This window comes from Streptomyces sp. AMJ-169 (assembly GCF_055597585.1).
Window position 1 is genome coordinate 516409 of the sequence record NZ_JBVLTJ010000001.1, and the last position, 57671, is coordinate 574079.

The 57671-nt window shown below is 72.6% G+C and carries 46 protein-coding genes and 9 pseudogenes (2 of these 55 only partly in view); 30 read left to right on the forward strand and 25 right to left on the reverse strand.

The annotated features are described in order from the left end of the window. Positions 1–476, reverse strand: partial view of a recombinase family protein gene (locus ACYUD3_RS02190; RefSeq protein ID WP_470963887.1) — the start only. It extends 1336 nt beyond the left edge of the window; the window shows 476 of its 1812 coding nt (coding positions 1–476); it begins with the start codon at positions 474–476; the stop codon falls past the left edge of the window. Between ACYUD3_RS02190 and ACYUD3_RS02195 the strand changes: the two are divergent. Both ACYUD3_RS02195 and ACYUD3_RS02200 read left to right on the forward strand, forming a co-directional pair. Then, a pseudogene (locus ACYUD3_RS02195) lies at positions 475–1491 on the forward strand (AlkA N-terminal domain-containing protein); the annotation flags it as partial. The gene ACYUD3_RS02190 and the pseudogene ACYUD3_RS02195 sit on opposite strands and share 2 nt — an antisense overlap. After that, on the forward strand, positions 1488–1973 hold the full coding sequence (locus tag ACYUD3_RS02200; RefSeq protein ID WP_470962578.1) for a methylated-DNA--[protein]-cysteine S-methyltransferase: 486 nt from the start codon (positions 1488–1490) through the stop codon (positions 1971–1973). The pseudogene ACYUD3_RS02195 and the gene ACYUD3_RS02200, both read left to right, overlap by 4 nt. Before the next feature lie 122 nt (positions 1974–2095). Here the strand turns inward: ACYUD3_RS02200 and ACYUD3_RS02205 are convergent, their stop codons facing one another. Then, entirely contained in the window at positions 2096–2578 is a 483-nt protein-coding gene (locus tag ACYUD3_RS02205; RefSeq protein ID WP_470962581.1) for a DUF456 domain-containing protein, read from the reverse strand. Between the two features lie 669 nt (positions 2579–3247). Here ACYUD3_RS02205 and ACYUD3_RS02210 point away from each other — a divergent pair. After that, positions 3248–4381 (forward strand): protein phosphatase 2C domain-containing protein, encoded by a 1134-nt coding sequence (locus ACYUD3_RS02210; RefSeq protein WP_470962584.1) that lies wholly within the window; start codon positions 3248–3250, stop codon positions 4379–4381. A 514-nt stretch (positions 4382–4895) separates the two neighbouring features. Next, complete coding sequence (locus ACYUD3_RS02215; RefSeq protein WP_470962587.1) at positions 4896–5372, forward strand: ATP-binding protein; 477 nt, start codon at positions 4896–4898, stop codon at positions 5370–5372. A 99-nt stretch (positions 5373–5471) separates the two neighbouring features. Here ACYUD3_RS02215 and ACYUD3_RS02220 read toward each other — a convergent pair whose 3' ends face one another. After that, the gene (locus tag ACYUD3_RS02220; RefSeq protein WP_470962590.1) at positions 5472–6527 is read right to left on the reverse strand and encodes a DUF2637 domain-containing protein; all 1056 of its coding nucleotides are present in this window, start codon (positions 6525–6527) and stop codon (positions 5472–5474) included. A gap of 315 nt (positions 6528–6842) precedes the next feature. Then, positions 6843–7697 (reverse strand): (2Fe-2S)-binding protein, encoded by an 855-nt coding sequence (locus tag ACYUD3_RS02225; protein WP_470962593.1) that lies wholly within the window; start codon positions 7695–7697, stop codon positions 6843–6845. A 155-nt stretch (positions 7698–7852) separates the two neighbouring features. On the opposite strand from ACYUD3_RS02225, the gene ACYUD3_RS02230 reads away from it, so the two are divergent. Next, entirely contained in the window at positions 7853–8719 is an 867-nt protein-coding gene (locus ACYUD3_RS02230) for a GntR family transcriptional regulator (protein ID WP_470962596.1), read from the forward strand. A gap of 63 nt (positions 8720–8782) precedes the next feature. Here ACYUD3_RS02230 and ACYUD3_RS02235 read toward each other — a convergent pair whose 3' ends face one another. Next, positions 8783–9559 carry a hypothetical protein gene (locus ACYUD3_RS02235; RefSeq protein ID WP_470963890.1) on the reverse strand — a complete coding sequence of 259 codons (777 nt, stop codon included), beginning with the start codon at positions 9557–9559 and terminating at the stop codon, positions 8783–8785. Between the two features lie 141 nt (positions 9560–9700). Further along, positions 9701–11815 carry a PucR family transcriptional regulator gene (locus ACYUD3_RS02240; protein WP_470962598.1) on the reverse strand — a complete coding sequence of 705 codons (2115 nt, stop codon included), beginning with the start codon at positions 11813–11815 and terminating at the stop codon, positions 9701–9703. Positions 11816–12046: 231 nt separating this feature from the next. Between ACYUD3_RS02240 and ACYUD3_RS02245 the strand changes: the two genes are divergently transcribed. The 5 genes and pseudogenes from ACYUD3_RS02245 to ACYUD3_RS02265 all read left to right on the forward strand — a co-directional run bounded on the left by ACYUD3_RS02245 (position 12047) and on the right by ACYUD3_RS02265 (position 17313). Beyond that, positions 12047–12934, forward strand: a complete 888-nt coding sequence (locus ACYUD3_RS02245) for an FAD binding domain-containing protein (RefSeq protein WP_470962601.1) — start codon at positions 12047–12049, stop codon at positions 12932–12934. Next, complete coding sequence (locus ACYUD3_RS02250) at positions 12934–13407, forward strand: (2Fe-2S)-binding protein (RefSeq protein WP_470962604.1); 474 nt, start codon at positions 12934–12936, stop codon at positions 13405–13407. The genes ACYUD3_RS02245 and ACYUD3_RS02250 overlap by 1 nt, the downstream gene beginning before the upstream one ends. A gap of 1 nt (position 13408) precedes the next feature. Continuing rightward, positions 13409–15787: a xanthine dehydrogenase family protein molybdopterin-binding subunit gene (locus ACYUD3_RS02255; protein WP_470962607.1), complete on the forward strand. Its 2379-nt coding sequence runs from the start codon at positions 13409–13411 to the stop codon at positions 15785–15787. A 47-nt stretch (positions 15788–15834) separates the two neighbouring features. Next, positions 15835–16008, forward strand: a pseudogene (locus ACYUD3_RS02260) (XdhC family protein); the annotation flags it as partial. A gap of 237 nt (positions 16009–16245) precedes the next feature. After that, a complete protein-coding gene (locus tag ACYUD3_RS02265) occupies positions 16246–17313 on the forward strand; it encodes an XdhC family protein (RefSeq protein WP_470963893.1) in 1068 nt (355 codons plus the stop codon). A 343-nt stretch (positions 17314–17656) separates the two neighbouring features. On the opposite strand, the gene ACYUD3_RS02270 is transcribed toward ACYUD3_RS02265, so the two are convergent. From ACYUD3_RS02270 to ACYUD3_RS02285, 4 genes are all read right to left on the reverse strand, one after another. Further along, positions 17657–18097, reverse strand: coding sequence for an SRPBCC family protein (locus ACYUD3_RS02270; RefSeq protein WP_470962610.1), 441 nt, complete (start codon positions 18095–18097; stop codon positions 17657–17659). Positions 18098–18263: 166 nt separating this feature from the next. Continuing rightward, complete coding sequence (locus ACYUD3_RS02275; protein ID WP_470962613.1) at positions 18264–19709, reverse strand: family 43 glycosylhydrolase; 1446 nt, start codon at positions 19707–19709, stop codon at positions 18264–18266. Between the two features lie 22 nt (positions 19710–19731). Continuing rightward, positions 19732–21234, reverse strand: a complete 1503-nt coding sequence (locus ACYUD3_RS02280) for a family 43 glycosylhydrolase (RefSeq protein WP_470962616.1) — start codon at positions 21232–21234, stop codon at positions 19732–19734. A gap of 105 nt (positions 21235–21339) precedes the next feature. Continuing rightward, positions 21340–21816: a winged helix-turn-helix transcriptional regulator gene (locus ACYUD3_RS02285; RefSeq protein WP_470962619.1), complete on the reverse strand. Its 477-nt coding sequence runs from the start codon at positions 21814–21816 to the stop codon at positions 21340–21342. A 124-nt stretch (positions 21817–21940) separates the two neighbouring features. Here ACYUD3_RS02285 and ACYUD3_RS02290 point away from each other — a divergent pair, with 124 nt between their 5' ends. Then, positions 21941–22447, forward strand: a complete 507-nt coding sequence (locus ACYUD3_RS02290) for a PaaI family thioesterase (RefSeq protein ID WP_470962622.1) — start codon at positions 21941–21943, stop codon at positions 22445–22447. A gap of 133 nt (positions 22448–22580) precedes the next feature. Here the strand turns inward: ACYUD3_RS02290 and ACYUD3_RS02295 are convergent, their stop codons facing one another. Both ACYUD3_RS02295 and ACYUD3_RS02300 read right to left on the reverse strand, forming a co-directional pair. Then, a complete protein-coding gene (locus tag ACYUD3_RS02295; protein ID WP_470962625.1) occupies positions 22581–23237 on the reverse strand; it encodes a response regulator in 657 nt (218 codons plus the stop codon). Then, complete coding sequence (locus tag ACYUD3_RS02300) at positions 23234–24538, reverse strand: sensor histidine kinase (RefSeq protein WP_470962628.1); 1305 nt, start codon at positions 24536–24538, stop codon at positions 23234–23236. Before ACYUD3_RS02300 ends, ACYUD3_RS02295 begins: the two co-directional genes overlap by 4 nt. A gap of 335 nt (positions 24539–24873) precedes the next feature. Here ACYUD3_RS02300 and ACYUD3_RS02305 point away from each other — a divergent pair, with 335 nt between their 5' ends. From ACYUD3_RS02305 to ACYUD3_RS02315, 3 genes and pseudogenes are all read left to right on the forward strand, one after another. After that, positions 24874–26376 (forward strand): rhodanese-like domain-containing protein, encoded by a 1503-nt coding sequence (locus tag ACYUD3_RS02305; protein WP_470963896.1) that lies wholly within the window; start codon positions 24874–24876, stop codon positions 26374–26376. Between the two features lie 501 nt (positions 26377–26877). Then, a pseudogene (locus ACYUD3_RS02310) lies at positions 26878–27315 on the forward strand (TSUP family transporter); the annotation flags it as partial. A 627-nt stretch (positions 27316–27942) separates the two neighbouring features. Beyond that, a pseudogene (locus tag ACYUD3_RS02315) lies at positions 27943–28317 on the forward strand (sulfite exporter TauE/SafE family protein); the annotation flags it as partial. 323 nt (positions 28318–28640) lie between these two features. On the opposite strand, the gene ACYUD3_RS02320 reads toward ACYUD3_RS02315, so the two are convergent. Continuing rightward, positions 28641–28928 carry a metal-sensitive transcriptional regulator gene (locus ACYUD3_RS02320; protein WP_470963899.1) on the reverse strand — a complete coding sequence of 96 codons (288 nt, stop codon included), beginning with the start codon at positions 28926–28928 and terminating at the stop codon, positions 28641–28643. An 88-nt stretch (positions 28929–29016) separates the two neighbouring features. Between ACYUD3_RS02320 and ACYUD3_RS02325 the strand changes: the two are divergent. From ACYUD3_RS02325 to ACYUD3_RS02335, 3 genes and pseudogenes are all read left to right on the forward strand, one after another. Continuing rightward, a pseudogene (locus tag ACYUD3_RS02325) lies at positions 29017–29337 on the forward strand (rhodanese-like domain-containing protein); the annotation flags it as partial. A 174-nt stretch (positions 29338–29511) separates the two neighbouring features. Beyond that, a pseudogene (locus ACYUD3_RS02330) lies at positions 29512–29745 on the forward strand (YgaP family membrane protein); the annotation flags it as partial. A 413-nt stretch (positions 29746–30158) separates the two neighbouring features. Continuing rightward, entirely contained in the window at positions 30159–31397 is a 1239-nt protein-coding gene (locus ACYUD3_RS02335; protein WP_470962631.1) for a Dyp-type peroxidase, read from the forward strand. A 1-nt stretch (position 31398) separates the two neighbouring features. Here ACYUD3_RS02335 and ACYUD3_RS02340 read toward each other — a convergent pair whose 3' ends face one another. From ACYUD3_RS02340 to ACYUD3_RS02355, 4 genes are all read right to left on the reverse strand, one after another. Then, positions 31399–32532, reverse strand: coding sequence for a magnesium and cobalt transport protein CorA (locus tag ACYUD3_RS02340; RefSeq protein WP_470962634.1), 1134 nt, complete (start codon positions 32530–32532; stop codon positions 31399–31401). 217 nt (positions 32533–32749) lie between these two features. Further along, the gene (locus ACYUD3_RS02345; protein WP_470962637.1) at positions 32750–33541 is read right to left on the reverse strand and encodes a S1 family peptidase; all 792 of its coding nucleotides are present in this window, start codon (positions 33539–33541) and stop codon (positions 32750–32752) included. A gap of 280 nt (positions 33542–33821) precedes the next feature. Beyond that, positions 33822–36650 (reverse strand): ATP-binding protein, encoded by a 2829-nt coding sequence (locus ACYUD3_RS02350; RefSeq protein ID WP_470962640.1) that lies wholly within the window; start codon positions 36648–36650, stop codon positions 33822–33824. 247 nt (positions 36651–36897) lie between these two features. Continuing rightward, complete coding sequence (locus tag ACYUD3_RS02355) at positions 36898–37737, reverse strand: helix-turn-helix transcriptional regulator (protein WP_470963902.1); 840 nt, start codon at positions 37735–37737, stop codon at positions 36898–36900. 132 nt (positions 37738–37869) lie between these two features. Here ACYUD3_RS02355 and ACYUD3_RS02360 point away from each other — a divergent pair, with 132 nt between their 5' ends. Next, entirely contained in the window at positions 37870–39603 is a 1734-nt protein-coding gene (locus ACYUD3_RS02360) for an AMP-binding protein (protein WP_470962643.1), read from the forward strand. Beyond that, positions 39600–41240, forward strand: a complete 1641-nt coding sequence (locus tag ACYUD3_RS02365; protein WP_470962647.1) for an AMP-binding protein — start codon at positions 39600–39602, stop codon at positions 41238–41240. Before ACYUD3_RS02360 ends, ACYUD3_RS02365 begins: the two co-directional genes overlap by 4 nt. Before the next feature lie 137 nt (positions 41241–41377). Here the strand turns inward: ACYUD3_RS02365 and ACYUD3_RS02370 are convergent. Beyond that, positions 41378–42004: pseudogene (locus tag ACYUD3_RS02370) on the reverse strand (hypothetical protein). 817 nt (positions 42005–42821) lie between these two features. Between ACYUD3_RS02370 and ACYUD3_RS02375 the strand changes: the two are divergent. The 7 genes from ACYUD3_RS02375 (at position 42822) to ACYUD3_RS02405 (ending at position 47088) form a co-directional block, all read left to right on the forward strand. Then, positions 42822–43148, forward strand: a complete 327-nt coding sequence (locus ACYUD3_RS02375) for a hypothetical protein (protein ID WP_470962650.1) — start codon at positions 42822–42824, stop codon at positions 43146–43148. Between the two features lie 25 nt (positions 43149–43173). After that, positions 43174–43422, forward strand: coding sequence for a hypothetical protein (locus ACYUD3_RS02380; protein ID WP_470962654.1), 249 nt, complete (start codon positions 43174–43176; stop codon positions 43420–43422). Then, entirely contained in the window at positions 43419–43799 is a 381-nt protein-coding gene (locus ACYUD3_RS02385) for a helix-turn-helix domain-containing protein (protein WP_470962657.1), read from the forward strand. The genes ACYUD3_RS02380 and ACYUD3_RS02385 overlap by 4 nt, the downstream gene beginning before the upstream one ends. A 100-nt stretch (positions 43800–43899) precedes the next feature. Beyond that, positions 43900–44415, forward strand: a complete 516-nt coding sequence (gene uraD / locus ACYUD3_RS02390) for a 2-oxo-4-hydroxy-4-carboxy-5-ureidoimidazoline decarboxylase (RefSeq protein WP_470962660.1) — start codon at positions 43900–43902, stop codon at positions 44413–44415. Further along, positions 44412–44783: a hydroxyisourate hydrolase gene (uraH, locus tag ACYUD3_RS02395; protein WP_470962664.1), complete on the forward strand. Its 372-nt coding sequence runs from the start codon at positions 44412–44414 to the stop codon at positions 44781–44783. Before uraD ends, uraH begins: the two co-directional genes overlap by 4 nt. Positions 44784–44790: 7 nt before the next feature. Beyond that, positions 44791–45690: a factor-independent urate hydroxylase gene (pucL, locus tag ACYUD3_RS02400; protein WP_470962667.1), complete on the forward strand. Its 900-nt coding sequence runs from the start codon at positions 44791–44793 to the stop codon at positions 45688–45690. A gap of 27 nt (positions 45691–45717) precedes the next feature. Then, positions 45718–47088, forward strand: a complete 1371-nt coding sequence (locus ACYUD3_RS02405; RefSeq protein ID WP_470962670.1) for an 8-oxoguanine deaminase — start codon at positions 45718–45720, stop codon at positions 47086–47088. A 573-nt stretch (positions 47089–47661) separates the two neighbouring features. Here ACYUD3_RS02405 and ACYUD3_RS02410 read toward each other — a convergent pair. From ACYUD3_RS02410 to ACYUD3_RS02420, 3 genes and pseudogenes are all read right to left on the reverse strand, one after another. Next, positions 47662–48078 (reverse strand): annotated as a pseudogene (locus tag ACYUD3_RS02410) (hypothetical protein); the annotation flags it as partial. A gap of 342 nt (positions 48079–48420) precedes the next feature. Beyond that, positions 48421–48603, reverse strand: a pseudogene (locus ACYUD3_RS02415) (hypothetical protein); the annotation flags it as partial. An 87-nt stretch (positions 48604–48690) separates the two neighbouring features. After that, positions 48691–49899, reverse strand: a complete 1209-nt coding sequence (locus ACYUD3_RS02420; protein WP_470962673.1) for a pyridoxal phosphate-dependent aminotransferase — start codon at positions 49897–49899, stop codon at positions 48691–48693. 81 nt (positions 49900–49980) lie between these two features. Here ACYUD3_RS02420 and ACYUD3_RS02425 point away from each other — a divergent pair, with 81 nt between their 5' ends. Continuing rightward, a complete protein-coding gene (locus ACYUD3_RS02425) occupies positions 49981–50607 on the forward strand; it encodes a winged helix-turn-helix transcriptional regulator (protein ID WP_470962676.1) in 627 nt (208 codons plus the stop codon). A gap of 114 nt (positions 50608–50721) precedes the next feature. Here the strand turns inward: ACYUD3_RS02425 and ACYUD3_RS02430 are convergent, their stop codons facing one another. The 3 genes from ACYUD3_RS02430 to ACYUD3_RS02440 form a co-directional block, all read right to left on the reverse strand. After that, positions 50722–51528, reverse strand: a complete 807-nt coding sequence (locus ACYUD3_RS02430; RefSeq protein WP_470962679.1) for a hypothetical protein — start codon at positions 51526–51528, stop codon at positions 50722–50724. Then, positions 51528–52790, reverse strand: a complete 1263-nt coding sequence (locus ACYUD3_RS02435) for a VWA domain-containing protein (protein WP_470962682.1) — start codon at positions 52788–52790, stop codon at positions 51528–51530. The genes ACYUD3_RS02430 and ACYUD3_RS02435 overlap by 1 nt, the downstream gene beginning before the upstream one ends. Before the next feature lie 106 nt (positions 52791–52896). Then, entirely contained in the window at positions 52897–54396 is a 1500-nt protein-coding gene (locus tag ACYUD3_RS02440; protein ID WP_470962685.1) for an IucA/IucC family protein, read from the reverse strand. A gap of 134 nt (positions 54397–54530) precedes the next feature. Between ACYUD3_RS02440 and ACYUD3_RS02445 the strand changes: the two genes are divergently transcribed. The 3 genes from ACYUD3_RS02445 to ACYUD3_RS02455 are packed head-to-tail and all read left to right on the forward strand — an operon-like array spanning position 54531 to position 57177. Then, positions 54531–55982, forward strand: a complete 1452-nt coding sequence (locus ACYUD3_RS02445; RefSeq protein ID WP_470962688.1) for an IucA/IucC family protein — start codon at positions 54531–54533, stop codon at positions 55980–55982. A gap of 20 nt (positions 55983–56002) precedes the next feature. Continuing rightward, positions 56003–56911 (forward strand): HipA family kinase, encoded by a 909-nt coding sequence (locus ACYUD3_RS02450; RefSeq protein WP_470962691.1) that lies wholly within the window; start codon positions 56003–56005, stop codon positions 56909–56911. After that, positions 56908–57177 carry an Rdx family protein gene (locus ACYUD3_RS02455; RefSeq protein ID WP_470962694.1) on the forward strand — a complete coding sequence of 90 codons (270 nt, stop codon included), beginning with the start codon at positions 56908–56910 and terminating at the stop codon, positions 57175–57177. Before ACYUD3_RS02450 ends, ACYUD3_RS02455 begins: the two co-directional genes overlap by 4 nt. Positions 57178–57251: 74 nt before the next feature. Here ACYUD3_RS02455 and aceB read toward each other — a convergent pair whose 3' ends face one another. Continuing rightward, positions 57252–57671: the end of a malate synthase A gene (gene aceB, locus ACYUD3_RS02460; RefSeq protein ID WP_470962697.1), read on the reverse strand. It continues 1206 nt past the right edge of the window; only the last 420 of its 1626 coding nucleotides appear in the window; its start codon lies beyond the right edge, outside the window; its stop codon occupies positions 57252–57254.

The window sequence follows — 57671 nt, forward strand, 5'->3', positions numbered from 1 at the left end:
GTGCGCATTGCTGCCTGAGCGCCCAACACGCGCTCACGGATGGACTGAGCCTCAAACTGGGCTGCGAAGGCGAATAGCGTGACCATGAGCTGTGCCATGGGGTCCAGCGGGTTGCGGAAGTCGAGAACGAGTCGTCCGCCCGGACCTTCGGCAATCACGATCATTTTGCGGTAATCGCGCGCCCACTTCGACAGCTCGTGCATGTCGTCCATGGACCGAACGGCACGGTCAAAGCGCCAAAAAACCAGGGCGTCAAAGTCGTCAGGGCGCTTCAGCCACGCACCCAGCTCCGGACGCTCGAACGGCGTCGTCTTGGACGCACTGACGCCCAGGTCAACCGCTTCACGGCCGCTAAAGTCAATGCCGAGTGCTGCGCCGGCGTCGTGGTTGGCGCCACGCTGCCGCTCAGGGCTTGTCGTCTCGTCCGTGAGGACAGATAGGCGGAGTACGGACAGGCCACGCAAGGGGGTCGTCATGCCTGCCACGAAGGGAGTCGGTGACGTGGCGCTGACCAGGGCTGTTGCCGTCACGGCTAGGGCTCTCCTGAACTGTCAGTTGAGCACCTTCGGGTTCGCCAGCGTCAGACAGTTCAACGACACCATCCGCGCGGTCTACGACACCACCCCCACCGGCCTGCGCGCCACCACCCGCCGCGCCGAACGCACCCCCGGCGCCCTCCCCCTCCGCCTCGCCCACCGCGGCCCCTACGCCGCCGCCCCCCTCTTCGACCAGCTCGCCCGCGAGGCCCTCCCCGGCGTCGAGGAGGTCACCGGCGAACCCGGGACCCGCGTCTACCGCCGCACCCTGCGGCTGCCCTACGGCGCCGGCGTCGCGGAGGCCCAGGAGGCGAGCCTCGGCCCGCCCCCGCGCCCCGGCGCCGCCCTGCACCCCGGCGGCTGGCTCGACGCCCGCCTGCGCCTGGCCGACCTGCGCGACCTCACCACCGCCGTCCAGCGCCTGCGCCGCCTCTTCGACCTCGACGCCGACCCCTACGCCGTCGACGAACGCCTCGCCGCCGAACCCGGCCTCGCCCCGCTGATCGAGGCCCGCCCCGGACTGCGGGTGCCCGGCACGGTCGACGCCCAGGAGTTCGCCCTGCGCGCGGTGGCGGGCCGCACGGAGTCCGAACGGCTCGTGAAGACGTACGGGACCCCGCTGGACACCCCCACCGGCGGCCTCACCCACCTCTTCCCGGCCGCGCGCACCCTCGCGGGCGCCGAACCCGACGGACCCGTCGCAACGCTCGCCGCCGCCCTCGCCGACGGCCGTCTGCGCCTCGACGCCGGGGCCGACCGGGAGACCGCGCGGGCGGCCCTGCTCGCGCTGCCCGGCCTCGACGCGCGTACGGTCACCGAGATCCGCGTCCGGGCCCTCGGCGACCCCGACGCCGTACCGCCGGGCCGCGAGGCGTGCGCGGCCTGGCGGCCGTGGAGCAGTTACGCCGTGCAGCACCTGTACGTCCAGGAAGCCCTGACAGAGGACCAGCCATGAACACCGTCCGCTTCACCCACGTCGACAGTCCCCTGGGCCGCCTCCTCCTCACCGCCGCCCCCGACGGCGCGCTGACGTCCCTGTCCGTGCCCGGCCAGAAGGGCGGCCGCGGCCCGCAGGAGGGCTGGCAGGAGGACGCCGGCCCCTTCCGGGCCGTACGCGAGCAGCTGGAGGCGTACTTCGCGGGCGGCCTCAAGGAGTTCGACCTGCCGCTGCGCGGCTCCGGGACCGAGTTCAGGGAGCGGGTCTGGGCCGCCCTGGACGACGTCCCCTACGGCACGACCACCACGTACGGCGAGATCGCCGCCCGGATCGGGGCCTCCCGGGCCGCCGTACGGGCCGTCGGCGGGGCGATCGGCGCGAATCCGCTGCTCGTGCTGCGGCCCTGCCATCGGGTGATCGGGGCGGACGGGTCGCTGACGGGGTACGCGGGCGGGCTGGAGCGGAAGGCGGAGCTGTTGAGGTTGGAGGGGGTGCTGTAAGGGGCGTGGGCCCGGGGTACAGAGGGGGCGCTGTAGAAGGCGTGGGCCTGGGGTGCTCTAAGGGGCGCCGGGGGGCGCCGGAGGGGGCCCTGTAAGGGGCGTTGCCCATGGGGGTGCGCCCCTTACCCCCACAGCACCGCCCCCGTCCACGCCCCCGCGATCAGCAGGCACGTGCAGAACTCCGTCAGGACGCCCCAGCCGCCCGCGCGCATGACCGTCCGCAGGGACGCGCGGGCCTCCCCATGGCCGCCGAGGCGCAGCCGCTCGCACAGGTAGACGCCGCCGAGGAAACCGGGGACCGCGCCCAGCACCGGTATCAGCACGAAACCCAGGAACGCGCCCGCACCGGCGTACACCGCCATCCGGGGGGTCGCGCCGGTGTGCCGCAGCCGGCGCGGGGGCAGTGCCCAGCGCACGACCTGGGACAGCAGCAGGACGACGGTCGCCCCGACGAGCACCGCCCAGGAGAGCGGCCGAGGATCGGTCATCGCCCACCACAGCACCCCGGCCCACACCAGCCACGAACCCGGCACCCCGGGCACCAGCACTCCGCACAGGCCGAGCAGCACGACCAGGCCGACCAGCAGGAGTTCCCACGCTCCCATCTGCCCAGGGTGCAGGAGACGGGGGCGGTACGCAGGTCGGAAGAAGCGCTCCGCGCGGAGGACGGGCACAGCTGATTGCCAGGTAAGGGGTGCACACTCGGGTCGTTGGCCGGAAGTGTGCGGAAAGCGAGTGCCGCACCACATCCGTTCCGGCCGTCACGGATGTCGCCGGACGGTTCTCCCGTGGGGGGTGGGACCGTCCGGCGACCCCGCAGACGGCCCCGGCCCGTCGTACACGCGTCCACGGCCTCCCCCGCCACGCCGTCCCCGCGGCCCCCGCCGCCCCCAATTTCCCGGCGCCCCGTTCTCATCCGGCCCCAGCCGTGGACAATCAGGGACATGAGCGAGCAGGGGGGAAGTCCCGCCGGCCACCAGGACGACTGGTGGGCCCGGCTGTACGACGAGACCACCGGCGACACCGGCCCCACGGGCACCGCGGATTCCCTGGACGATCATTTCGCTTCGGCGGCGGGGGCGGTGACTACGCAGTCAGAGCCGGACGGGGGAGACGTTCTGACTACGCAGTCAGGGCCGGACGAAGACAGCGTTCTGACTGCGCAGTCAGGGCTGGACGGGGGAGACGTTCTGACTGCGCAGTCAGAGCCCCCAAGTCCCCGTGCCCCCTGGGAACCCCCGCTCGCCAGTGCTCCCGGGCCCACGACCTTCCCGGTGGGCCCCTTGCCCCAGGGGTTCGCCGCACTGCCGGAGCCCGCCCGCGCCGCACCCCTCGTACCGCAGACCCGCAAGCCCGCCGACGAGTCGCCCATGGACGTCGATACGGACACGGACAACGCACGCGCGCGTACTGCCCCCGTTCTCCTCCTCAAGGACTACGTCGGCTCCGGTCCGCCCACCTACGAGGCGGACCCGACCGCGCTGCCCCTGGCGGACCCGGACGACCTCGGGGACCTGGTGGCGGACACCGTGGTGGACGGGGCGCGGTGCGGGGCGAGCACCATGCGCGCGGTGTCGATGCGCGGCGACTCCGCGCGCTACCGGGGCGAGCGGCGCAGGGACGCGCTGCTGACGGCCCGGTTCGGGTACGGCGACCAGGCGCTGGTGCTGGTCGCGACGGCGACCGGCGCGCGGGCGACGGCGGGGGCGCACCGGGCCGCCGCCGAGGTGTGCCGGTGGATCGGCCGCGCGGTGGGCCGCAGTCACGCGCGGCTCGCGCAGGACATGCGGGCGGGCCGGCGCGGCGACCTCAAGTCCGGCCTGCACCGCCTGACCGACCGCAGCCTGGGCAGGCTCCGCGCGGGCGCGGCCGAACAGGGCCTCCCGCCCGAGGAGTACACCGCGACCCTGCGCTGCCTCCTGCTCTCCGCCGACCCCGAGTGCCGCACCCGCGTCTTCTTCGGCATCGGCCCGGGCGGCCTGTTCCGCCTGCGGGACGGCGTCTGGCAGGACATCGAGCCGACGCCGGGCGAGATGTCCGCAGAGGCGCTGGGCGAGCCCCTGACGGCCGGCGCCGCCGCACCGCCCCCCGAGGAGCCCCACATGGACACCACGCAGCCGTACGGCCCCCCGCGGCCGTACGACATCCCCGCCCCCGACCGCCACGACACCCCCCTGCACCCCCCGTTCCTCTTCCACGCCGCCCCGGCCCGCCCCGGCGACACCCTCCTCATGTGCAGCGCCGGTCTCGCCGACCCCCTGCACGGCGAGGCCGAACTCGCCGGGTACCTCACCGGCCGCTGGTCCGGCGCCCCCGCCCCGGGTCTCGCCGAGTTCCTCGCGGACGTCCAGGTACGCGTCAAGGGGTACGCGGACGACCGCACGGCCGTCGCCGTGTGGGAGGGGTGAGCGAAACCCTCCACCCCTGTCACCGTCACATTCCGGCCAAGTTCCCCGTCCCCGGCCCGTCTCCGCCGCCTGGCCCCCGCTCCGGTCCGGCTACGGCGACTGCGGCAGACGGGGGTCGACGGGAGGGGCCGTCTCCCGCGCGCGGCGGGCGGGGAGGCGGGGGCCGCCGGTGGGCTCGTCCCGTCCGGGCGCGGAGGGGAGACGGCCGAAGGTCACGGCGGGACCGGCCGCCTGCCCGCGCGCGCGTGGGGCGGGGGACGGAGGGAGCGGAAGGGGCGCCACCGCACGCCTCGGGCATATGCCACTGGCCAAGAGGGGCCGGTCGGGAGGTGTGCGCGGACGGCGGCACGGGGTGCCGTCAACATGGCCGAACACTTGGTCGTCGACGAGGGGACATGACTGGGGGAGCCGTCTTCGGGCAAGGGATCCCCGTGAACGTGTTCGAGCAGGAGGGGCATCCGGCATCGACGTGCGGGCGGGGGTCATGAAAAGGCAGGCACGAGGGGGCGGTCCCATGGCGATCGGGGCCTCCTCGGGGACACGGCAGGCGCAGCCGGGGCGGGCGGCGCGGACAGGGGAGGGCGCGATCGGCGGTGCGCAGCCGCAGGGGCCGCGGCTCGAACGCAGGCTCGGCCGGGCCGACCTGGCCGCCGTGCCCGAGGCGCGGCACGCGGTGCGGGAGCTGCTGCGGCAGTGGGGCAAGCCGGGGCGCTCGGAGATCGCGGAGCTGCTCACCAGCGAGCTGGTCACCAACGCGCTCGTCCACACCGACCGCGACGCGGTCCTGACGGCCGTCGTCGAGCCGTACCGGGTGCGGGTGGAGGTGCGGGACTTCGTGGGGCGGGTGCCCCGGCCCAGGGCGGCGCACAGCGGCGACGCCACGCACGGGCGGGGGCTGGTGCTCGTGCAGTCCCTCGCGGACGCGTGGGGGGTGCGCTCCCACGGGGTCGGGAAGGCGGTGTGGTTCGAACTCGGCGCCGAGGCCGCCTAGACACAACGGGAGCCGAGGCCGCCTACGCGCAACGGGACGGGGGCGCGGCCCTGTTGAAGGTCGCGCCCCCGTCCCGAGGTGCCCGGCGGAAGACCGCCGTCAGCCGAACTGCTGCTCCAGGTCCTTGAGCTTGCGCTCCAAGGAGTCCAGGCGCGGCAGGGCCATGGTGTCGTCCTCCGCGGTGAGGTCGACGGTGTGTGCGGAAGGCGAGTCGCCGCCGTGGCGGGCGGGCTGGAGCGACGGCCGGGTGCGGACCGGCAGCTGCTCGGGCGCGCCGCCTATGGCGGGCTCCGCGGCGGGTTCGCCGCCGACGCGCTCCAGGACGGCCTGGGGCGCCTCCACGGGACGTCCGCCCCGGCCCGGGAAGCCCCGGTGACCGCGGCTGATCGCCTTCAGACGGGCCTTCTCCAGACGCTGCGCCTCACGGCGGCGCAGCCGGGTCTCCTCCTTGCGCATCCGGTCGTCGCGGACTTCCTCGACGGCCTCGTCCAGGGTGCGGACGTTCTCCAGGAGCATGAGCGACCACGCGCGGTAGGTCTCGCGAGGGGCCCTCACCCAGCGGACCACGCGGATCTGCGGCAGCGGACGCGGCACCAGACCCTGCTCACGCAGGGCGGCCCGGCGGGTCTGCTTCAGGGCGCGGTCGAACAGGACGGCGGCGGACAGGGACATGCCGGAGAAGAACTGCGGCGCGCCGTCGTGGCCGAGGCCCCGGGGCGCGTGCACCCAGTTGAACCAGGCCGCCGCACCCGCGAACGTCCACACGAGTATCCGGGAGCCGAGCGCCGCGTCACCGTGGCTGGCCTCGCGCACCGCGAGGACGGAGCAGAACATCGCCGCGCCGTCGAGGCCGAACGGGACCAGGTACTCCCAGCCGTTGGTCAGGCCCAGGTTCTCCCGGCCGAAGCCGACCAGTCCCCGGTAGGAGAGCGCCGCGGCGACCGCCGCACAGCAGAACAGCAGCACGTAGGAGGCCATGCCGTATATGGCTTCCTTGCGCCGCCGGCGCTCCTCGCTGCGCTCCCACGAGTCGTCTTTAGCGTGCTCCCCGCCGGACCGCTTGCTCCGCGCGAGAACCGCAATCGCCGCCAGCATGCCCAGGAGCAGTACGGCGCCGGGAAGCAGCCAGTTCAGCGATATGTCGGTCAGTCTCATCTAGGGGTCCCTTGCATTGGGATAGGGCATGACGCCCGCCATGGTGGCCCAATCCCACCATCCCTCAGGGGGTTTCGGGGCAAGAGGCCGCCTAAGGGGGTGCAAGGGGCTGTCCTGGGCGACGTTCTGCTCGAACTGCCGCTTGAGGGGCGGGAGTTGAGTTCGAACAAGACTACCCCGTACGAGTGGTTCCTCGGAAAGTTCCCGTGCCGCGTGGGGAAATTGTGAATCTCCTGTTACCGCGTGACCCGTGAGGGGATCTTGAACGGCGCCGATCCTAACCGACCCGGTCGGCCGCCCCGCGCTGAGGGGGCCTCAACTGGCGGCGGCGGCCGTCAGCTTGGCGATCCTGACGGCGTCGCAGGTGCGCGGACAGGTCGCGCAGGTGTCGTCCGGGCGGATCGTGTAGAACATGCAGCAGCTCGCCCGGTCCCTGGTCGGCACCGGTTCGCCGGCGGGCCCGGCCAGCTCGCGGAACGCGGCCGAACCCACGTACGGCTTGGTCGAACCCGGCAGCAGCAGCTCCAGCTCCCGGCGCGCGCGGGCCTTCTCGGTCTCGCCGAAGAGCGCGGCGACGTACCACAGGCCCTCGACGACCTCGTCGGTCACCATGCCCCACAGGGCCCGCCCGCGCCGCCGGGTGCGCGGGCCGAAGCCGGCCAGCAGCGGTTCGTGGTGCTCGGCCACCGCCGCCCGCACCTCCGCGCGCAGCGCCTCCTCGCCGGCCACCACGTACGCGCCGGGCGAGTGCGCCGCCGGGTCGCCGGGCAGGCACGCGAACGACGCGGGCGCGCGCACCGCCAGCCGCATGCCGTCGGTGCGGTCGTAGGAGACGTGGCTCACCGGGTAGCGCGGGACCCTGCGGTGCAGGAACCACGGGACGGTGATCAGCAGGCAGGCCGGCCAGGAGTAGCGGTGCAGGCCGAAGGTCGCGACGACGTCCGGGCGGCCCGGCTGCCCGTAGTCCCGCAGCACCTGCGCGCTGTCCCAGTCCAGGAAACGGTCCAACTCCGCGCCGCCCGCGGCGAGTTCGTACGCCCCCACCCAGCCGCCGCCCGACGGCGCCGGCTCGTCCTCGCGCACATGCGTGACCGTCAGCCCGGGGTAGACCTCGGACAGGCGGGCATATGCCTCGTGAATGGCGGGGCGGGCGGACGTGGGTGCGGGCATACCGGGCCACCGTTCCGGGAGGGATGAAAGGTAAGGCTTACCTTACCCGCCCTGATCGGGATTTGAACTGACGGCGAGTGGGCCTAAGGTGCTTGACGGACGAGTAACAACCGGCCGTAATGGCCCCAAGTACCGACAAGCCCGGAGGAGACCCCGTGACCCACACCACACCGGCCTCCACCCACCCGGCACTCCCCACCCCCGCCCACCCACCGAGACTCCCGGCGCAGGCCCGGCCGAGAGGGGCGGGGTTAGAGGGGGAGGGGGGCGGCTGCGAGGGGTACGGGGGTGCGGCGGGCGCCGGTTCGCCGTCCGGCGCCGGTTCCCTATCTGGTGTCGGCCGGGACATGGACGTCTCCGTGCGCGGTGAGCACACCCACAGCGAGACCCCCTTCACCCGGCCCCCCGTGCAGCGCGCGTCGGTGCGCGGGCAGATCCTCGACGCGCTGCGGGCCGCGCTGACGACCGGGGAGCTGCGGCCGGGGGAGGTCTACTCGGCGCCGGTGCTCGGGGAGCGGTTCGGGGTCTCGGCGACGCCCGTGCGCGAGGCCATGCAGCAACTCGCCCTGGAGGGCGCCGTCGAGGTCGTGCCCAACCGGGGGTTCCGGGTCGTCGAGCGCGGCGCGCGCGAACTCGCCGAACTCGCCGAGGTGCGCGGGCTGATCGAGGCGCCGGTGATCCTGCGGCTCGCCCGCGCCGTGCCGCCGGAGGCGTGGGCCGCCCTGCGTCCGCTCGCCGAGGCGACGGTCCGCGCCGCCGCCTCCGGCTGCCGGGCCACGTACGCGGAGGCCGACCGCGCCTTCCACGTCGCCCTGCTCGGGCTCGCCGGGAACGACCAACTCGTGCGCATCGCCGAGGACTTGCACCGCCGCTCCCAGTGGCCCACCGGCTCCGCCGCCACCCCGCACCCCCGCACCGAACTCCTCGCGGACGCCGCTGCCCATGTCACTTTGCTGGACGCGCTGGAGGCGGGGGATCTGGAGGCGGTAGGGGTGCTGGTGGGGGAGCACTTCTCGGGGTGAGGGGGTTGGGGCGCCAAGGCTGAACTCCTAGGTACCGCAGGGGAGTCGGGCGCTCCGCCCCTTCTACGCCCCCGCCACCCCCGGCCCCGCCAACTGCCGTGCCAGCCACGTCGGTACGCCCCCCAGCAGCTGGAACAGCCGCCGTGCCTCGTCCCGTAACCTCGACGCCTCCGGCTCGGTCTCGGCGTCGGCCAGGGAGGCCAGCGCCGGTGCCGTCCCGACCAGATAGCCCAACTCCTCCCGCAGCCGCAGGGATTCACCGAAGCCGTGCCGGGCCTCGGCCAACTCGCCCTCGCGCAGGGCCAGTCCGGCGAGATGGCGCCAAGTGAACGACAGCAGAAGGGAGTCGGAGGCCGCGGCGGCACCCGCGTGGGCGCGGCGGTAGGCGGCGCGCGCGGCCTGCGGGGAGCGCGCGAGGTTCTCCGCGAGCAGCCCCCGGCGGAAGTCGAGCAGCGCCCGCGCCCCCGCCCCCGGCGGGATCAGCGCCGCCGCCCGGCCGAGCGCCGCCCGCGCCTCGTCGGTACGGTCGCGCACCCCGTGCAGCGTCGACGCGTACGCCAAGTACCCGCGTTCACAAGCCGCCCCGCCCCGCTCGTCGTCGGAGTGGGCCTGCGCCTCCGCCGCCCGCAGCGCGTCCTCCGCCTCCGCCCAGCCCTGCTCGGTGTACAGACACCGCTCGGTGAGCAGCGCCGCCCGCTGGAGCGAGCCGGCCGGGGTGTCGTACGGGAGCAGGGCGGCGGCGTCGGACCAGCAGGCCCGGGAGCGCAGCCGCCACACCGCGGTCTGGAGAGGATCGTCACTGGGGGTCGTTCCGTTACCAGACATGGCGGAGTGCGCCACGTTGCCCTCCCCGAGCACGCCATCGAGCTTGTTGAGTGGTGGCGGCATCTCAGCATGAATCCTGACCCACGGCCAAGGGGGTGGGTGAAGGAATTCACAAAGTGGTGGGATCCAGGGGTGAGCGGGTTTCGGCCGCCCGGCTCAGCTCATCCGCAGCGCCAGGAAGAAATCCAGCTTGTCCTCCAGGCGCGCCAGATCCCGTCCCGTCAACTGCTCGATCCGGCCCACCCGGTACCGCAGCGTGTTGACGTGCAGATGCAGCCGCGAGGCGCACCGCGTCCACGAGCCGTCGCACTCCAGGAACGCCTCCAGCGTCGGGATCAGCTCCGCCCGGTGCCGCCGGTCGTACTCGCGCAGAGGGTCGAGCAGCCGCGCGGTGAACGCCCGCCGCACGTCGTCGGGGACGAACGGCAGCAGCAGGACGTGGGAGGCCAGCTCCTGGTGTCCCGCCGCCGACACGGGCCCGGGCCGCGCCGCCGCGACCCGCCGCGCGTGCCGCGCCTCCTCCAGCGCCCCGCGCAGCCCCTCCGCCGAGTGCACGGCCGCGCTCACCCCGAGCGTCAGCCGCCCCCGCCCCTCGAGCCCGGCCGCGAGCGGCTGCCGTACGGCGGCCAGGAGCACGTCGGCGACGACACCGGCCTCGGACCCGTCGTGCTCGGCGGCCACCGACGGCAACGGCACCAGCGCGACCGCCTCCTCACCGAGATGCGCGACGGCGATCCGGTCGGCCGGCTCGGGCCCACCGGCGAACCGGTCGACCAGGATCTCCTCCAGCAGGGCCCGGGCGAGTACGCCGTCGGCGGTGCCGGCCTGCCCCGCCGAGCCGGCCGCACCCGGCGCCCGTACCCCGTCGGCGGTGCCGCTCTTCCGCCCGCCGGGCCCGGTCGCGTCCACGGCATCCAAGCCGGAGGTTCCGCCCGCGCCGGAAGCTCCGGTCCCGCCGGAGACCCTGCCACCGGAGGACTCGCCCCCGGCGTGAGCCCCGCCGCCGAAGGACCCGCCTCCGCCGAAAGCCTCTCCCCCGCCGAAAGCCCCGCTCGCGCTGGAGCCCCCGGCCCCGAAAGTTCCGCCCCCGCCGAACCCTCCGCCGCCCCCGAACCCTCCGGAAACGCCACCCCCAGCCCCCACCCCCCACTCCACCCGAGCCACCACCACCTGCCAATGCGGCGCGGCCCCCACCCCCGGCAGCAGTACCGGCGCCGCCACCCGCAGCCGTGCCGCGATCTCCGCCGGCACCGCCCCCGTCTGGACCAGCTCCAGCACCTCCTCGGCCAGCCGCCGCCGCACGGCCCGCGCCGCGTCCCGCCGGTCGCGTTCGACGGCGATCAGCTGGGTGACCCCGTGCAGCAGGTCCAGCCGCTCGTCCGGCCAGTCCCCGGAGTCCGCCTCGACCGCCAGGAACCAGTCCGTGAGCGAGCTGTCCGACGGCCCCTGGACGGCCCGCCCGCCCCCGCGCACCGGGAAGAGCGAATACGTGACGCCGTCGACACTCACCCGCTGCGGCCCCCGCCGCCCGGACCGCGCCGCCGTCAGCTGCTCGGCGGCCAGCCGCGCACACACCTCGGCCGACAGCCGCTCCCCGCCGCCCGAGATCCCGCCGGCCGACCGCTCCCCGATTCCCGCAGCCCCGCCGATCAGCCGCTCCCCGTCCCCCGAAGCCCCGCCGACCGACCGCTCCCCGCCCCCCGAAGCCCCGCCGGCCGACCGCTCCGCCTTGCCCCCCGCAGCCCCCGCGATCAACCGCCCCGCAGGCGAAAGCACCCACGCCCGCAGATCCAGATCGGACCCCAGCAGATCCAGCACCACATCCGGCCCACCCCCCGCGGGCCCGGACGTCATCAGCCGCCGGTGCCGGTCCACGACGGCCGCGAGATCCCCGGCCCGCTCGCCCGAGACCTGCCGCACCACATGCTCGGTGATCGTCGCGAAGGCGACCGACTCGTCGACGGCGAACAGCGGCAGCCGGTGCCGCGCGCAGGCCTCGACGAGGTCCTGCGGGATACCGGTCAGCTCCGCCTCCCCGGCCGCGAGCGCGATCGCGCCGGCCCCGACGAGGATCGCCACGAACGCCTCGGAGTCGGCCGCGTCCCGGCGCCAGGCCAGACCGGTGAGGACCAGTTCGCCGCCGGAGAGATAGCGGCTGGGGTCGCGCAGGTCCGTCGTCATCACGCCGCGCACGGTGCGGTCCAGCTCGTCCCCGCCGCCGAGCAGCCGCAGGCCCAGCGCGTCGGTGTCCAGCAGTGCGCGCAGCCGCATCTCGTCGCCGCCGTTTCTGTGTCTCGAAATCTAGGATGGTGAGGCGAAAGGGGTCCTCCACAGCCTCTTGCGTTTCCACCAGGAAACAGGGCGATTTCCGAGGCCTTCCGTTCATACGAATCTACAAGATGGTTGCTGCTACCAGCCAACTCCTTCGGAGTTTCCGTGACTGACCCGGCCGGAGCGCCAGCGGTGTACTGGCAGGGTCACCGACAGCAGAAGAGAGCCGTCATGGAGTTCCTACGCCCCGCCAGCTGGCAGGAGGCGCTCGCGGCGAAGGCCGAGCACCCCACCGCCGTGCCGATCGCGGGCGGCACCGACGTGATGGTCGAGATCAACTTCGACCACCGCAGGCCCGAGTACCTGCTCGACCTCGGCCGGGTGGGAGAGCTCCACGAGTGGGAGACGGGCGAGGACAGCGTCCGGCTCGGCGCCTCCGTCCCGTACACGCGGATCATGGAGCATCTGCGCGGCCCGCTGCCCGGCCTCGCGCTCGCCGCGCACACCGTGGCCTCCCCGCAGATCCGCAACCGGGGCGGCGTCGGCGGCAACCTCGGCACCGCCTCCCCGGCCGGCGACGCCCACCCCGCGCTGCTCGCGGCCGGCGCCGAGGTCGAGGCCGAGTCGGTGCGCGGCAGCCGCCGCATCCCCATCGACGAGTTCTACACCGGCGTCAAACGCAACGCGCTCGCGCCCGACGAGCTGATCCGCGCGGTGCACGTGAGGAAGGCGGACGGGCCGCAGCAGTACGCCAAGGTCGGCACCCGCAACGCGATGGTGATCGCCGTGTGCGCGTTCGGGCTCGCCCTGCACCCCGAGACCCGCACGGTCCGCACCGGCATCGGCTCGGCCGCGCCCACCCCCGTCCGGGCGAAGGTGGCGGAGGAGTTCCTCGCGGCGGCGCTGGAGGAGGGCGGGTTCTGGGACGGCGGGAAGGTCGTCACGCCGTCCGTCGTCAAGCAGTTCGCCGACCTGTGCGCCGCCGCCTGCAACCCCATCGACGACGTCCGGGGCACCGCGAGCTACCGCAGGCACGCCGTCGGCGTCCTGGCCCGCCGCACGCTGCTGTGGACGTGGGAGTCGTACCGCACCAGCCAGAAGATCGGAGGCGCCGCGTAATGCGCGTCAACCTCACCGTCAACGGACGCCCGCAGCAGGCCGACGACGTCTGGGAGGGCGAGTCCCTGCTGTACGTGCTGCGCGAGCGGCTGGGCCTGCCCGGCTCCAAGAACGCCTGCGAACAAGGGGAATGCGGCTCCTGCACGGTCCTGCTCGACGGAACTCCCGTGTGCGCGTGCCTGGTTGCGGCCGGGCAGGCCGAGGGCCGTGACGTCGGTACGGTCGAGGGGCTGGCCGGGGAAGGCCAACTCGCCCCGATCCAGCAGGCGTTCATCGACGCCGGCGCCGTCCAGTGCGGCTTCTGCACCCCCGGGCTGCTGGTCGCCGCCGACGACATGCTCAAGCACCACCCCAGCCCGTCCGACGCCGACATCCGCGAGGCCCTCTCCGGCAACCTCTGCCGCTGCACGGGCTACGAGAAGATCATGGACGCCGTCCGGCTGGCGGCGGCCCGGCAGGAAGAGGCGGTCTGACATGCCGCGCACGACCCCCGGAAAGCTCACGCAGGGGACGCGGACGAAGGGCGGCGTCGGCGAGTCCACCCTCCGCCCCGACGGCCTCCTCAAGGTCACCGGAGAGTTCGCCTACTCCTCCGACATGTGGCACGAGGACATGCTGTGGGGCCAGATCCTGCGCTCCCCCGTGGCCCACGCGGAGATCGCCTCCATCGACGTCGCCGAGGCCCTGGCGACCCCGGGCGTGTACGCCGTCATGACGTACGACGACCTCCCCACCGCCGTCCGCCACTACGGCCTGGAGATCCAGGACACCCCCGTCCTCGCCCACGGCAAGGTCCGCCACCACGGCGAGCCCGTCGCCCTCGTCGCCGCCGACCACCCCGAGACCGCGCGCCGCGCCGCCGCGAAGATCAAGGTCGACTACCGCGAACTCCCCGTCATCACCGACGAGTTGTCCGCCACCGCCCCCGACGCGGTCCTGGTCCACGAGAACCGCGCGGACCACCACATCGGGCACGTCGACCACCCCAACATCCTGCACCGCCAGCCGATCATCAGGGGCGACGCGGCTGCGGCGGCCCGCGAGGCCGACGTGATCGTCACCGGCGACTACGTCTTCGGCATGCAGGACCAGGCCTTCCTCGGCCCCGAGTCCGGCCTCGCCGTCCCCGAGGAGGACGGCGGCGTCCACCTCTACATCGCCACCCAGTGGCTCCACTCCGACCTGCGCCAGATGGCCCCCGTCCTCGGCCTGCCCGAGGACAAGGTCCGCATGACCCTCGCCGGGGTCGGCGGCGCGTTCGGCGGGCGCGAGGACCTGTCCATGCAGATCCACGCCTGCCTGCTCGCCCTGCGCACCGGCAAACCCGTCAAGATCGTCTACAACCGCTTCGAGTCCTTCTTCGGGCACGTCCACCGCCACCCCGCGAAGCTGCACTACGAGCACGGCGCGACGAAGGACGGCAGGCTCACCCACGTCAAGTGCCGCATCGTCCTCGACGGCGGCGCCTACGCCTCCGCGAGCCCCGCCGTCGTCGGCAACGCCGCCTCCCTCGGCGTCGGCCCGTACGTCGTCGAGGACGTCGACATCGAGGCGATCGCCCTCTACACCAACAACCCGCCCTGCGGCGCGATGCGCGGCTTCGGCGCGGTCCAGGCCTGCTTCGCCTACGAGGCCCAGATGGACAAGCTGGCGCAGCGACTCGGCCTGGACCCGGTCGAGTTCAGGCGACTCAACGCCATGGAACAGGGCACCCTCCTGCCCACCGGGCAGCGCGTCGACTCCCCGGCGCCGGTCGCCGAACTCCTGCGCCGCGTCAAGGCGTTGCCCATGCCGCCGGAGCGCCAGTGGGAGAGCAGCGAGGGCGTCGACGTACGCCAGCTGCCCGGCGGCCTGTCCAACACCACGCACGGCGAGGGCGTCGTACGCGGGGTCGGGTACGCCGTCGGCATCAAGAACGTCGGTTTCTCGGAAGGGTTTGACGACTACTCAACCGCCCGCGTCCGTATGGAGGTTGTGGGCGGTGAGCCGGTCGCGACCGTGCACACCGCGATGGCCGAGGTCGGGCAGGGCGGGGTCACCGTCCACGCCCAGATCGCCCGCACCGAGCTGGGCGTCTCCCAGGTGACCATCCACCCAGCCGACACCCAGGTGGGCAGCGCCGGTTCGACGTCCGCGTCCCGCCAGACGTACGTCACCGGCGGCGCCGTCAAGCACGCCTGCGAGCTGGTGCGGGAGCGGGTGCTGGAGATCGGGCGGCGCAAGTTCGGTACGTACCACCCGGCTTGGGCCACCGCCGAACTCCTGCTGGAGGGCGGCAAGGTCGTCACCGACGGCGGCGAGGCCCTCGCCGACCTCACGGACGTCCTGGAGGACGAGGCCGTAGAGATCGAACGCGAGTGGCGCCACCGGCCGACCGAACCCTTCGACCTGCGCACCGGACAGGGCAACGGCCACGTCCAGTACAGCTTCGCCGCCCACCGCGCGGTCGTCGAGGTCGACACCGAACTCGGCCTGGTCAAGGTCATCGAACTGGCCTGCGCCCAGGACGTCGGCAAGGCCCTGAACCCGCTCTCCGTGATCGGCCAGATCCAGGGCGGTACGACGCAGGGGCTCGGCGTCGCCGTGATGGAGGAGATCGTCGTCGACCCGAAGACGGCGAAGGTCAGGAACCCCTCCTTCACCGACTACCTCATCCCGACCATCCTCGACACCCCGACCATCCCCGTCGACGTCCTCGAACTCGCCGACGAACACGCCCCGTACGGCCTGCGCGGCGTCGGCGAGGCGCCGACCCTGTCGTCAACTCCCGCCGTCCTCGCGGCGATCCGGGCGGCGACGGGGCTGGAGCTGAACCGTACGCCGGTCCGGCCCGAACACCTGACCGGGACGTGACGTACGGTCACCTTGACTGTGTGCACCCTGTTGAAGGAGACCGAGAGATGCTGGACATCGCCGAGGAACTGAACCGGTGGGTCGAGCAGGGCCGTGACTTCGCCGTCGCCACCGTGGTCGCCGTCACCGGCAGCGCCCCCCGCCTGCCGGGCGCCGCCCTCGCGGTCGACAGCGAGGGGACGGCCGTCGGCTCGGTCTCCGGGGGCTGCGTCGAGGGCGCGGTGTACGAGCTGTGCCGGCAGGCGCTGGCCGACGGCGAGCCGGTGCTGGAGCGGTTCGGCTACAGCGACGACGACGCGTTCGCCGTGGGGCTGACCTGCGGGGGCGAGATCGACGTCCTGGTGGTGCCGGTACGGGCGGACTCACCGACGCGGCCGGTACTGGCGGCGGCTGTGCGGGGGGCCGCGGGGGGTGCGGCGCAGGCGCTGGCCCGGGTGGTGAGCGGTCCGGCGGAGCTGGTGGGGCGGGCGTTGCTGGTGCATGCGGAGGGGGTGGGCGAGGGCGGGGCTGGCCAGGCGGGCGGGGCTGGCCATGCGGGCGGCTCTTATGCGGGTGGGCCTGGCCGTGCGGGCGGATCTTATGACAGCGGGTCCGGCGGGGCAGGCGGCTCGTACGTGGGCAGGCCCGACCATGCGGGCGGATCTTATGACAGCGGCTCCGGCTGGGCAGACGGCTCGTACGCGGGCGGGTCCGGCCATGCGGGCGGCTCTTATGCGGGTGGGCCTGGCCGTGCGGGCGGATCTTATGACAGCGGCTCCGGCCGGGCAGACGGCTCGTACGCGGGCGGGCCCGGCCATGCCGACGGCGTTCGCGGTTCCGTTTCGTACGAGGGCGGCTTCGGGGCCCACCCCGAGCTGGACCGTACCGCCGCCGCCGAGGCGCACGCCTTTCTTGACGCCGGGCGGACCGGGACCCTGGAGATCGGGGCCCAAGGGTCGCGCTGCGGGGCGCCGTTGACGCTGCTCGTCGAGTCGTCGGTGCCGCCGCCCCGCATGATCGTGTTCGGGGCGATCGACTTCGCCTCGGCGCTGGTGCGGGCCGGGAAGTTCCTCGGGTATCACGTCACGGTGTGCGACGCCCGCCCCGTGTTCACCACCCGCGACCGCTTCCCCGAGGCCGACGAGATCGCCGTGGAGTGGCCGCACCGGTACCTGGAGCGGACCCGCGTCGACGCGCGCACGGCGCTGTGCGTCCTCACCCACGACGCCAAGTTCGACGTACCCCTGCTGCGGCTCGCGCTGCGGCTGCCGGTGGCGTACGTCGGCGCGATGGGCTCCCGCCGCACCCACCTCGACCGGCTCGCGCGGCTGCGTGAAGTAGGCGTCACCGAACTGGAGTTGACCCGCCTGCGGTCCCCGATCGGGCTGGACCTCGGGGCGCGGACCCCGGAGGAGACGGCGCTGTCGATCGCGGCGGAGATCGTCGCGGAGCGGCGCGGGGGGAGCGGGGTGCCGCTGACGGGCGCGCACACGCCGATCCACCATGACGGGCCGGGGGTGGTGCGGCGGATCGGGTCGGTGGCGTGAGGGGGCCTGCGGCGGCCTGAGCGGTTTGCGTAGCTTCTCGGCACGCGGCTCGCCGGAGAGGGCTCTGCGGCGGAAGGGGTTTCTTGGGGCGAGGCCGGCTGGGGGAGGCGCTCGCCGGGGTGGAACGGTGCTGTCGGGAGGCGTGCGTCGGGCGGAATGGTGCTGCTGGGAGGTACCCGTCGGGCTGGAACGCCGCTGCCGGGAGGCGCCCGTCGGGCCGGAACGCCGCTGCCGGGAAGCGCCCGCCGGGGAGCGAGGTTCGCCGCAGCAGGCGTCCGCCGGGGGACGAGGTTCGCCGCAGCAGGTGCCCCAGGGAAGCCGCCTCGCCCCGCCCGGCACCCCCTCACACCCCCCGCAACAACCGATTCACCGCCCGCCCGAACACCGACCGCGCCGCCGCCTCCGTCACCCCGTCCGCCACCCCCGGCACGAACCGCACGTCCAGGTCCTCCCGCCACACCACCCGCGCCCGCCCTCCCGGCCCGGGCCCCACCTCGATCTCGGCCCAGCCCCGCACCGCCCGCCCCCGCTTCTCCAGCCGGCACAGCCCCGGCTCGTCCTCGTACGGGGGCCGCCAGACGGTGACCTCCATGCGGTCGTCGAAGCCGAGCGGGCCGAGGCCGGTGCGGGCGACGAAGACCGTGCCCTCGCCGGTGGGCGGGGGAGTGAGGACGCTGACCCGGGTGAGGGGCACGACAGCGCCGTGCCGGCGCCACTCGGTGAGCCGCCGCCACGCCTCCTCGGGCGGGAGCGGGGCGGTGCGTTCGATACGGAAGGTGACCACGGGGTGATCGTAGGGCGCCGGACTGTGAACGCACCGCGCGCACCCCGCACATCCGCGCACCCGCCCCCGCGAAGGCGCCGCCCCTGCGAAAGCCTCGCCCACACGAACGCGCCGCCCCTCCGGATCGCGGATGAGGCGGCGCCCTGAATCGCTCGCGGCGAACCCTCTACTGCCCGTAGAACGTCGCGTCCGCCCGGTCCGTCGCCGTGCTCAACCCCTGTACGTTCAGCAGGTAGTTGTAGTGCCGCACATACCGCCCAGCAGCCCCGTACGCCTCGTACGAGACGCCTGCCGGGTCCGCCACCCCGGCCCGCTGATAGAACGTCGCGTCCGACGCGAAGCCCGAACTGCCGTCGTTCTGCTGCAACTTGACCTCGGAACTGACGCTCCGCAGGTAGTAGCCGGGGAAGTTGGCCGACTCCAGTGACACCGTCCCGCTCCCGGCGAGCCCGGGGACGACGCGGAACTGGGAGTCGGCGAGCGGGGAGACGTTCGCGTCGATGCGCGCGCGGTAGTCGTAGTGCCGGATGAAACGGTCCGGGTAGTTGGCGGAGGAGAACCGCTGCGGAGTGACCCCGTCGGCGACCGGGACGCCGAAGTCGGGGGTGCCGTCGGCCTTCCAGTACACCTTCTGCACGCGGGTGCGCCGGTTGGGGTCGTTCAGCGGGTCACCGGTGATGTCCTTGTAGCTGCGGTCGTGGTAGACGAGGATGTCGGACTTGCCGTCCTCGGACACCGTGAACGAGTTGTGGCCGGGCCCGTACTGCGAGGTCGCGTCGCTCGACTTGAAGACCGGGGTCGAACTCTTCGTCCAGGACGCCGGGTTGGTGAGGTCGGCGGTCGCGGACGCGGTCAGCATCCCCATGCAGTAGTTGGCGTCGGTGGCGCTCGCGGAGTAGGTGAGGAAGACCTTCGAGCCGTGCTGGATCAGCGCGGGCCCCTCGTTGACCTTGAAGCCGATCGTCTCCCAGGACAGCGTCGGCTGCGAGATCTCCGCCGGAGTGCCCTGGATCGTCCAGGGGTTGGCCAGTTTGGCGATGAAGAGGCTGGTGTTGTTGTCCTCGGCGGGGTTGCGCTGCGCCCACGCGAGATAGCGCACGCCGTTCACGACGAACGTCGTCGCGTCCAGCGAGAAACTCTCCCACGCCGTCCTGATCTGGCCCTTCTCGGTCCAGCTCGCGGTCAGCGGGTTCGCGCCGGTGCCTTCGAGGACGTACATCCGGATCGCCCAGATGTCGTCGGTGGCGCCCGCCGCGAAGTAGACGTACCACTTGCCGTCGAGGAAGTGGATCTCCGGCGCCCAGATGTGCGCGCCCATGATCCCGCTGGTGTGCTTGGTCCAGATGGTGACCTCGGGGGCCGTCGACAGACCCTGGACGGTCGTCGCCCGGCGCAGCACGATCCGGTCGTACTCCGGGACAGTCGCCGTGAAGTAGTAGTAACCGTCGGTGTGTTTGAAGATGTGCGGGTCGGCGCGCTGGGCCGCGATCGGGTTGGTGTAGGTCACGGCGGGCGAGTCCGGCACGGCGGCCTGCGCCGGGACGAGCCCCGCGAACAGGCCCGCCAGGGCGAGGAGTACGGCCGTCACGAGCCGTACGGCGTTACGGGTCAAGGGAGTTCTCCAGGAAGGCTGTTCAGGTGGTCGGTACGAGCCGCCACTGCTGGCAGTTGTTGTTCAGCCACGTCCACTGGCGGACGTCGGTCCCGTCGGCGGCGGCGCAGTCGGCCACGTCCGCGACCTTGCCGCTGTTCTCGTTCACGAGCCGCACGTAGTCGCCGGAGGCGGTGAACACCGGCCGGAACCTCTGGCACTTGTTGTTCAGCCACGACCACTGCCGGAGGTCCGCGCCGTCCGCCGCCGAACAGTCGGCGGTGTCGAGGACTTTGCCGCTCGCCACGCTCACCAGCCGGCTCGTGTCGTCGCCCAGGTCCTCCACCCGCCACTTCTGGTTGGCGCCGCCGTTGCACGTCCACTGCTGCACGTTGGCCCCGTCGGCGCTCGAACTGCCGCTCACGTCAAGGCACTTGCCGCTGTTGCGGTTGACGAGGGTGTACGCGGCCGGCGTCGCCGCGCTCTCCTCGGACGGGCCCGGGAGCGTCGTACCCAGCGCGACCGGCGTGCCGAAGTCCGGGGTGCCGTCCGCGTTCCACGTGAACTTCTGCGCCCGCGTGGTGCGTCCGTTGCCGCAGCCGCCCGAGGCGGAGGAGTTGGCGTGGTAGACGATCCAGTTCTCCGAGCCGTCCGGTGAGCTGAAGAAGCCGTTGTGGCCGGGGCCGTAGACGCCGTTCGCGTCGTTGCGCTGGAACACCGGGGTCTGCGTCTTCTTCCAGGACGCCGGGCTCAGCGGATCGGAGCCGGTCAGCTCCAGCAGGCCCAGCTTGTAGTCGGCGGTCTGGCAGTAACTCGCCGAGAACGTAAGGAAAGTCCGGCCGTCGTGGTACAGCGGCTCCGGGCCCTCGTTGACCGGCAGACCCGAGGTCTCCCAGCTCAGAGTCGGGCTGGAGATGACCGTAAATGTGCTGCCGGCGAGCGTGTACGGGTTGCTCATCGGGGCGATCACGAGGCTCTGCGCGCTGCCGTCGACGAACCCGCTGCCGACGAGATACAGCCTGCCGCCGGTCTGGAGCACCGTCGCGTCGATCAGCCAGCCGCCCGGCGTCAGGTTCGAGCCGGTCAGCGCGCCCTTGTAGGTGTACGGGCCCAGCGGGTCGGTGCCGGCGCTCTCCAGGACGTGCGTGCGCTGCGCGTCGCAGCAGGCGACCCCGCTCTGTCCGGCCGAGTAGTACAGGTACCACCTGCCGCCCAGGAAGTGCAGCTCAGGCGCCCAGATGTTGGTGTTCCGGGTGGCCGTGGTGTCCGACCACACCTGCACGTTCGGCGCGGTCGCGAGCCCCGCGAGCGTCGGTGACTTCCGGATCCCGAGGACGCCCGTGAACGTCGTCGTGACCAGGTAGTAGTTCCCGTCGTAGTACTCCAGCCAGGGGTCGGCGCCCTTGCTGGACTTCAGCGGGTTCGTGTACGGGCGGCCGGCCGCGGCGGACACCGGCTGGGTGGCGCCGACGAGCGCCACGAGGAGCGCGAGCACGACGACGAGCAGCGGCCGTCTCCCTCTGCGCGTCCGAAACATCCGAGGCATACAGGACCGTCCCTTGTCCGTAATTTCGAACGTAGTTCGTAACTTCGGTCAGAAGGTAAGGGTCTGCCATGCCCTCGTCAATAACTTGGACATCGGGGGTGCTGATCAGTGCACCGCGGGCCGCTCCTTCGCCCCCGCCCCCGGCCGCGCGGTCACCTCCCGGGGCTCCAGCGCCCCATGCCCGCCCGAGCACTCCACGACCACCCGCACCTCCGCCCCGCACTCCCCGTGCCGCATGTCCAGCACCGGCCCCTCGGCCTCGCCCGCGTACGCGTCCCCCCACTGCCGCAGCGCGACCATCACCGGCCACAGATCCCACCCCTTGCGCGTCAGCCGGTACTCCAACCGGGCCCGCGCGCCCGGCACTTGATACGGCTCGGTACGCAGCACGCCCGCCTCGACCAGCGTCCGCAGCCGGCCGCTGAGCACCGCCTCGGAGACCCCCAGATGCCTGCGGAACTCGTCGAACCGCCGCACCCCGTTCATGGCGTCGCGCAGGATCAGCAGACTCCACTTCTCGCCGACGACGTCCAGCGTGCGCTGCACCGGGCACAGCTCGGGGTCCATCTCAAGCCACTCCATGCGGGCCATCGTAGGCAGCTGGCTATGTCATTGACAGCCAGCTGAGCGCTTGGTTAGTTTTCGTCCGGCTGGCTTCGGCAGAAGAAGTCAGCCCTAAGGGTCAGCGGGGAAGGGCGTCGCGCACATGGGCAGGACACGGACGTACGAGTGGGGCGACCCGGCGGTCACGGCGGCGGCCGTGGGGCGGGGGAGCGGGCTCGACTTCCTCCGGGAGATCCAGGCGGGCCGGCTCCCGGCGCCGCCGATCGCGGACACGCTCGGCTTCACGCTGGACGAGGTGGAGAAAGGCCGGGCGGTCTTCTCGCTGGTCCCCGGCGAGGAGCACTACAACCCCATCGGCAGCGTGCACGGCGGCGTCTACGCGACCCTCCTCGACTCGGCGGCGGGCTGCGCGGTCCAGTCGGTGCTGCCCCCGGAGACCGGCTACACCTCCCTCGACCTGACGGTGAAGTTCCTGCGCCGGGTCACCGAGTCGACCGGGCGGGTGCGGGCGGTCGGCACGGTCCTGCACTCCGGCCGCACGACGGCGCTCGCGCAGGCGGTGCTGCTGGACGAGGAGGACCGTACTTTGGCGCACGCCACGAGCAGTTGCCTGATCTTTCCGATGCCGGGGGCGGTTGCGGGGGGCTGAGGGGGCGGGTGGGGCCGACGGGGCTGACGGGGCCGACAGGGCTGACGGGACCGGCGGGACTCGGGGTCGTACGCGGGGCCGAGGGCCGTATGCGGGACCGGCCGCCTCGCTCGCCCCGGCCTCCTTCCGCGGCTCACGCCGGCCGCACCAGCCCCACGTCGTACGCGAAGATCACCGCCTGTACCCGGTCCCGTGCCCCGACCTTCGCCATGACCCGGCTGACGTGGGACTTCACGGTCGACTCCGCGAGGTGGAAGCGCTCGGCGATCTCCCCGTTGCTCCAGCCGGAGGCGACGGCGGTCAGGACCTCGCGTTCGCGTTCGGTGAGTCCGGCGAGGCGGGTGTCCTGGGCGGGGCTGCGGCTGGGGAGCCGGGTGGTGAACTCGTGGATCAGCTTGCGGGTCAGACCGGGGGAGATGACGGAGTCCCCGGCGGCCACCGCGCGGATGCCGACGACCAGTTCCTCGGGGCGCACGTCCTTGAGGAAGAACCCGCTGGCGCCGGCGCGCAGGGCGTCGTAGGCGTATTCGTCCAGGTCGAAGGTGGTCAGCACCAGGACCCGGGAGCGGCCCCCGGACTCGGCGATGCGGCGGGTGGCCTCGATGCCGTCCATGCCGGGCATGCGGACGTCCATCAGGACCACGTCGGGCCGCAGTTCGGCGGTCAGCCGGACGGCCTCGCCGCCACCGGACGCCTCCCCGGCGACCGTCAGATCGGGCTGCGCCTCCAGGAGCATCCGGAAGCCGAGGCGCTGAAGGGACTGGTCGTCGACGATGAGCACGGTGGTCATGGCGGGCAGTTCTCCGGATGCGTCAGGGTGGTCGGTCTGTCGGCCTGGACGAGCCGGGCCCGTACGGTCCAGCCGCCGCGGGGGTTGCGCCCCGAGACGACCTCGCCCTGGTAGAGGGCGGCGCGCTCGCGCATCCCTACGAGGCCCTGGCCGCCGCCGTCGGCCGTGGTGGTCGGCGGGCCGGTGTCCTCGACGGTGACATGGACGGCCCCGGCGCGCGCGGTGACGGCGACCGAGACGGCGGTGTCGGCGGCGGCGTGCTTGAGGGTGTTGGTCAGGGCTTCCTGGACGATGCGGTAGACGGCGAGCTGGAGTCCCGGCGGGAGCGTGGCCGGCTCGCCCTCGGTGCGCAGATCGGCCGTGGGGCCCGCCGCCCGGACCCGGTCGAGCAGCGCGGGCAGATCGCCGACGCCGGGCTGCGGGGCGAGCGGGGCCTGGCCGCGCGGGCCGTCCTCGGTGTCGATGTCGATCACGGCGAGCAGCCGCCGCAACTCACCGAGCGCGTCACGCCCGCTGTCGCCGATGATGCGCAGGGTCTCGGCGCCGCGTTCGGGCTTGGTGGCCGCGAGCGCGGCGCCGCCGTCGGCGAGGCCGACGATGACGGCGAGGGTGTGCCCGAGGATGTCGTGCATCTCCCGTGAGATTCGGGCGCGTTCACGTGCGGCGGCGAGCCTGACCTGCTGGGCGCTGTCGATCGCGAGCGCGGCGATCACGGTGTCGACCAGCCGCCCGGCGAGCCCGAGCCCGGCGAACGCGGCCATGGCGGCCATCGCGAGCAGCGTCACCCCCTCGGGCCTGGCGGCGTACTCCAGCTGCCCGCTCGTCCAGAACACGGCCGCCCACATGCCGAGTTGGACGATCGTCACGCCCAGCGCGACGGCGAGCCGCCGGGGGGTGCCGTGCCGGCCGACGTTGAACAGCGCGACGGCGCGCGCCATGTCCGCGCTGTTGAACACCGCGAGGGCCTGCGCGAGGCACGACACCCCGGTACACACCGCGAACACGGTCCCCGGCCGCCGCTCCCGCCACAGCAGCGGCACCGCGTACCCCGCCATCAGCAGCAGATGCAGCCAAGTCGCCGCCCTGTTCGCCGGGTTGAGCAGCGAGGGCAGCCCCGCCAGCACGCACACCACCGGCACCGCGATCCGCCGCACCCGGGGGCGCCGCCGGTCGGCCGCGCGCCATCCCGAGAGCCGCTCGATGATCGGGACGATCATCTTCTGCTCGGGGTCCGCGAGCAGCGACCCGGGCAGCCGGGCCCGCCCGCCGATACGGGCCGCCGACGGGTCGGAAACGCTCATGGGGATGCCTTCTGGGGGGTGGGGCGGGTGCCGTTCGACTGTACGGGGCGGGGGTGGGTGTTTCCGGTACCAGGGGATGCAATCTGGGCGGCGGGTGGTACCGGGGTACTGGTTGCTCCTTCTTTTTTGGTGGGGGCGGGGTTGTGCGGGGCCGGGATCGGGGTCGGGCCGGGGTTGTGCGGGGTCGGGGCTGTGGCTGTGGCTGTGGCCGGGGCTGTGCTGTGCGGGGGCGGGGCTGTGACCTGTGGCTGAAAATACCCCCGGGGGTACATGTGCTACGGTTTTTCTATACCCCGGGGGGTAATTTCGGATCGACCCAAGGGAGCGTGTTCCACGTGTTCTTCGTCGACGTGATCGAGGTCAGCGGCCTCGGCAACCGCAGCTATCTGGCAGGCGGCGCGCACACCGCGGTCGCCGTCGACCCGCCGCGCGACGTGGACCGGGTGATCGCCGCCGCGGCCCGCCGCGGGGTGCGCATCACGCACGTGGTGGAGACCCACGTCCACAACGACTACGTCACCGGCGGCCTTGAGCTGGCCCGGCTGACCGGCGCGGCGTATCTGGTCCCGGCCGGCGCGAGGGTGTCGTACCCGCACACACCGGTCCACGACGGCGACCGGTCCGTCGTCGACGAGTCCCTGACCCTGCGCGCGCTGGCCACACCGGGGCACACTCCGCATCACACCGCCTATGCGCTGGAGGAGGGGGGTGCGGCGGTGGCGGTGTTCACCGGGGGTTCGCTGCTCATCGGGACGGTGGGGCGGCCTGACCTGGTGGAGCCCAGGCTCACGGGGGAGTTGGCGCGGCGGCAGCATGCTTCGGCGCGGCGGATCGCGGGGGAGTTGGGGGATGAGGTGGTGGTGTTGCCGACGCATGGGTTCGGGAGTTTTTGTGCTTCGGGGGGTTCGGGGGGTTCGGGGGGTTCGGGCGCTTCGGTCGGTCCGGGCGGCGCGGGCGCTCCGGGTGGTCTGGGTGGCTCGGGAGGTTCGGGATGCTCGGAGGGCTTGGGCGGTTCGGCCGGTCTGAGCGGTTCGGTTGGTTCGGGTGTCTCGGCTGGGGTCGCTGTCACGACGATCGGTGCTGAGAAAGCGTCAAATCTCGCGCTGACCAAGGATGTTGACGTCTTCGTAGCCGAACTCCTCGCCGGGCTGGACGACATCCCGGCGTACTACGTCCACATGGGCCCCGCGAACGCCGCCGGACCGGCCCCCGTCGACCTCACCCCGCCCGCGCCCGCCGACGCCGAGGAGATCGCCGTCCGGCTGGCGGCGGGGGAGTGGGTGGTCGACCTGCGGAACCGGCTCGCCTTCGCCGAAGGGCATGTCGCGGGCTCGCTGAACTTCGAGGCGGAGGGGCAACTGGCCACCTACCTGGCCTGGTTGATCCCCTGGGGCAAGCCGGTCACACTCCTGGCCGAGTCGGCCGAGCAACTGGCCGGTGCCCAGCGCGAGTTGACCAGGGTCGGCATCGACCGCCCGGCCGCCGCGGCGATCGGCGGCCCCACGGACTGGCTGCGCCCGGCGGAGGTTCCGGCGACTTTCCGCCGCGCCAAGTTCGCTGATCTGAAGGGGAGTTCGGACGTGTTGATCGTAGACGTCCGCCGAACATCGGAACGCACCGCAAATGGCTTCATCACCGGCTCACTCCACGTCCCCCTGCACACCCTGCCCCACCGCCTCGGCGAACTCCCCGAGGGGGAGGTCTGGGTCCACTGTGCGGGCGGGATGCGGGCAGCCATCGCGGCGTCCTTCCTGGACGCGGCCGGCCGCGAAGTCGTCGCTGTGGACGATTCGTTCGGGGCGGCTGGGGTGGCGGGGCTTGAGATATGGGGGGTTTGAGGTGGGGGGCGAGGGGGTTGGTGAGGTTGAGGTGGTAGGGATACGCGGCGGGGGAGGAGGGTTCGCTGGAGCTGGAGCTGGAGCTGGAGCTGGAGCTGGAGCTGGAGCTGGAGCTGGAGCTGGAGCTGGAGCTGGGGTGTTGGTGGCGTGGGGCGGGGCCGGGTGGTTCGGTGAGGTCGGAGTGCCGGTGATCCATGGCGGAGTCGGGTGGTTTGGCGGGGCTGGAGCGTCGGTGGGGTATGACGGGTGCGGGTGGTTCGGCGGGGCCGGGGTTGGGGTGGCGGTGGTGTGCGGCAGAGCTGGGATGTTCGGTGGGGTGGGGCCGTCGGCGGTGTGCAGTGGAGAGTGGCGGTTCGGTCGGGCGGGGCTGTCGGTGGCGGGGCGATGTCATGTCGGCTCGGACGTGGCTGACTTGGTGGTGACGCGAAGCCAAGTCGCCTTGGAGGCGGTCGATTTGGTGGCCGAACGATGTCAAGTCACCCCGGCTGCGGGGGGCGTCAAGTGAGCGTCGCGGTGTTCGCCGTGCTCGCCGGGGCCGTCGTAGGGCTGGCCCTCGGTGGGCTCGGGGGCGGCGGGAGCATTCTGACCGTCCCCGCGCTGATCTACGTCATCGGTTTCACCCCGGTCGCCGCGACCACCGCCAGCCTGGTCGTGGTGGCCGTGACTTCGGCGACCGCCCTGACCGCGCATGCCCGGGAGGGGAACGTCCAGTGGCGCACGGGGTTGCTGTTCGCGGCGGCGGGGACTGTACCGGCGGTGCTCGGGGGTGCGCTGGCGGCTCAACTTCCCGGCCGGGTACTGACGTTGGCGTTCGCGGGGGTGGCTGTGGCGGCGGGGGTGCGGATGCTGAGGGTTGGGGCGAAGGGGGGAGCGGGTACGCCGTCGGGGTCGGGGTCGGGTTCGGGTGCGGGGAGCGGTTTGACTTCGGGTTCGGGGGGTGACTCGTCGTCGTACCCAGAGGGCGACTCGTTCTGCGGCTCAGAGGGCGACTCGTTCTCACGCCCAGAGGGCAGCTCACCCTGTGGCTCAGAGGGCGCCCTGCCCTCGCGCCCGGAGAGCGGCTCGTCCTGCGGGGTGGCGCTCAACCTCCCTTCGGCGCAAGGAAATCCCGGCCCGGTCGCCGGACCTGCTCTTAGCTCGGGGGCCGGCTCGTCCTGCGGGTCGGAGGGCGACCTGTCCTCGCGTCTAGAGGGTGGCTCGCCCTGCGGCTCGGGGGACGACTCGTGTTCGGACTCTGGGAGTGGTTCGCGCTTGGAGTCGGGGATCGGTCTGCGCTCGGGCTCCGCCCTCAACTCGCTTTCGGCGCAAGCTGACCCCTTCCCGGCGGCCGGACTCGCTTCGGCCGCAAGAGTCGACTCGCTCCCTGGCTCAGGGGATGACGACCGGCGTTCGGACTCCGCAAGGGCCGACTCGTTCTCCGGCTCGGGAGGCGACCGGTGCTCGGGCTCCGCCCTCAACTCCCTCTCGGCGCAAGCCGATCCCTCCTCGGCCGCCGGACCTGTTCCGATCTCAAGCACCGACTCCGTTCTCAACTCCCCCTCGCCGCAAGCCGATCCCTCTCCGGCCGCCAACCAGGTACGCCCCGGCAAAGCGCTGGCCGCCGGGGCCGGGCTGGGGGCGGTGACCGGGGTGTTGGGGGTCGGTGGTGGGTTTCTCGCTGTGCCGGCGTTGGTCGGGGTGCTGCGGCTGCGGATGCGGGCGGCCGTCGGGACGAGTCTGCTGGTCATCACCGTCAACTCGCTCGCCGCGTTGGCGCTGCGCGCCGGTACCGTGCACGACCTCGACTGGGCCCGGCTGGCCCCCTTCGCCGGAGCCGCACTGCTCGGCGCCTGGGACGGACGCCGGCTGGCCGCGAAGGTGTCACCGAGGGTCCTGCAACGGACGTTCGCGGTGGTGCTGCTCGGGGTGGCGGCGCTGATGCTGGTGGACGGGGTGCTGTGAACGGGGTTCTGGGGCGGGGGCTCGGTTCGGGATCTCGGCTCAGGGTTCCGGGAGTCCCTCAGGCCACCGCAGACCTCCTCGACGCAAGCTCCCTCAACGCACAAACCCCCTCAGGTCGCCGCAGGCCCCGCGGTGCAGGCTCCCTCAGCACCGCAGCCCCCTCACGCCAGCGCAGCCCCCAAGCCAACGCCCTCCCTCAAGCCAGCGGCCCCCCACGCCACCGCAACCCCCCTCACACCGACGCAGCCCTCAAGCCAACGCCCCTCCCAAACCAGCGCAGCCCCCTCAGACCAGCGAGCCCCTTCACGCCAGCGCAGCCCCCCTCACGCCAGCGACAAAAACAACCTCTCCAACCGAGCCTTCATCGCATCCGCGTCCTCCCCGCTCCGCCTCCCCGACTCGATGTCGGTCACGCACTGCTGAAGGCCGGTCGCGATGATCGCGAAACCGGCGCGGTCCAAGGCCCGGGAGGCGGCGGCGAGTTGGGTGATGACCTCCTCGCAGTCGCGGCCCTCCTCGATCATCCGGATCACCCCGGTGATCTGCCCCTGCGCCCGGCGCAGCCGGTTCAGTACGGACTTCAGCTCCGTACCGGTGAGTTCCAGCTCCACGACGACTCCCATCCTCGCTCTCCATACCCCTAGGGGTATTGTACGTCCCCGCCCGGGGACACCAGGAACCTCAAGGATCACATCTGCCATGACCACCACCCCCCGCACCCTCACCCCCACCGAGGCCCGCCCCCGCCTCGCCACCCTGACCGTCCTCGACGTCCGCACCCCCGCCGAACACGCCGCCGGCCACCTCCCCGGCGCCCTCAACCTCCCCCTCGACCACCTCCGCCGGGCCCTCCCCGAACTCCGGCACGCGGCGGAGAACGGCGACCTCCTGATCGTCTGCGCCTCGGGCAACCGCTCCACGACCGCCTGCGCCCTGCTACGAGAACACGGCATCCCGGCGACGAACCTGACCGGCGGTACCAACGCCTGGGCAGCGGAGGGCCACCCTCTGGACCGCCCCATGGACCACTCCCTGCGCCGCCCCCTCGGCCAGCCCCTCGGCCAGCCCCTAGACCAGTCCTTCGGCCAACCTCTCGGTCAGCCCCTCGACCAACCTCTCGACCGATCCCTCGATCAACCTGCGGACTCCCCTCCCGGCCACCCCACAGACCCCGCCCAAACCCCCCGCACCCCCCGAACCCCCTGGTCCATGGACCGCCAGGTCCGCCTCACCGCCGGCACCCTCGTCCTCACCGGCCTCGCCCTCGCCCTCCTCCACCCCGCCTTCCTCCTCCTCTCCGCCGGCATAGCGGCCGGCCTGGTCTTCTCAGCCGCGACCGACACCTGCGGCATGGCCGCCGTCCTCGCCAAACTCCCCCACAACCGCCCCCGGACCGCAGACCTGGAGACGACCCTGAAGGCTCTGCGTACGACGGCCCCCACCGCAACCCCCACGGCGGCTTCCGGCGCCGCCCCAGCCGCACCCCTCACTGCCGCCCCGGCTGCAACCTCCGACGCCGCTCCCGCCGCAACCTCCACCCCAGCACTCGCCGCAACCCCCACCTCAGCTCCCGCCGCAACCCCCGGCGCCGCCCCCACCCCAGCACTCGCCACACCCCCCACCTCAGCTCCCGCCCCAGCCTCCGGCGCCGCCCTCCCCGCAACCCCAGCCGCAACCCCCAACACCACCCCAGCCGCCACCCCCGACACCACCCCCAACCCCGTCTAACCGCCAAGAACCCACCCCCACCCCACCCCCACCCCACCCCCACGACACGGCCCCCAGAGAACTCGCCATAGAACATTTCCCCCACCCCCGCCGGTATCCTCCGACCCACTCCCATGACCGAACAGACTCCCCACCTCCCCGCCGAGGCCACCCCCGTGCCCCCCACCCCCGAACCCCCCTCCCGCCGCACCCTCCTGACCAGCGCGGCAGCAAGCCTCGGCGCGTTCACAGCGACCGGCTGCGCAAGAACCCCCTCCCCAGCCGGCAACCCCCCGCACACATCCCCCTCACCCCCCTCGCCGAACGGCGCCCCAGCCCCCCACCCCTCACCGCGAGCCCCCCACACCCCCCGCCGCCAGCCCGGCATCACCACCCCCCACCCCCCAGCAGCCCTCCTCCTCGCCCTGGACCTCACCCCGACCGCCGCCCCCCACACCCTCGCGAAAACCCTGACCCGCTGGGCCCCCCACCTGCACAACCCCGATGACAACCCCGGCAACACCCCCGAAAACCGACCCCGCAACCGCCCCGACCACCACCCCAGAACCCACCCCCCTACCCCCCTCACCACCACCCTCGCCCTAGGCCCCACCCTCCACACCCCCCTCCACCCCCTCCCCCCCTTCCCCGGCGACCACCTCACCCGCACCGGCGGTGACCTCCTCCTCCTGCTCTGCGGCGACACCCCGGTCGCCCTCACCGAACACGCCACCACCCTCCTCCGCGAAGCCGCAGGCACCCTCCGCCCCCGCTGGCGCCAGGCCGGCTTCCTCCCCCCGCAGCCCGCGCCGCACCCCGCCCAGACCCCCCGCAACCTCCTCGGCTTCAAGGACGGCACGGAGAACCCGAACCCCGAGGAGTGCGAGCGCTGGATCTGGCAGGACGACGGCACCTACCTCGTCGTACGCGGCATCCACCTCAGGACCGACGACTTCCGGGGGCTGTCCCTCGGGCGGCAGGAGGAGATCATCGGGCGGCAGCGGGAGAGCGGTGCGCCGCTCGGGCGGCGGCATGAGCATGACCGGGTGGATATCTTCGCGAAGACGCCGGAGGGTCGGTACGTCACCCCGCTGCACGCGCACGTCCGCGCCGCGAGCCCCCGTTTCGACGGCGGTGCCCGCATGCTGCGCAGGGGCTACTCCTACGACAACGGTCCGGCCGACCGGGGGCTGCTCTTCCTGGCGTTCATGCGCGACCCGTCCCTCTTCGTCCGGGTCCAGGAACGGCTGACCGCGCGGGACGCCCTCACGCCGTACACGGAACACCGCGCGTCGGCCGTCGGATACGTCCCCCCGCTGCCGGCGCCCGGCGCGGACTTCGGGGAACGCCTTCTCGAAGGGCGCCCCAAGTGACCTACAGCCAGTCCCGCCGTTTGAAGACGACGTACAGGCTGACGCACACCACGCCCATCAGGCCGATCGCGAACGGATACCCGAAGCCCCAGTTCAGCTCCGGCATGTGCTGGAAGTTCATCCCGTAGATCGTCCCGACCAGCGTGGGGGCGAACAGGATCGCCGCCCACGACGAGATCTTCTTGATCTCCTCGTTCTGCTCGAACCCCGCCTCCGCCAGCGCCCGCATCTCCGCGTTCTGCTGCTGGGTGACGAGGGTGGCGTTGACGGTGAGGATCTCGGAGAGGGCCTGGCGGAAGCCGTCGGCGCGTTCGCTGGTGTGGGTGACGTGGTCGGCGACGTCGCGCAGGTAGCGCTGGAGCTCGTCGTCGGTGCCGTACTTCGAGAAGCCCGCCATCAGGGCGTGCAGCATGCCGACCAGGGGGCGGGTCGCGCGCTGGAACTCGACCATCTCGCGGGAGAGTTCGTAGATCCGGCGGGAGGCCTCGGGGTCGCCGCGGAAGACCTCGGTCTCGATCTCGTCGATGTCGTTCTGGACGCCCTCGACGACCGGCGCGTGGCCGTCGACGACCGCGTCGAGGATGGCGTACAGGACCGCCTCGGGGCCGAGGCTCAGCAGCTCCGGGGACTCCTCCATGCGGCGGCGGACGGCGGAGAGGTCGGGGGCGGCGCCGTGCCGGACGGTGATGACGAAGTCGGGGCCGACGAAGACGTGCAGCTCGCCGAAGTCGATCTCCTCGGGCGCGTCGAGGTAGCGCGCCGCGCGCAGGACGACGAACAGGGTGTCGCCGTAGCGCTCCAGCTTGGGCCGCTGATGGGCCTCTTTCGCGTCCTCCACCGCGAGCGGGTGCAGGCCGAACTCGGCGGCCAGGGAGTGGAGTTCGGCTTCCGTGGGGCGGGCGAGGCCGATCCAGGCCATGCCGGCGGGCTGCTCGCGCAGCTCCCGGTAGGTGCGGGCGAGCGTCGCGGGGGAGGAGACCCGGACGCCGTCGCGGTACAGGACCGACTGGATGACGCTGCCCGGCTCCTCGGGGTCGGCCGGGCGGGGCGCGGGCCTGCGGGCCGGCGGCTGCGGGGGCGTCGTACCCGGCTTCGCGGGCCGTCGCCACAGCCTTGCGGCGCGTCGCTCGGTCATCGCGGCTGCCTCCCGGAGTGGGGCACATCATCAGATCACCGGAAGGATATACGGGACATATTGGACAGGGGGCGTTGCGGGCCGCTCGTGGAGGCCCGCAACGCCCCCTGGTTCNCTGTTTGTATGCGGGGGTTTTTGTACTTTTTGGGAACGCCCCCCAACGCCCCCTGGTTCTCTCACCTGAGGCACCTGAGAAGTGCTCAGGAGTTCACCCTGGTTACGAGGTGACCTGCGCGGTCACCAGGTCCGAGAAGGTGGTCAGCCGGGTGTAGACACCCGGGTAACCGGCCTGCGCGCAACCGTTGCCCCAGGAAGTGATCCCTGCCAGGACGCCCCCGATGAGCAGGGGACCGCCGCTGTCGCCCTGGCAGGTGTCTGTGCCGCCGGACGTGTATCCGGCGCAAACCATGTCGGACGAGACGAAGTCCGAACCGTAGGAGCTCGCGCAGCTGGAGTTGGCCACCGTCGGCACGGTCGCGGTCCGCAGCTGGTTGGAGGAGCTTCCGTTCTGCGAGGTGGTGCCCCAGCCGACGATCCGGGCCGTGGTGCCGGCCGCGTACACGCTGGTCTGGGAGGCGGAGACGTACGACGCCGTGGTGTAGGGCATCGAGGTCGCCAAGGTCAGCACGGCCACGTCGTCGCCGTTGGTGGCGTCGGTGTAGCTCGGGTGGATCCAGATGTTGCTGACGCGGCTCACGGTCCCGTTCGTGCCGTTGAGGTACGTCCGGCCGCCGACGACCCGCACGCTGCTGGTCGTCTCGCCGACCATGCAGTGCGCCGCCGTCACGACTTTCGTCGCCGAGACGAGGGTGCCGCCGCAGAACTGATTCTGCGAGGCGTCCGTGATCTGCATCATGAAGGGATACGACGAGGTGGTGGTCGTCGTGCCGCCGACGATCGGCTGGGGTGCTGCCGTCGCGGAGGGGGCGCCGAGCAGCGTGAGGGCCGCAACGGCTGCGGTCGCCGCCAGAGCGGCAGCGGCCTTTCTAGCACGGTCGAGCGCGAGCAATGTGACTCCTCGTGGGGAGGGGGAATCGCCGTGGGGGAATCGCGCGGGTGCTGCTGTGCTGTGAACTCTGTTCAGTTATGGGGGAGTTGTTCAGTTGTGTGGGGGGTTGTGCCTGGGAGCCGCGGGACCGGCTCCCGTGTGCCCTGGGCGAGCGGCACACACAAAACTTATGTCCGGCCACACCCGTTCCCCAATGAGGGAACCCCCTAGGGGATGTGGGCAGGGAAAACCCTCGGTGACCCCCCGTCAAACCCGCGAGGGCAGTAAACCCCCCTGCGGGTTACTTCGCGCGCCGCCCCGCCGCCAGCCGGACGATGTCCACCCGCGAACGGATCCCGAGCTTGCGGTAGACCCGGGTGAGCGTCGCCTCGACCGTCTTGACGCTGATGAACAGCCGCGCGGCGATCTCCCGGTTGGTGGCGCCCTCCATGACGAGCGCGGCCACCTGACGCTCCATCGCGGCGAGCCCCTCCAGGGCGTCCGCGGCGGCCGGCCGCTCCTCGGCGACGGCCCCGCCCCGCCCCGCCTCCGGGTCGGTGAGCGCCGCGTCGACCTGCCTGAGCCACGGCACCGCGCGGCAGCGCCTGAACAGCCGCGCGGCCTCGTCGTAGGAGGTGGGCCCCGGCCTGCGAGTGCGCAGGCGGGCCAGGGCGAACGCCGCGCGGGCCTCCTCCAGGGCGTAGCCCAGCTTGGCGAGGCGGTCCTGGACGGACGTCAGCTGGGCCAGCGCCGCGTCGTGCTCCCCGCGCGCGGCCCGCACCAGCGCCTCCGCGCGGTCGAGCAGCGCCAGCACGCTCTCCCTACCGAGCCGCAACGCGTGCGCGCGCGTGGTGTCGATCAGCTCCTGCGCCTCCCCGGGTTCCCCGACCCGTACGAGGGCCTCGGCCAGGTCGCCCTGCCAGCGCCCGCGCGCGGGGTCGATGATCCCCAGGCCCTGCTCCAGCTCGCGCACCCGGCGCAGCGAGGCGACGGCCCCGGCCGCGTCCCCGGCGACGAACTGGGCGTACCCCAGAGCCGCGAGAGCCTTGGAGAGGTACATCTGGTCGCCGTCCTCCTCCGCTCGCCCCGCGGCCTCCCGGGCCAGCTCCAGGGCGCGCTCCACGTCCCCTCCGGAGGCCTCGGCGAGCGAGGTCAGCATGGCGGACGCGCCCAGGCCGATCCCGGAGTCGCGGGCCAGGCGCAGCGACTCGCGCGCGAGGTCGAGGGCGCGCCCGCAGTGCCCGGAGCGCAGCTCGGTCTCGGCGAGGAAGCGCTGGAAGTGCACCTCGCTCTCGACGGCCCCGCGCCGCTGCACCTCCCGCAGCAGCGCCGTGATCGTGGTGCGCGCCTCGGGCAGCTGGTCGCTCATCAGCAGCCAGCGGAAGCGGGCCATCACGGGCCCGTTGTGGTGGCAGGTGACGTCCGCGTACTGGGGTTCCTTGAGGGCCTTCTTGATGGTCGCGGGCGCGTCCGGGTGGCCCATCAGGGTCTCCGTGGACGCCTGCATGGACAGCGCCATCAGCTCGGTGCGCCGGTCGTGCCCGCGCGCGGCGAGCTCGGCGGCGTGCGCGCACTGCCGGCGGGCCTCGGCGAAGTCGCCGTCGACGACCAGCCCGCGCCAGGCCAGCTGGTAGTGGACCAGGGCCAGTAGCCGGGGGTCGTCGCCGGCGTCGGCGAGGACCTTCGGGAAGACGGCGTCGACGACGCCCAGGGCCTGCCCGGCGGACTCGATGACGACCATCCACGCCCGCACCCGCTCCGCGGGCTCCGTGACGCGCGTCAGGACGTCGTGGGCGATGTCCCGGGCCAGATCCGTCTCCCCGGCCGTGATCGCGTCCTCAGCGGCCCGCAGACGGCGTTCGTCGGGCGTCGGGGCGGCGTCCGGCGGGGTGTGCCGGGCGGCGAGCAGGCCGAGCGCGGCGGCCGTCGAGGGCGCGCCCCGGTCGCGGGCCAGCGCGGCGGCCTCCGAGAGCCGGTCGGCGACCTCGGGGTCGGTGCCCGTCGTGGCCAGCGCCAGGTGCCGGGCGCGTTCTATCGGGTCGGAGGCGGCCGTCGACAGCGCCGCGTGCGCCGCCCGCCGCTCCTGCGCGGGCGCCTCCGCGTACAGCGCGGCCGAGATCAGCGGGTGCGCGAAGCGCACGGCGGGCCCGGGGCCCTCGGGTTCCGTCGCCAGCAGCCCCAGTTCGGCGGCCTGCGCGGTCTCCGCCTCGGCGTTCTCCCGGCCGGCCGCGTGCAGCAGGGCCAGCGTCGGACGCGCGCCCGCGCTGGCGACGAGCAGGGTGTGCCGCGCCTGCGCGGGCAGCATGTCGAGGCGGGAGAGCACCAGCGCGCGCAAGGACGTCGGCACCGGAAGCGGCTCCCCGGGGCGCGGCGGCGCGGGCCGCTCGGCCAGGGCGCGGCCCAGCTCCAGCGCGAACAAGGGGTTGCCGCCGCTGGTGCGGTGGATCTCGCGCACCGTCGAGCGCGGCAGGTCGGTGTAGCCCCCCTGGTCGAGCAGCGCGGACACCTGCGCGCGCGAGAGCGGGTTCAGCCGGATCGCCAGGGTGTCCGGCGGCGAGGCGCGCAGGTGCCGGTCGTACTCCTGGCCCTCGGTGCGGACGGCGGTCAGCAGCTGGACCGGGGTGTCGCCCAGGCGTCTGGCGGCGAAGCCCAGGAGTTCGGCGCTGGCGGGATCCAGCCACTGCATGTCGTCGGCGACGACCAGGACCGGTCCGCGCGCGGCGAGGGCGCGCAGGGCCGACAGGACGGCCAGGCGCAGGGCGAGGCCGTCGCGCTGGAGGGTGGACTCGCCGCGCCCGGTGAGGGCCGACTCCAGGGCCGTGCGCTGGGCGGCGGGCAGCGCGCCGGAGATCTCGTCCAGGACCAGCCCGAACAGATCGGCCAGCGCCAGGAACGGCAGGTGGGATTCGGACTCGGTCGCCGAGCAGCGCAGCACGGTGTGCGCCGTCTCGCCGTAATCCGCCGCCAATGCCCGCAGCAGGGTCGACTTTCCAATTCCGGCCGGTCCGTGCAGCAGCACGCTGCCGCCGCGCGCGAGCTGGTCGCGGGCCGAGCCCCACAGCTCTTCCCTGCCGATGACCAGGTCGGGGCGGCATCGGGCAGACTCCTTGAAGTCCCGTCGCACGGTCACCGCTCCCCTCCGAGTGTCGTGTGCGGGCCAAATTCTAGGCAACGTCCCATTGAAATTCGGAGGGACGGCGTGGTGAGGGATATAACAGCCGGGTGCATGGGGAAATTCAGTACGCGGTGATCTGAATGAGAAGGGGCCCTCGCGCGCCGTCGTACCGCCGCTGAACAGCGGGGATCCACCCGGGGACCCGAAGGGCCGCCCCAGGTCACCCCGTCCTGGCGTCCATGTCCGGAAATCGACCCTCCTCTCAGGGCAGCAGCCCCGCGCGGCGGGCCAGCGCCACCGCCTCGCCCCGGGTGTGCGCACCCAGTTTCCGCATCGCCGAGCGCAGATAGCCCTTGACCGTCTCCGGCCGCAGCCCCAGCCGCTCCGCCGTCACCGCGTTCGTCGCCCCCGCCGCCACACAGGCCAGCACATCCTGCTCCCGCGGCGCCAGCACCGGACCCTCAAGGCCCGCCGACTCCTGCCCCGGCTCCAGCAGCCCGCACGCCCGCAGCAGCTCCGCCCGCAGCCCCGGATCGCTTATCCGCGGCGCCAGCGCCCGCAGCGCCGCGTGCGCCTCCCGCACCTGCTCCCAGCCCGCCGTCCGCTCCAGCGGCGGACGCTCGCAGCGCGCCGCCGCCAGCAGCGCCGCCGCCTCGTCCCGCACCACCAGCGCCTGCTCCACGTCCCGCGCCACGTCCACCGCCGCACCCAGCGTGCGGTCCCCCAGCGGCTGCGCGGTCCGCAGCGCCCCGTACAGCACCCCCCGCACCCGGCGGCGCACGACGATCGGGATCGCCACCACCGATCTGATCCCCTCCTCCGCGACCGCCACGTCGTACTCATGGCTGATCTGCCGCGAGAGCGAGTAGTCGGTCACGGCGACCGGCCGGGCCAGCGCGAGCGTCTTGCCGCCGAGCCCGTTGCCCGAGGTCACGGCGAGCCCGCGCAGCGAGTGCGTGTTCGCTCCACTCAGCTCACTGATCCGCATCCGGTGCCGCCCCGTCTCCACCAGCCCGCCGAACGCCAGGGGCAGCCCCGTCGTCCGGCGCAGCCGCGCCAGCGCGCCATGAATCTCGATCGTTCCCGACGCGTCCGCTGTCACCACCTGATTACCCGCCTCTTCTCCCGCGGAGTCCGCCGCCGCACACCCCCGTTCGGGGGTAGTGAGACTCACATCACGGATTACACGATGGCAGAGAGCCGCCCGGCAATGGTCCGGTACCGAGGAGGACAGATGGCGACGACGGATTCCCTTTACCCGGACTTGGCCCTTGGCACGCCCCGCAGGCTCGCCCAACAGCCGTCCGCCCAGGCCGTGTTCCGCACCGCCCGTGACTTCCTCCTCACCCACAGGGAGGACTACGACGCCGCCTGCGCGGGTTTCACCTGGCCACGCCCCGAACGCTTCAACTGGGCCCTCGACTGGTTCGACGCCATCGCCGCCGGCAACGACCGCACCGCCCTGCACATCGTCGAGGAGGACGGCTCGGAACTACGGCTCTCCTTCGCCGAGTTGGCCGAGCGATCCAATCGGGTCGCGAACTGGATGCGCGCGCGGGGCGTGCGCGCCGAGGATCGCATCCTCGTGATGCTCGGCAACCAGGCCGAGTTGTGGGAGACCGCCCTCGCCGCGATGAAGCTGCGGGCCGTCGTGATACCGGCCACCCCCCTCCTCGGCCCCCTGGACCTGCGCGACCGCGTCGAGCGCGGCCGGATCCGGCACGTCCTCACCCGCTCCGCCGACACCGCCAAGTTCGAGGAGGTGCCCGGCCGTTACTCCCGCATCGCGGTCGGCGACGAGGTCCCGGGCTGGCTCCCCTACGCCGACGCGTACGCCGCCCCCGCCGAGTTCACCCCCGACGGCGAGACCCTCGCCGACGACCCCCTGATGCTGTACTTCACCTCCGGCACCACGGCCCGCCCCAAACTCGTCGAGCACACCCACGCCTCCTACCCCATCGGGCACTTGGCGACCATGTACTGGATCGGCCTCAAGCCCGGCGACGTCCACCTCAACATCTCCTCCCCGGGCTGGGCCAAGCACGCCTGGTCCAACCTCTTCGCCCCCTGGAACGCCGAGGCGACCGTCTTCATCCACAACTACACGCGGTTCGACGCGAGTCGGCTGATGGCGGAGATGGACCGCGCGGGCGTCACGACGTTCTGCGCCCCGCCGACCGTGTGGCGCATGCTCATCCAGGCCGACCTCACCCAGCTCACCACCCCGCCGCGCGAGGTCGTCGCCGCCGGTGAACCCCTCAACCCCGAGGTGATAGAGCAGGTCCGGCGGGCCTGGGGGGTCACGATCCGCGACGGCTTCGGACAGACCGAGACCGCCGTCCAGGTCGCCAACACCCCCGGCCAGCAACTGAAGACGGGCTCCATGGGCCGCCCCAGCCCCGGCTACCGGGTGGAGCTCCTCGACCCCGTCTCCGGCGCCCCCGGCGTCGACGAGGGCGAGATCGCCCTCGACCTCTCCTCCCGCCCCGTCGGCCTCATGACCGGCTACCACGGCGACGCCGACCGCACCGCCGAGGCGATGGCCGGCGGCTACTACCGCACCGGCGACGTCGCCTCCCGCGACGCCCAGGGCTACTTGACGTACATCGGCCGCAGCGACGACGTCTTCAAGGCCAGCGACTACAAGATCTCCCCCTTCGAGCTGGAGAGCGCGCTGCTGGAGCACGAGGCGGTCGCGGAGGCGGCGGTCGTCCCCGCCCCCGACGAACTGCGGCTGTCCGTCCCCAAGGCGTACGTCGTCCTCGCGGCGGGGTGGGAGCCGGACGGGGAGACGGCCCGCGAACTCTTCGAGCACTCGCGGCGGGTGCTCGCGCCCTACAAGCGGGTACGGCGGCTGGAGTTCGCGCCGCTGCCGAAGACGGTGTCCGGGAAGATCCGGCGGATAGAGCTTCGGGAGGCCACGGCGGAGGGGTCGGAGAACGAGTTCCGTGAGGAGGACTGGCGGTGAACGGGGGGTTCGCCGGGGGGAGTTCATCGGTCGCTCGGCCGCTGTCGTACGCGCACGGCGCCGGTGTCACCCCCCTCCTCGGGGACACCATCGGCGGCAACCTCGCCCGGGCGGTGGCCCGTTGGCCGGAGCGGGAGGTGCTGGTCGACGTGGCGTCCGGGCGGCGCTGGACGTACGCCGAATTCGCCGCCGACGTCGAGGAGTTGGCGTACGCGCTGCTCGCCGCCGGGGTGGGCAGGAGGGACCGGGTCGGGGTCTGGGCGGTCAACTGCCCGGAGTGGGTGCTGGTGCAGTACGCCAGCGCGCGGGTCGGCGCGGTCATGGTGAACGTCAATCCGGCCTACCGCACGCACGAGGTGGGGTACGTCCTGCGGCAGGCGGGCGTGTCCCTGCTGTTCGCCTCACTGGGCCACAAGGGCAGCGACTACCGGGCGATGGTCGACGAAGTCCGGCCCGGATGCCCGGAGTTGAGGCAGGCCGTGTACTTCGGCGACCCCGGCTGGGCGGAGTTCGTCCGGCGCGGCGCCGCCTCCGGTGGTGAACTGGCCGCCCGCGAGGCCGAGTTGTCCTGCGACGACCCCATCAACATCCAGTACACCTCGGGCACCACCGGCTTCCCCAAGGGGGCCACCCTCTCCCACCACAACATCCTCAACAACGGCTATTTCGTGGGGGAGTCGCTGGGCTACGACGAACAGGACCGCATCTGCGTACCCGTCCCCTTCTACCACTGCTTCGGCATGGTGATGGGCAACCTCGCGGCCACCTCGCACGGCGCCTGCGTCGTGATCCCGGCCCCCTCCTTCGAACCGGCGGCCACCCTGACGGCCGTCCAACAGGAGCGGTGCACGTCCCTGTACGGCGTCCCGACGATGTTCATCGCCGAGCTGAACCTGCCGGACTTCCCTTCTTACGACCTGAGTTCACTGCGCACCGGCATCATGGCGGGCTCGCCCTGTCCGGTGGAGGTGATGAAACGGGTCGTCGCCGAGATGGGCATGGCGGAGGTCGCCATCTGCTACGGCATGACCGAGACGTCCCCGGTGTCCTTGCAGACCCGCAGGGACGACGACCTCGAACACCGCACCGGGACCGTCGGCCGGGCCCTGCCGCACATCGAGGTCAAGGTGATCGACCCGGTCTCCGGTGTCACCCGACCCCGGGGCACGGCAGGCGAGTTGTGCACCCGCGGCTACAGCGTGATGCTCGGCTACTGGAACGAGCCGGAGAAGACCGCCGAGGCCGTCGACGCGGGCCGCTGGATGCGGACCGGGGATCTCGCGGTGATGCGCGAGGACGGGTACGTCGAGATCGTCGGCCGCATCAAGGACATGATCATCCGGGGCGGCGAGAACATCTATCCGCGCGAGGTCGAGGAGTTCCTCTACGGCCACCCGAAGATCAGGGACGTCCAGGTCGTCGGGGCGGCGCACGAGACGTACGGCGAGGAGGTGCTCGCCTGCGTCATACCCCGGGAGGAGGGGGATCCGCCGACGCTGGAGGAACTCCGGGAGTACTGCGCGGGCCGGCTCGCGCACTACAAGATCCCTAGCCGGCTGCGGGTGTTGGGGGCCTTTCCGATGACGGTGTCGGGGAAGGTGCGGAAGGTGGAGCTGCGGGAGATGTACGGGGGGTAGGGGTGGAGGGTTCGGGGGTGGGGGTGCCCTGGGCGCGGTCGCCGGGGCTGGCGGTGGTGCTGCGGGTGCTGTTACCGGTGCCGTCGCCGAGGTTGTCGCCGGTGGCTTCGGCGGTGCCTTCGGTGGGTCGGCGCCGCTCAGCCGCCGGGTGCGTCGTGGGTGGCGTCGAGGGCGTCGGCCGGGGCGTTCACGGGCAGGGCTATGCCGGTGAGGTCCAGCACGAACAGGGGGATGCCGAGGCGGTCGGCGCGGGCGCGGGCGTCGTCGGCGTATCCCGCGAGCGAGAAGTACACCGGGCCCGACGACTCCGTCATCGCCGTCAGTCACAGACACTCGATGTCGCGCAGCGAGGCGGGCCGCACACTCGGATCCACCTGCGCCAGCAGCCCCCGCGCCGCCAGCCCGATCCCCGAGGGCTGCCGCTGATCGGCCCGCCGGATGTCGCGGTAGCCGAGGCGGCGGAGGTAGAGGGCGGTGACCATGACCGCGTCGCGGGCGGTGCGGATGGGGTGGAGGGGGAGGGGCGGGGGTGCTTCTTGGGCGGGGGGAGTGTCCTGGGCCGAGGGGGCGTCCGGTGCCCGGGGAGTCTCGCGGGCCGGGAAGGCCGTTTCGGACCCGGCGTCATGTGCGGCGTCCGGTGCCCCGAGGCCGTGCCGAGCCGGAGATGCGCCGCACGCGTCAGCTTCCGCCCCGGCCTGCCGCTCCGCTTCGGGGGCCGGCTCCGGAGGCTGTCCCGCGACCGCTCTGGGCGCGCTCTCGGACACGGGCTCCTGGTCCGGGACCGGCGCCTGCTGCCCTGCGGCCTCCTGCTCGGTCCCGGAGACGTCCACCCCGGAGGCGTCCACCCCGGAAGCACCGCCCGCCTCGGAAGCCCCCGCCCCCGGCTCGCGCGCGGCCCCCGGCGTACCCGTCTCCACCTCCTGCTCCACCCCCTCCCCCCACACCGCTATCCGCAGCAACACCCCACAACCACACCCCAGTTCAGGATGCGGCCAATGTGTCGCGCGGCCGCAGCAATGGCAGCGCAGGGTGATCCACTCCTCGTCCCAGACGCGCTGGGTGACCGGGGTGGGCGGGGTGTGGGGATCAGGGCGGGGCGCTACGGCGGCACCGCACACGCAAGGGTAGGACGGCACACGGAAGAGCCGCTCGCGCAGACAGGCCGGACAGCGCACCGGCACGCTCTCGGACATGGCCCCATCGTCCTCCCGACGCCCCCTGATTGTCCGTCACTTGACGGCACCGGGGACGCGCCGGGGGTGACGTCGACACCGGCGCCGGATGCCGTACGAGGCCCGCCGCCCCCGTTCCGGCGGGCCCCGCATGAAGCCAATGTGCCCGCCCCGGCGCCCGGTTGATACACCCCCGGCCCGTTTCCAGAGCTTCTTTTGAGCTTGCCGTAGCCCCGCTACGACCGGTGCGGTAACGCATTTATGCGCCGGTATGACCTTGATGAGACACGCGAGCAGCCCCCACCGGAGAGTACCGACGCATGCCACACCACCCCCGCCCCACCTCACGCTTTCGGCCGTATCACGCAACTCTCCGCACACACCGCTCCTCCTCCGGAACAGTGGCCGCATGAGCCTCAAGACCGACGGCAAGGCCCCGGGACCCGTCCGTTTCTACCTGCTCTGCGACCGCCCCGGCTGCGAGGCCCGCGCGGTCTTCGAGCTGGTCATCGCACAGCCGCCGCCGGACAAGGAGGAGGACATCTTCGGCCACATCCTGCACGAGGCGGAGTACGCGTACGACCACATCGTCGGCCTGGGCTGGAGCTTCACCACGGGCGGCGAGGGCTACTGGTGCCCCCGCTGCTGCGGCCGGCGCAGCGGCCCCGCGCCCGTGACGGTCGTCCGCGAGAGCAGACCCCGCATCCAGCGCTCCCGCAGACGCCGGCCGAGATGAGGGCGGGAGGCGTTAGGTTGGGCGGGTGCGATTGAGAGTGGAGTTCACGACCGAGCCCTTCGACCTCGACGAGGCGCCCGCGCACGCCCTGGCGGCCCGCGAGGTGCTGGCCGCGGCCGAGCTGGACGCGGTCGACGTCGGCCCGTTCGGGAACACCGCGGAGGGCGGCGCCGAGGCGGTGCTCGCCGCCGTGGACGCGGTGCTGCGCGACGCCCTCCAGGCCGGCGCCAACCGGATCTCGCTCCAGGTCAGCGTGGTCGGGGAGGGCGAGTGAGCGACGCGGAGGAGTCCTTCGTCGCCGCCGTGCGCCCCCTCGTCGACGCCATCGGCGGCGAACTGCTCCCGGCCGCCGAGGCGGGGCCCGACGACGTCGTCCTGCGCTGGGCCGGCGCCGAGGCCGTCGCCGTACGGCTGCCGCAGCTCGCCGACTCGCTCGATCACATCCTGGCCGCGCTGGAGCGGAAGTTCGGCAAGCCCCTCGCCGAGCTGGACCGCAAGACGAAACAGCAGGTCGTGCGGTCGCTGGAGGCACGCGGCGCGTTCGCCGTGCGGCACGGGGTGGAGACGGTCGCGAGCGCCCTCGGGGTGAGCCGCTTCACCGTCTACAACTACCTGAACCGGGAGAAAGGTACCGGAGGGGTCGCGCCGTAACCCAGATTTTTCAACAAACTGTTGACGGCGTACGAGGTGAAGGCGTTAGCTGACGGCGTCCCCTTCCGTACGACGGCCCTCGCGGCCACGGAGGCACTTCGTGACGCCCCTGCCCCCGCCGCCGGGCCTGACCCGGTTCAACACGCTCGCCGTCCCCGCGGCCCGCGCCGCCCTCCACGACGTCTGCGCGGCCCCCACCTGGGCCGACCACCTCCTGGCGGCCCGCCCGTACACCACCCCCGAGGAGCTGTACGACGCCGGCGACGCCGCCACCGACGCGCTGACCCCGGCCGGTCTGGACGCGGCGATGGCCGGGCACCCTCAGATAGGGCGCCCCCGGCCGGGCGACCCGGTCTCGGCCCGCGAGCAGCGCGGGATGGCGGGCGCGTCGGAGGAGCTGAGGGCGGAGATGCTCGAACTCAACCTGGCCTACCAGGAGAAGTTCGGCCATGTCTTCCTGATCTGCGCGACCGGGCGGACCGGCGAGCAGATGCGGGACGCCGCGCGGGAGCGGATCGGGAACACGCCGGAGCGGGAACGCGCGGTCGTACGCGCCGAACTCGGCAAGATCAATCGCATTCGGCTGGCTCGGCTTCTTGAGGGTGATCCTGTATGAGCGGCAGTACATCTCGTGAAGGCGTGAGCGTCTCCAGTGGAGGCGTGAGTGTCTCCACGCACATCCTGGACACCTCCGTGGGCCGGCCCGCTGCGGGTGTCTCCGTCCGCCTCGCGGTGCGGCCCGGCGCGGACGCGGAGTGGCTGCCCTTCGGGGAGTCGGTGACCGACGCCGACGGCCGCTGCAAGGACTTCCCCCCGCTGCCGGAGTCGGCGGCCCAGGCGCGGCTCGTCTTCGAGGTGGACCCCTATCTGGAAGCGGCGTTCTTCCCCGAGGTGACGGTCGCCTTCGCCGTCGTACCGGGTGAGCGCTACCACGTACCCCTCCTGCTGAACCCGTTCGGCTACTCCGTCTACCGAGGGAGCTAGGACCGCCATGACGCGTGCTCTGCTGGGCCAGAACCAGTACGGCAAGGCCGAGACCCGAGTCGTCCGCATCGTCCGCGACGGCACCACCCATCACATCAAGGACCTCAACGTCTCCGTCTCGCTGAGCGGCGACATGGCCGAGGTGCACTACTCCGGCTCGAACGCGAACGTGCTGCCCACGGACACCACCAAGAACACGGTGTACGCGTTCGCCAAGGAGCACGGCATCGAGTCCGCCGAGCAGTTCGGCATCCACCTCGCCCGCCACTTCGTCACCTCCCAGGAGACGATCCACCGCGCCCGCATCCGCATCGAGGAGTACACCTGGGAGCGGATCGACAGCGCGGGCGAGGGCGAGCACTCCTTCGTCCGCAAGGGCCAGGAGACCCGCCTGACCCAGGTCACCTTCGACGGCACCGAGTGGGAAGTGGTCTCGGGCCTGAAGGACCTGACGGTCCTGAACTCGACCAACTCCGAGTTCTGGGGCTACCTCAAGGATCAGTACACGACCCTGCCCGAGGCGTACGACCGCATCCTCGCCACCGACGTCACCGCCCGCTGGCGCTTCAACTGGACCGGCGACACAGGCGAGTTGCCGGACTGGCAGGAGTCGTACGAGGAGACGAGGCGGCACATCCTCCAGGCGTTCGCGCAGACGTACTCGCTGTCGCTCCAGCAGACGCTGTACGCGATGGGCGCGCGGGTCGTCGAACACCGGCCGGAGATCGACGAGATCCGCTTCTCGCTGCCCAACAAGCACCATTTCCTGGTCGATCTGAAGCCGTTCGGGCTCAAGAACGACAACGAGGTGTACTTCGCCGCCGACCGGCCCTACGGGCTGATCGAGGCGACCGTGCTGCGTGAGGGGCGCGAGGCGCGCATCCCGGCGGACCTCACGAATCTCTGACCTGTTTCTTCCGAGAGGGGACGAACGATGGCTCAGCGCATCGTCATCGAGAACGCGGCGATCGCGACCGTCGACGCCCAGGACACCGAGCACGCGAGCGGACACCTCGTGCTGCACGGCAACCGCATCGAGTCCGTCGGCGCGGGCCCGGCGCCCCAGGGCCTCGCGGACGTCGCCCGCCGCATCGACGCGGCCGGCCATCTCGTCACCCCCGGCCTGGTCAACACCCATCACCACTTCTACCAGTGGATCACCCGGGGCCTGGCCACCGACCACAACCTCTTCGACTGGCTGGTCGCGCTCTACCCGACCTGGGCGCGCATCGACGAGCCGATGGTCCGCGCGGCGGCCGAGGGGTCCCTGGCGATGATGGCCCGCGGCGGCGTGACGACCGCGATGGACCACCACTACGTCTTCCCGCGCGGCTCCGGCGACCTCTCCGGCGCGATCATCGACGCCGCCCGCACCATGGGCGTCCGCTTCACCCTCGCCCGCGGCTCCATGGACCGCGGCGAGTCGGCCGGCGGCCTGCCGCCGGACTTCGCGGTCGAGACGCTCGACGGCGCGCTGGCGGCGACCGAGGAGACGGTACGACGCCATCACGACGGTTCCTTCGACTCGATGACGCAGATCGCCGTGGCCCCCTGCTCGCCCTTCTCGGTCTCCATCGAACTGATGCGGCAGGGAGCCGAGTTGGCCCGCCGGCTCGGCGTGCGCCTGCACACCCACGGCTCGGAGACGGTCGAGGAGGAGAAGTTCTGCCACGAGCTGTTCGGCATGGGGCCCACCGACTACTTCGAGTCCACCGGCTGGCTCGGCGAGGACGTCTGGATGGCCCACTGCGTCCACATGAACGACTCCGACATCGCGGCGTTCGCCCGTACGCGGACGGGGGTGGCGCACTGTCCCTCGTCCAACGCGCGCCTGGCGGCGGGCATCGCGCGGGTCCCCGACATGCTCGCGGCGGGCGTCCCGGTGGGCCTGGGGGTCGACGGCACCGCGTCGAACGAGTCCGGCGAACTCCACACGGAACTGCGCAACGCCCTCCTGATCAACCGCCTCGGCGCCCACAAGGAACGCGCCCTGAACGCCCGCCAGGCCCTGCGCCTCGGCACCTACGGCGGCGCCCAAGTCCTGGGCCGGGCCCGCGAGATCGGCTCCCTGGAGCCCGGCAAGCTGGCGGACCTGGTCCTGTGGCGCATGGACACCCTGGCCCACGCGTCGATCGCGGACCCGGTGACGGCCCTGGTCTTCGGAGCGGCGGCTCCGGTGACGGCGTCCTTCGTGAACGGGCGGCAGATCGTGGAGGGGGGGCGGTTGTTGACTGTGGATGAGGAGGCGATCGCTCGGAGGACTCGGGGGGAGGCTCGGAGGCTGGCGGGGATCGCTGCGGGGTGAAGGGGTGGGGGTGATGGGGGAGGGGGTGGAGGGGAGGGGCACTGTTTGGGCGGGCGCCGGGCTTGTTTGGGCGGGTCCTGTTTGGACGGGCCTTGGCTGGGCGGGCTCTGTCTGGACGGGTCCTGTCTGGACGGGTCCTGTCTGGACGGGTCCTGTCTGAGTGGGCCTTGTTTGGACGGGCCTTGTCTGGGCGGGGGCCGAGAACTCCGTGGCGTCCGCTGGGCGGGGCTGAGCCGGGGCGTCTGCGGGGGTGGGCTGGGCAGGGGCGTCCGCCGGCGGGTTCTTGGGCCACCGCATGCCATGCGGGTTCACTTCGGTCAGCGGCATGCCCCGTTGCTTTACCCCGGCCGGCTGCACTCCGTTCCGCTCGGCTTCGCCAATGTCTGCTGGGGCAGACCGAGTTGCGGCATTCGGCGGAGCCTCCCAGGTCTGCCGCGCGGTATGCCGTTTCGCTCCGGCTCGCTGCGTTCCGTTCCGCTCGGTCACGCCAACGCCCGCCGGGCCAAGCCGAGTTGCGGCACCCCGCAGCGCCTCCCCGATCCACCGCTTCACCTCGGCCCACCCCACCCGCCCTCACCTCCTCCGAGGCGAAGCGAGTAGATACCGTGTCCGGGCGCGGGGGTCCGTATGTTCGCCGGTCTGCCAACCCGCCGCCTCCAGCGCCCCCGCGTACGCCCGCAGGGCGGTGTCGTCCGGGGCGTGTACGGCGACGGCCTCCGGCTGGGGTGTCGCCCGGACGCGGTAGCCGTCGGCGCCGGACGCCCCCGAGGGCCGCTGCCCGGCCGCCTCCAGGGCCAGCGCGGCGGCCCGTACGAGGTGGGTCCGCTCCCAGCCGCAGGGGCGGTCGGTGGCGCCGTCCTGGTTGGTCATGCGGCGCAGCTCCAGGAGACCCTGCCAGGCGCTGTGCACCTCACGTACGCGCGCGGGGCTGTCGGCCGGGGCGGCCTCCTCACCGCCGATCCGCGCGGCGAAACCTCCGGTCTCGGGGGCGGAACTCCTGGCCTCTGGGCTGGAACTCCTGCTTCCCGGGGCGGAGTTGCCGGAGTCCCCGGCTTCCTGGGCGGAGTTCCGGGAGTTGGCGGAGTTTGCGGCGGCGCCTCTTGTTTCCTGGGCGGAGTTCCCGGAGTTCCTGGAGTTCCCGGAGTTCCCGGAGTTCGCGGCGGCGCCCCCTGTTTCCTGGGCGGAGGTCCCTCCAACCGCCGGGGCGCCTCGCGAACCTGCTCCGGCCCTCCCCGCGACACCCCCGCCGCTCCCCGCGACACCCCCGCCCTCCCCGCTCCCTCCGCCCCTCTCCGCACCCCCGCTGCCTCCAGCCCCCGCCCCCGCCCCCGACCCCTCCCGCACCCGATGCCCCGCCGGAGTCAGAAAGTACCCGTGCGGCGGCCGGGGATGCCGGAATGCCAGCCCCAGCCTGACCAGCCCCGTGAGCTGCGCGGGCGTCCCCCGCAGCCGCCCCGTGACCGGCTCGGCGGCATCGATCACGCGCTGCTGCGCGGCACTCGGCGGTCGCGTCACGGCATACCCCTTCCTGGCCCCGGAGAACGGTCCTCCATCTGCCTCCGAGGCTACGACGAGGGTCTGACAACGGCCCGCGACCAGCAGTTACTGCCGGTACCCGCTGAGGAACCTCCCGATCCTCCCGATCGCCGCCTCCAGATCATCCGCGTGCGGCAGCGTGAGAATGCGGAAGTGGTCCGGCGTGGGCCAGTTGAACCCGGTGCCCTGGACGACCTGGATCTTCTCGCGCAGCAGGAGATCGAGGACGAACTTCTCGTCGTCGTGGATGGGATACACCTTGGGATCCATGCGCGGGAACGCGTAGAGGGACCCCTTGGGCTTGACACAAGAGACCCCGGGGATCTCGTTCAGCTTCTCCCAGGCGACATTGCGCTGTTCGTACAGCCGGCCGCCGGGAGCGGTCAGCTCGTGGATGGACTGGCGGCCCCCGAGCGCGGCCTGGATGGCGTACTGCGCGGGCGCGTTGGCGCACAGCCGCATGGAGGCCAGCATGGTGAGGCCCTCGAGGTAACTCTTGGCGTGCTGCCTGGGCCCGGTCACCACCAGCCACCCCGAGCGGAAACCGGCCACACGGTACGTCTTCGAGAGCCCGCAGAAGGTCAGGACGACCAGATCGGGGGCGAGCGCGGCGGCGGAGTGGTGGACGGCGTCGTCGTAGAGGATCTGGTCGTAGATCTCGTCGGCGAAGACCATCAGGCCGTGCCGCCGGGCGAGGTCGAGGATGCCTTCGACGACCTCCTTGGGGTACACCGCGCCCGTGGGGTTGTTCGGGTTGATGATCACGACCGCTTTCGTACGGTCGGTGATCTTCGCCGCCATGTCCGCCAAGTCCGGGTTCCAGTCGGCCTGTTCGTCGCAGCGGTAGTGCACCGCCGTGCCGCCCGCGAGGGTCGTCACGGCCGTCCAGAGCGGGAAGTCCGGCGCGGGGATGAGGATTTCGTCGCCGTCCTCGATCAGCGCCTGCACGGCCATGGAGATCAGCTCGGAGATGCCGTTGCCCAAGTAGACGTCGTCGACGCCGACTTCGAGGCCCAGCTGCTGGTACCGCTGGGCGACCGCGCGGCGGGCCGAGAGGACGCCGCGGGAGTCGGTGTACCCGTGCGCGCGGGGCAGCATCCGGATCATGTCCTGGACGATCTCCTCGGGCGCCTCGAAGCCGAAGAGCGCGGGGTTGCCGGTGTTGAGGCGCAGCACGCTGTGCCCCGCCTCCTCCAGCGCGTCGGCCTGCTCGATCACCGGGCCGCGGATCTCGTAACAGACCTCGCTCAGCTTGTTCGACTGCCGGAACTCCATGCGTCCCTCCGGAAACTTGTGTTGCTTGGTTTTACCAAGTGGGAGCTTGGAAAGTCCAACAACTTGTCTAGACTGCGTCGCATGTCACCTCGCCGAAGCTACGACCAGTACTGTTCCGCCGCCCGGGCGCTCGACACCGTCGGTGACCGCTGGACCCTGCTGATCGTCCGGGAGCTGCTCGCGGGCCCGCGCCGCTACACCGATCTGCACGCCGACCTGCCCGGCGTCAGCACGGACGTGCTCGCCTCCCGGCTGAAGGACATGGAGCGCGACAGCCTCGCGACCCGCCGCAAGCTGCCCCCGCCCGGCGCGGTCTACGTCTACGAACTCACCGCCCGGGGCCGCGAGTTGCTCCCCGTCCTCCAGGCCCTCGGCGCCTGGGGCGAGGCCGAACTCGGCGACCGCCGCCCCACCGACGCCGTCCGCGCCCACTGGTTCGCCCTCCCCCTGCTGCGCGCCCTGGAGGGCGAGGGTCTGGTCCAAGTCCGCCTGGACGAAGGGGAGTTCCATCTGTACGTCGGCCAGGGCGAAGGTCCCGTGTACGGCGACGGGGCCGCCCCCGCCGAACCCGACGCCCGGCTCGCCCTCGACACCGGCACCTGTATCGCCATAGGCCGGGGGGAGTTGAGCCTCCAGGACGCCGTGCGCGCCGGACGCGTCGAGGTGAGCGGTGACGGGGCGATCGCCAAGGGGCTGCGGGAGGCGTGAAAGGGAGGCCTGAAAAAAAGAGGCTCACCGGTCGATCCCGGTGAGCCTCTCTTCAGCACGCGCGCGTCTCCTGATGGACCGTCAATTCATCGGCTCCGTCAGGCTCTTCACGCCTCAGGCGCCCGGCGGCACCCGCGACGGCCGTCCCGTCCCCCGTGTCAGCGCGTACCCGCCGATCCCCGCGAGCGCGGCCAGCATCGCCCCGATCCCGGTCCACACCCAGCGGTCGGACCACCAGCCGGACGCCCAGCCGTCCTCGGGCTCCAGGCTGAACAGCGACGCCTTGGAGTTCTCGTCCTTCGCGTCCGTCCGCGCCTTCGTGACGGCGATGCCCGGCACCAACGGCTCGGCCAGCGAACCGTCCACGGCCGCCTTGCCGCCGATGTCCTTTGAATCCACGCGGAGTTCGGCGCTCACCGGTAGACCGAGGTCGGCCGTCTTCACGCCGACGGCCGTCAGCCGGACGTAATACGTGCCCGGCAGCGGGTCGTTGGACCAGGACTCCGACCAGGACCGCACGGTGCGCAGCACGCAGGCCAGCTCCAGCGAGGACTCCCCGGCCGGCGCGGTGCGGGTCTGGGCGCCGTACTGGCAGGCCTGGCGGCGGCGCAGACCGTCGTACACGTCGACCTGCCAGGTCTGGCCCGTGCTCGCCTGAGGGAGCTTCACCGTCGCTTTGACCGTGGGGCGTTGGCCTGCGTCGGCCGGGAAGGACCAGTACATGTAGTCACCGGTCGAACCGCTCGCCGTGGCCGTGGTGCCCTGGTCCAGCTCGGCCGCCGTGCGGAACGAAGTGCCCGCGGACGTCGGGACCTTGACGGCGTCCGAGGGGCTGGGGGAGGGGGTGGAGTCGGCGGCGGCCGGGGTGGCCGCCAGGCCCAGGGTCAGCAGGGCCGCGCCCAACACTCGTACGATCCGCATCAGTTGGTCCTCCACACCGCGACGCGCCAGCGTGACAGCCAGCCCCACAGCAGACCGGCGAGGAAGCCGACCAGCACCAGCACACCGAGCAGCCACCAGCCGCGGCCGAGGCCGAAGGAGGCGACGTCGCCCGCCTTCGAGGGGGCGTCCACGACGTCCACCGTCAGCTCCAGCGGCAGCCCCGGCGTGGTCTTCACCCCGGCGGCCGGCGTGAAGGAGTTCGTGACCTGGACGCAGACGGTCTCGGCCGGAGCGTCGTCCGCGTCGCTCTCCTCCTTCGGATAGCGAAGTCCCGTCGACAGCACGTCCGTCCGTCCCGTGCCGGAGGCCTCGCCGCGGACGATCTCCCGGCCGCTCTGCGTCACCGCCCGCACCAGCAGACCGTAGTTCGGCAGCACCGTGCGGTCGGCCGCCACGCTCACCGAACTGCGCAGCTCCTGGCCGGGCTTGACCTCGACCTTGTACCAGCGGGCCTGCGCGAACTCCGTACGGTCCGTGTACAGACCGGACTTGAGGACCGGCGCGCTCGCGCAGGACGTGGCGCCCTCGGTGGCCACGGGCGTCACCACGGGCTCGGCCGCGCGGTCCACCAACTGGTTGACCTTGTCGGTGAGTTCGTCGGTGTGCTCCACCGAGGTGTACGTCCCGCCGGTCGCCTCCGCGATACAGCTGAGCTGCTGGCGCATCTTCGTGTTGGGCACCAGGCCCAGCGTGTCGATGGTCAGCCCGATGCCCTTGGCCGCGATCTCGCGGGCCACCTCGCAGGGGTCCAGCGGGGCGCAGGTGTCCTCGCCGTCGCTGATCAGCACGATCCGCTTCGAACCGGTGCCGCCCTCGAGGTCGCCGGCCGCCGCGAGCAGCGCCGGGCCGATCGGCGTCCAGCCGGTCGGGGAGAGCGTCGCCACCGCCGACTTCGCCTCGGTGCGGTCCAGCGGTCCGACCTTGTACAGCTGCGAGGTGTCCTTGCAGCCCGTTTTCTGGTCGTCGCCGGGGTAGTTGGCGCCGAGCGTGCGGATGCCGAGCAGGACGGTCTCAGGGGTCGCGTCGAGGACTTCGTTGAACGCCTGCTTGGCCGCGGCCATGCGTGTCCCGCCGTCGATGTCCTTCGTCCGCATGGAGCCGCTGACGTCGAGCACGAGGTCGACCTTGGGCGAGAGGGCGGTGGTCTCGTCGGCCACCGCCCCGGCCGGGAACGCGAGCCCGGCCGCGAGCGAGGCGAGCAGGGCACACACCCCCACCGCCAGCCGTTGTGTTCTGATCATCGCCGGATCTTATTGACCGGGAGCGCTCCGCTTCAAAACGAGGCGCGGACATGGACCTTGGCGGGGACGCGGAGCGGGCCTCCGGGGAACACCCCGGTGAACACGGTCAGTTCCGCAACGGGCTGGGCAGCAGCGCCCATTGGTCCCCGCGCACGCCGGGCGACAGCCGCATCAGCGTCAACGCCTTGGTGGGCAGCGGCTGTTCACGCAGGGCCGTGAGATCGGAGGTCGCCGGCAGCCCCGGCACCGCCGCCTCCAGCGCCCCCGCAAGTGCCGTACGGGAGCCCGCCGTCGACCCGAGCGCGCCCGCGACCAGCGAGCCGAACAGCTTGCTGCGCAGGGCCGTCACGTCGTCCGTGAGGATGCGCTCGGGCAGTCCGGGCAGCGCGATGCCGTGCCGGGCCAGCCGCGCCGGGCTCACCCGGATGTCGGCGAGATCCCGGTAGACCAGCCGCAGCGGGGCCCCCGAATCCGACAGCACCACAAGGAGGTTCTGCCCGTGCGCCTCCAACGCCACCCCCAGATCGAGGAGTTGCAGCCCGACGGTCAGACAGAGCCGGGCGAATTCTCCCAACCAGCCCGGAGTGGCGGGGAGTTGGGTGGTGGCCAGGGCGGCCACCGGTACGACGTGCTCGCCGGGGCCCGCGTACCGGCGGGGCGACTCGCGCCAGACCGCCGCCAGATCCGGGGAGTCGGCCGTCGCCGCCCCCGGCGTCCGCGTGACGTGCAGCAGCCCGCCCGTACGGGCCGCCACCGTCTCCGCGAACTCCGACAGGGCCGCCGAGGCGAGCACCGAACCCACCGAGATGTCCCGCACGGACGACGTCAGCCGGGCGCTCAGCGCGGTCTTGACATGCGGCCCGCCGTCCGGCAGCGCCAGCGTGCGCAGCGACATCAGCGGATGCGCGGTGAGCCCCGCGTCCCCGGACCGCTTCAGCACGTGCCGCGCCTGCCACGGGTGCACCGGGATCAACAGCCGCTCCCCGTCGCGCAGTTCGTCCGGCCACACCCCCGACACCAGGCACTCCGAGACCGGCACCGGCACGAGTGCCAGCCGTACCGCCGCCCGGTGCTCCGGCCCGTACGCCAGCTGCTCGGCCGCCGAGAAACCGGGCCGCGAACGGCAGTTGGGGTGGTACGGGTGCCCGTCGACGACCCGCTGCTCCCACTCCCAGTCCGATTCCGGCCAACTCTCCTCAGGAGCGGCCTGGTTGGCCCGCGACAGCGCCAATGAGGCCGCGCTGTGCGCCAGTTCGGCCGCGAACACCGCCCCGTGCGGCACCCCGAGGTCCGTGACCAGGCGCGCGGGGTCGTCGTACGCGACATGCTCCAGCTCGACGGCGGTGACGTACGCGGCGGTCGCGAACGGGTCCGGGAGCGGGCCGTGCAGGCGGCGGCCGTCGGCGAGGCGGAGCGTCGTACCGGCGGGGGTGTGCTCGCGGGACGTGATCCAGGGCAGCGGCTCGTGGGCCAGGGCGCGCCACAGGCGGGTCAGGACGGCGGCACGGGCGCCGGGCAGGGCGGCCGTGTACCGGGGGCCGAGATCCGGCCGGTGGACGGCCAGTTCGGCCGCGAGCTCGGCCTCGGCGGTGGGGGGACGGTGCACGGACGGGCTCCTTGGGACGAGGCTTCGCCGGGGGACAGCGGACGATACGGACGGAAAGCGTACGGAGAGTGTCATGGCAGGCTGTGCCCGTGGCGATACTGATCGCCCCTGCCCGCACGGACCGTAGAGAACGAGTGAACCGCGTGCCCATCGACCCCCCGTCCGCCGACGCCTACGCCGCCGCGCCGCTGCTCAACTGCCTGCTGCGGGAGGTCGCGCGGCCCACGGAACAGCCGGGCGTCCACCGGCTGCCCAGCGGCCGGCTGCTGCGGGTGCGCGGCACCCGCAGGCCCGCGGACCCGGAGCTGGTCGGGCCCGCGCTCCGGCTCGGCCACGGCGAGCTGGTCAAGCTCGTCGCCGAGGAACTGCGGCTGCACACCGGGGTCGACAACCCGGACCTGCCCGCCGAGATGCTCGACAGCCGGGAGGCGGTCGCGGCGATCCTGCACGCACGCGCGCGCGGGGGCGCGCCCGACGACCTGTACCTGCGCTCTGAGCAGTCCCTGATCACCGGCCACCCCTACCATCCGGCCCCCAAGGCGCGCGGCGGCGGCCCGGCGGCGCGCTGGCTGCCGTACGCGCCCGAGGCGTACGCCCGCTTCCCGCTGACGCTCCTGGGGCTGCGCGAGGACCAGATGGCCGAGGAGGGCGACACGACGGCCCTGGACGCCCTCGGCGAGGCACCGCGCGGTTACCGCCTCCTGCCCGCACACCCCTGGCAGCTGGAACTGGCCGCCGACGCACTGCGGGAGCCGTTCGCCGACGGCCGCCTGATCCGCCTCGGCGAGACGACGCCGGACACCTGGCCGACGGCCGCGATCCGCACGGTGTACGACCCCGCGCGCGACCTGTTCCTCAAGTTCAGCCTGGACGTCCGCATCACCAACGACATCCGCCGCCTGTGGGCCCACGACCTGCGCAGACTCCGCCGCACCGACGAGGCCGCGACCCGCGCCCTGCCCGGCGCCTGGCTGAGCGACCGCGGCTACCGCACGGCCGCGTTCGCCTTCGAGGAACTGGCCGTGATGGTCCGCGACGGCCTGCACGGCGTGGTCCCGCCCGGGGAGACCCCGCTGCTCGCCGCGGGCCTCACCGAGGGCTTCGACGGCAGCCCGCTGGCCCGCGCGGCCGACCCGGAGGCCTGGTGGACGGCGTACCTGGCGGCCGTCGTACCGCCCGCCCTCACCGCTTTCGCCGACCACGGCGTCGTCCTCGAAGCACACGCCCAGAACACTCTGGTGACCGTCCGCGCGGACGGCACTCCCGCGCGCGCGTTGTTCCGCGACGCCGAGGGCGTGAAGCTCCTCGCCGACGTCGGGCGGACCGCCGGCTGGGAACGGCTCGTGTACACGCTTGTCGTCAACCACCTCGCCGAGATCGCGGGCGCGCTCGCCGCACACCACCCCGGTTACGGCCCCTGGGCGGCCGTACGGCGCGAGTTCGCCCGCCACGGGCTCCCGGAGGCCATGGACCTGCTGACGGCGCCCACAGTGCCCGGCAAGACGAATCTGCTGCTGCGCTGGACCGGCGCGGACGGCGCGGACGCCCGCTACCTGCCGCTGCCCAACCCGCTGGCCGCCTCCTGACCTGGCTTAGGCTGGCCCGTGTGCTGCGCGAAGTGACTGCCGTCCGATACGTGACCCCGCTGAGGTCGGGCGGTTCCGTGCCCGGGGTCGTCGAGGCCGACGACCTGGGCACGTACGTCGTCAAGTTCACCGGCTCCGCGCAGGGGCGCAAGGCACTGGTCGCCGAGGTGATCGTCGGTGAACTCGCGCGGGCGCTGGGGCTGCGCTTCCCCGAACTCGTCCTGGTCGGCTTCGACCCCGTGATCGCCGCCGACGAGCCGCACCAGGAGGTGCGCGAACTGCACGCGGCGAGCGCCGGGATCAACCTCGGGATGGACTATCTGCCGGGCGCGGCCGACTTCACCCCGGAGGTCGCCAAGACGTTCCCCGTCGGCCCTCTGGAGGCCGGCCGCGTCGTCTGGCTGGACGCGCTCACCGTCAATGTTGACCGCACCGTCCACAGTTCCAACTTGATGGTCTGGCCCACCCTGGGAACTGTTGATCCGCATCTATGGTTGATCGACCATGGCGCCGCCCTGGTCTTCCACCACCGCTGGGACGCCTCCGAGCCCGCCAAGCGGTACGACTTCCGCCACCACGCCCTCGGCCACTACGGACCCGACGTGCGCGCCGCCGACGCCGAACTCGCGCCCAAGGTCACCGAAGAGCTGCTCCGCGCGGTCGTCGCCGAAGTCCCGGACGCCTGGCTGACCGAGGACTTCGCCACCCCGGACGCGGCCCGGGAGGCGTACGTGGCGTACCTCCACGCGCGTGTGGAGGCCTCGCAGCAGTGGCTGCCCACCGATTTCCCCAGCCGCGCGGAGCTGGCCGCCGAAGAGGCGCTGCGCACCGCGCGGAGTCAGCAAGGTCGTCCCGCGTGGCTCAAGCAGGTACCTGATCTGCATGGCAAGCCCGCGGCTGAGCAGGATTGGTCGGTGCATCTCGGGTGAGTGGCCGTGTCGAGATCGAGTACTGCACACAGTGCCGCTGGCTGCCGCGCGCGGCGTGGCTCGCGCAGGAGCTGCTGACCACGTTCGAGGCGGAGCTGACCGAGCTGGCGCTGAAGCCGGGCACGGGCGGGGTGTTCGTGGTGCGGGTCGACGGTGAGGTCGTATGGGACCGGCGCGAGCAGGGGTTCCCCGAGCCGACGGCCGTGAAGAGGGTCGTACGCGACCGAGTGGCCCCGGGGAAGTCCCTGGGCCACTCGGAGAAGTGACGGAGCGTTGGGGCGGCTCTTGGTGAGCGGCGGCCCTTGCCGGGCCGGCCGTTGCCGGGTCAGCCGTTGTCGGGTCAGCCGCGCAGCTGCTGGTACGCGGGCAGCGTCAGGAAGTCCGCGTAGTCGTCGTCCAGGGCGACCTGGAGCAGCAGGTCGTGGGCCTGCTGCCAGTGGCCGGAGTTGAAGGCTTCCTCGCCCAGCTCGGCCTTGAGGGCGGCGAGTTCCTCGGCGGCGACCTTGCGGGCCAGCTCCGGGGTCGCCCGCTCGCCGTTCTCGAACTCGACGCCCGCGTTGATCCACTGCCAGATCTGCGAACGGGAGATCTCGGCGGTCGCCGCGTCCTCCATGAGGTTGAAGATGGCGACCGCGCCGAGCCCGCGCAGCCACGCCTCGATGTAACGGACGCCCACCTGGACGGCGTTGACGAGACCGTCGTACGTCGGCTTCGCGGCGAGGGAGTCGACCGCGATCAGGTCGGCCGCCGCCACATGGAC

Coding starts and splice junctions, on each gene's coding strand:
- ACYUD3_RS02375 (WP_470962650.1), top strand. CDS start 42,822: ATGAGCCTCAAGACCGACGGCAAGGCCCCGGGACCCGTCCGTTTCTAC.
- ACYUD3_RS02280 (WP_470962616.1), bottom strand. CDS start 21,234: ATGCCTCGGATGTTTCGGACGCGCAGAGGGAGACGGCCGCTGCTCGTC.
- ACYUD3_RS02435 (WP_470962682.1), bottom strand. CDS start 52,790: ATGATCAGAACACAACGGCTGGCGGTGGGGGTGTGTGCCCTGCTCGCC.
- ACYUD3_RS02420 (WP_470962673.1), bottom strand. CDS start 49,899: ATGGAGTTCCGGCAGTCGAACAAGCTGAGCGAGGTCTGTTACGAGATC.
- ACYUD3_RS02220 (WP_470962590.1), bottom strand. CDS start 6,527: ATGAGACTGACCGACATATCGCTGAACTGGCTGCTTCCCGGCGCCGTA.
- pucL (WP_470962667.1), top strand. CDS start 44,791: ATGACGCGTGCTCTGCTGGGCCAGAACCAGTACGGCAAGGCCGAGACC.
- ACYUD3_RS02225 (WP_470962593.1), bottom strand. CDS start 7,697: ATGCCCGCACCCACGTCCGCCCGCCCCGCCATTCACGAGGCATATGCC.
- ACYUD3_RS02200 (WP_470962578.1), top strand. CDS start 1,488: ATGAACACCGTCCGCTTCACCCACGTCGACAGTCCCCTGGGCCGCCTC.
- ACYUD3_RS02240 (WP_470962598.1), bottom strand. CDS start 11,815: ATGCGGCTGCGCGCACTGCTGGACACCGACGCGCTGGGCCTGCGGCTG.
- ACYUD3_RS02340 (WP_470962634.1), bottom strand. CDS start 32,532: ATGACCGAGCGACGCGCCGCAAGGCTGTGGCGACGGCCCGCGAAGCCG.
- ACYUD3_RS02335 (WP_470962631.1), top strand. CDS start 30,159: ATGACCGAACAGACTCCCCACCTCCCCGCCGAGGCCACCCCCGTGCCC.
- ACYUD3_RS02285 (WP_470962619.1), bottom strand. CDS start 21,816: ATGGAGTGGCTTGAGATGGACCCCGAGCTGTGCCCGGTGCAGCGCACG.
- ACYUD3_RS02255 (WP_470962607.1), top strand. CDS start 13,409: ATGCCGCGCACGACCCCCGGAAAGCTCACGCAGGGGACGCGGACGAAG.
- uraH (WP_470962664.1), top strand. CDS start 44,412: ATGAGCGGCAGTACATCTCGTGAAGGCGTGAGCGTCTCCAGTGGAGGC.
- ACYUD3_RS02250 (WP_470962604.1), top strand. CDS start 12,934: ATGCGCGTCAACCTCACCGTCAACGGACGCCCGCAGCAGGCCGACGAC.
- ACYUD3_RS02360 (WP_470962643.1), top strand. CDS start 37,870: ATGGCGACGACGGATTCCCTTTACCCGGACTTGGCCCTTGGCACGCCC.
- ACYUD3_RS02405 (WP_470962670.1), top strand. CDS start 45,718: ATGGCTCAGCGCATCGTCATCGAGAACGCGGCGATCGCGACCGTCGAC.
- ACYUD3_RS02290 (WP_470962622.1), top strand. CDS start 21,941: ATGGGCAGGACACGGACGTACGAGTGGGGCGACCCGGCGGTCACGGCG.
- ACYUD3_RS02215 (WP_470962587.1), top strand. CDS start 4,896: ATGGCGATCGGGGCCTCCTCGGGGACACGGCAGGCGCAGCCGGGGCGG.
- ACYUD3_RS02295 (WP_470962625.1), bottom strand. CDS start 23,237: ATGACCACCGTGCTCATCGTCGACGACCAGTCCCTTCAGCGCCTCGGC.
- ACYUD3_RS02425 (WP_470962676.1), top strand. CDS start 49,981: ATGTCACCTCGCCGAAGCTACGACCAGTACTGTTCCGCCGCCCGGGCG.
- ACYUD3_RS02430 (WP_470962679.1), bottom strand. CDS start 51,528: ATGCGGATCGTACGAGTGTTGGGCGCGGCCCTGCTGACCCTGGGCCTG.
- ACYUD3_RS02205 (WP_470962581.1), bottom strand. CDS start 2,578: ATGGGAGCGTGGGAACTCCTGCTGGTCGGCCTGGTCGTGCTGCTCGGC.
- ACYUD3_RS02300 (WP_470962628.1), bottom strand. CDS start 24,538: ATGAGCGTTTCCGACCCGTCGGCGGCCCGTATCGGCGGGCGGGCCCGG.
- ACYUD3_RS02245 (WP_470962601.1), top strand. CDS start 12,047: ATGGAGTTCCTACGCCCCGCCAGCTGGCAGGAGGCGCTCGCGGCGAAG.